The sequence below is a fragment of the Streptomyces sp. NPDC005393 genome (assembly GCF_040606675.1).
GTDB lineage: Bacteria > Actinomycetota > Actinomycetes > Streptomycetales > Streptomycetaceae > Streptomyces.
Map to the genome: position 1 here is coordinate 54,730 of NZ_JBEXFG010000029.1, position 40,716 is coordinate 95,445.

At 71.9% G+C, this 40,716-nt stretch carries 35 protein-coding genes (1 of these 35 only partly in view); 18 read left to right on the plus strand and 17 right to left on the minus strand.

Annotated elements, in window-relative coordinates; translation table 11 throughout:
- On the plus strand, positions 1 to 1,120 hold the 3' portion of the coding sequence (locus ABZS71_RS22885; protein WP_356212966.1) for an ABC transporter ATP-binding protein. The gene continues 836 nt to the left of window position 1, outside the view; 1,120 of the gene's 1,956 nt are visible here — the last part of the coding sequence; its start codon lies off the left edge, out of view; it ends in the stop codon at positions 1,118 to 1,120.
- 150 nt (positions 1,121 to 1,270) lie between these two features.
- On the opposite strand, the gene ABZS71_RS22890 is transcribed toward ABZS71_RS22885, so the two are convergent.
- Complete coding sequence (locus tag ABZS71_RS22890; protein ID WP_356212969.1) at positions 1,271 to 2,161, minus strand: alpha/beta fold hydrolase; 891 nt, start codon at positions 2,159 to 2,161, stop codon at positions 1,271 to 1,273.
- Between the two features lie 257 nt (positions 2,162 to 2,418).
- Between ABZS71_RS22890 and ABZS71_RS22895 the strand changes: the two genes are divergently transcribed.
- The 5 genes from ABZS71_RS22895 (at position 2,419) to ABZS71_RS22915 (ending at position 8,112) form a co-directional block, all read left to right on the plus strand.
- Entirely contained in the window at positions 2,419 to 3,228 is an 810-nt protein-coding gene (locus ABZS71_RS22895; RefSeq protein ID WP_356212972.1) for a response regulator transcription factor, read from the plus strand.
- A gap of 24 nt (positions 3,229 to 3,252) precedes the next feature.
- Entirely contained in the window at positions 3,253 to 4,272 is a 1,020-nt protein-coding gene (locus ABZS71_RS22900; RefSeq protein WP_355849314.1) for a LacI family DNA-binding transcriptional regulator, read from the plus strand.
- A 538-nt stretch (positions 4,273 to 4,810) separates the two neighbouring features.
- The gene (locus ABZS71_RS22905; protein WP_356212975.1) at positions 4,811 to 5,956 is read left to right on the plus strand and encodes a trypsin-like peptidase domain-containing protein; all 1,146 of its coding nucleotides are present in this window, start codon (positions 4,811 to 4,813) and stop codon (positions 5,954 to 5,956) included.
- A gap of 12 nt (positions 5,957 to 5,968) precedes the next feature.
- Positions 5,969 to 6,709 carry a response regulator transcription factor gene (locus ABZS71_RS22910; protein WP_355849320.1) on the plus strand — a complete coding sequence of 247 codons (741 nt, stop codon included), beginning with the start codon at positions 5,969 to 5,971 and terminating at the stop codon, positions 6,707 to 6,709.
- Entirely contained in the window at positions 6,706 to 8,112 is a 1,407-nt protein-coding gene (locus ABZS71_RS22915; RefSeq protein ID WP_356212978.1) for a HAMP domain-containing sensor histidine kinase, read from the plus strand. Before ABZS71_RS22910 ends, ABZS71_RS22915 begins: the two co-directional genes overlap by 4 nt.
- Before the next feature lie 84 nt (positions 8,113 to 8,196).
- On the opposite strand, the gene ABZS71_RS22920 is transcribed toward ABZS71_RS22915, so the two are convergent.
- Positions 8,197 to 9,492, minus strand: a complete 1,296-nt coding sequence (locus tag ABZS71_RS22920) for a DUF2993 domain-containing protein (RefSeq protein WP_356212980.1) — start codon at positions 9,490 to 9,492, stop codon at positions 8,197 to 8,199.
- A 77-nt stretch (positions 9,493 to 9,569) separates the two neighbouring features.
- Positions 9,570 to 9,830: an RNA-binding protein gene (locus tag ABZS71_RS22925; RefSeq protein WP_355849329.1), complete on the minus strand. Its 261-nt coding sequence runs from the start codon at positions 9,828 to 9,830 to the stop codon at positions 9,570 to 9,572.
- A gap of 772 nt (positions 9,831 to 10,602) precedes the next feature.
- Here ABZS71_RS22925 and ABZS71_RS22930 point away from each other — a divergent pair.
- From ABZS71_RS22930 to ABZS71_RS22940, 3 genes are all read left to right on the plus strand, one after another.
- Positions 10,603 to 10,770, plus strand: a complete 168-nt coding sequence (locus ABZS71_RS22930; protein WP_356212983.1) for a hypothetical protein — start codon at positions 10,603 to 10,605, stop codon at positions 10,768 to 10,770.
- Positions 10,767 to 10,976, plus strand: coding sequence for a hypothetical protein (locus tag ABZS71_RS22935; protein ID WP_356212985.1), 210 nt, complete (start codon positions 10,767 to 10,769; stop codon positions 10,974 to 10,976). The genes ABZS71_RS22930 and ABZS71_RS22935 overlap by 4 nt, the downstream gene beginning before the upstream one ends.
- 318 nt (positions 10,977 to 11,294) lie before the next feature.
- Entirely contained in the window at positions 11,295 to 12,002 is a 708-nt protein-coding gene (locus tag ABZS71_RS22940) for a M23 family metallopeptidase (protein ID WP_356212988.1), read from the plus strand.
- Between the two features lies 1 nt (position 12,003).
- Here ABZS71_RS22940 and ABZS71_RS22945 read toward each other — a convergent pair whose 3' ends face one another.
- The gene (locus ABZS71_RS22945) at positions 12,004 to 12,585 is read right to left on the minus strand and encodes a helix-turn-helix domain-containing protein (RefSeq protein WP_356212990.1); all 582 of its coding nucleotides are present in this window, start codon (positions 12,583 to 12,585) and stop codon (positions 12,004 to 12,006) included.
- 162 nt (positions 12,586 to 12,747) lie between these two features.
- Here ABZS71_RS22945 and ABZS71_RS22950 point away from each other — a divergent pair, with 162 nt between their 5' ends.
- The gene (locus ABZS71_RS22950; protein WP_356212992.1) at positions 12,748 to 14,355 is read left to right on the plus strand and encodes an MDR family MFS transporter; all 1,608 of its coding nucleotides are present in this window, start codon (positions 12,748 to 12,750) and stop codon (positions 14,353 to 14,355) included.
- A gap of 13 nt (positions 14,356 to 14,368) precedes the next feature.
- Here ABZS71_RS22950 and cseC read toward each other — a convergent pair whose 3' ends face one another.
- The 5 genes from cseC to ABZS71_RS22975 form a co-directional block, all read right to left on the minus strand.
- Complete coding sequence (gene cseC, locus ABZS71_RS22955) at positions 14,369 to 15,667, minus strand: two-component system sensor histidine kinase CseC (protein WP_355849346.1); 1,299 nt, start codon at positions 15,665 to 15,667, stop codon at positions 14,369 to 14,371.
- Between the two features lie 7 nt (positions 15,668 to 15,674).
- Positions 15,675 to 16,382 (minus strand): two-component system response regulator CseB, encoded by a 708-nt coding sequence (cseB, locus tag ABZS71_RS22960; RefSeq protein WP_355849350.1) that lies wholly within the window; start codon positions 16,380 to 16,382, stop codon positions 15,675 to 15,677.
- A gap of 9 nt (positions 16,383 to 16,391) precedes the next feature.
- Positions 16,392 to 17,099: a hypothetical protein gene (locus tag ABZS71_RS22965; protein ID WP_356212995.1), complete on the minus strand. Its 708-nt coding sequence runs from the start codon at positions 17,097 to 17,099 to the stop codon at positions 16,392 to 16,394.
- Entirely contained in the window at positions 17,087 to 17,698 is a 612-nt protein-coding gene (locus tag ABZS71_RS22970) for a SigE family RNA polymerase sigma factor (RefSeq protein ID WP_355849412.1), read from the minus strand. The genes ABZS71_RS22965 and ABZS71_RS22970 overlap by 13 nt, the downstream gene beginning before the upstream one ends.
- 248 nt (positions 17,699 to 17,946) lie before the next feature.
- Positions 17,947 to 18,867, minus strand: coding sequence for an A/G-specific adenine glycosylase (locus ABZS71_RS22975; protein WP_356212998.1), 921 nt, complete (start codon positions 18,865 to 18,867; stop codon positions 17,947 to 17,949).
- A 239-nt stretch (positions 18,868 to 19,106) separates the two neighbouring features.
- On the opposite strand from ABZS71_RS22975, the gene ABZS71_RS22980 reads away from it, so the two are divergent.
- Entirely contained in the window at positions 19,107 to 19,970 is an 864-nt protein-coding gene (locus ABZS71_RS22980; RefSeq protein ID WP_356213001.1) for a hypothetical protein, read from the plus strand.
- 290 nt (positions 19,971 to 20,260) lie between these two features.
- Here the strand turns inward: ABZS71_RS22980 and disA are convergent, their stop codons facing one another.
- Together disA and radA are read right to left on the minus strand one after the other, a co-directional pair.
- A complete protein-coding gene (disA, locus tag ABZS71_RS22985) occupies positions 20,261 to 21,319 on the minus strand; it encodes a DNA integrity scanning diadenylate cyclase DisA (protein WP_355849415.1) in 1,059 nt (352 codons plus the stop codon).
- 255 nt (positions 21,320 to 21,574) lie between these two features.
- Entirely contained in the window at positions 21,575 to 22,996 is a 1,422-nt protein-coding gene (gene radA / locus ABZS71_RS22990) for a DNA repair protein RadA (RefSeq protein WP_355849362.1), read from the minus strand.
- 178 nt (positions 22,997 to 23,174) lie between these two features.
- Between radA and ABZS71_RS22995 the strand changes: the two genes are divergently transcribed.
- On the plus strand, positions 23,175 to 24,971 hold the full coding sequence (locus tag ABZS71_RS22995) for a sigma-70 family RNA polymerase sigma factor (protein WP_355849365.1): 1,797 nt from the start codon (positions 23,175 to 23,177) through the stop codon (positions 24,969 to 24,971).
- Between the two features lie 37 nt (positions 24,972 to 25,008).
- Here the strand turns inward: ABZS71_RS22995 and ABZS71_RS23000 are convergent, their stop codons facing one another.
- The gene (locus ABZS71_RS23000) at positions 25,009 to 25,845 is read right to left on the minus strand and encodes a hypothetical protein (RefSeq protein ID WP_356213004.1); all 837 of its coding nucleotides are present in this window, start codon (positions 25,843 to 25,845) and stop codon (positions 25,009 to 25,011) included.
- An 83-nt stretch (positions 25,846 to 25,928) separates the two neighbouring features.
- Here ABZS71_RS23000 and ABZS71_RS23005 point away from each other — a divergent pair, with 83 nt between their 5' ends.
- From ABZS71_RS23005 to ilvD, 4 genes are all read left to right on the plus strand, one after another.
- Positions 25,929 to 26,858, plus strand: a complete 930-nt coding sequence (locus ABZS71_RS23005; RefSeq protein WP_355849371.1) for a Ppx/GppA phosphatase family protein — start codon at positions 25,929 to 25,931, stop codon at positions 26,856 to 26,858.
- 55 nt (positions 26,859 to 26,913) lie between these two features.
- Positions 26,914 to 27,759: a sugar phosphate isomerase/epimerase gene (locus ABZS71_RS23010; protein WP_355849374.1), complete on the plus strand. Its 846-nt coding sequence runs from the start codon at positions 26,914 to 26,916 to the stop codon at positions 27,757 to 27,759.
- Complete coding sequence (locus tag ABZS71_RS23015) at positions 27,756 to 28,385, plus strand: TetR family transcriptional regulator (RefSeq protein WP_355849377.1); 630 nt, start codon at positions 27,756 to 27,758, stop codon at positions 28,383 to 28,385. The genes ABZS71_RS23010 and ABZS71_RS23015 overlap by 4 nt, the downstream gene beginning before the upstream one ends.
- Before the next feature lie 126 nt (positions 28,386 to 28,511).
- Positions 28,512 to 30,362: a dihydroxy-acid dehydratase gene (ilvD, locus tag ABZS71_RS23020; protein WP_356213008.1), complete on the plus strand. Its 1,851-nt coding sequence runs from the start codon at positions 28,512 to 28,514 to the stop codon at positions 30,360 to 30,362.
- A gap of 238 nt (positions 30,363 to 30,600) precedes the next feature.
- Here ilvD and ABZS71_RS23025 read toward each other — a convergent pair whose 3' ends face one another.
- A complete protein-coding gene (locus ABZS71_RS23025) occupies positions 30,601 to 32,838 on the minus strand; it encodes a PQQ-binding-like beta-propeller repeat protein (RefSeq protein ID WP_356213011.1) in 2,238 nt (745 codons plus the stop codon).
- A gap of 145 nt (positions 32,839 to 32,983) precedes the next feature.
- Here ABZS71_RS23025 and ABZS71_RS23030 point away from each other — a divergent pair, with 145 nt between their 5' ends.
- Positions 32,984 to 33,310 (plus strand): SH3 domain-containing protein, encoded by a 327-nt coding sequence (locus ABZS71_RS23030; protein ID WP_356213014.1) that lies wholly within the window; start codon positions 32,984 to 32,986, stop codon positions 33,308 to 33,310.
- 19 nt (positions 33,311 to 33,329) lie between these two features.
- On the opposite strand, the gene ABZS71_RS23035 is transcribed toward ABZS71_RS23030, so the two are convergent.
- The 3 genes from ABZS71_RS23035 to ABZS71_RS23045 form a co-directional block, all read right to left on the minus strand.
- Entirely contained in the window at positions 33,330 to 35,585 is a 2,256-nt protein-coding gene (locus ABZS71_RS23035; RefSeq protein WP_356213017.1) for a protein kinase, read from the minus strand.
- Positions 35,586 to 35,749: 164 nt separating this feature from the next.
- Complete coding sequence (locus ABZS71_RS23040; protein ID WP_356213020.1) at positions 35,750 to 37,297, minus strand: SulP family inorganic anion transporter; 1,548 nt, start codon at positions 37,295 to 37,297, stop codon at positions 35,750 to 35,752.
- Between the two features lie 175 nt (positions 37,298 to 37,472).
- On the minus strand, positions 37,473 to 37,829 hold the full coding sequence (locus tag ABZS71_RS23045) for a hypothetical protein (protein WP_355849395.1): 357 nt from the start codon (positions 37,827 to 37,829) through the stop codon (positions 37,473 to 37,475).
- A 326-nt stretch (positions 37,830 to 38,155) separates the two neighbouring features.
- Here ABZS71_RS23045 and proC point away from each other — a divergent pair, with 326 nt between their 5' ends.
- Positions 38,156 to 38,965 carry a pyrroline-5-carboxylate reductase gene (gene proC, locus ABZS71_RS23050; RefSeq protein ID WP_355849397.1) on the plus strand — a complete coding sequence of 270 codons (810 nt, stop codon included), beginning with the start codon at positions 38,156 to 38,158 and terminating at the stop codon, positions 38,963 to 38,965.
- A 130-nt stretch (positions 38,966 to 39,095) separates the two neighbouring features.
- Here proC and trpS read toward each other — a convergent pair whose 3' ends face one another.
- A complete protein-coding gene (gene trpS / locus ABZS71_RS23055) occupies positions 39,096 to 40,115 on the minus strand; it encodes a tryptophan--tRNA ligase (RefSeq protein ID WP_356213023.1) in 1,020 nt (339 codons plus the stop codon).
- Positions 40,116 to 40,716: the final 601 nt, after the last annotated feature.

A 40,716-nucleotide genomic window follows, 5' to 3' on the forward strand; every position in this document is an offset into this window, starting at 1 on the left:
GGTGAAGGTCTTCGGGCGGGAGAAGGAGTCGGCGGAGCTCTTCCGGGAGCAGAACGACAAGCTGTACGAGGCGGGCTTCAAGGCCCAGTTCATCTCGGGGCTGATCCAGCCCGCGATGATGTTCATCGGGAACATCAACTATGTGCTGGTGGCCGTCGTCGGCGGGCTGCGGGTGGCGAGCGGGGCGCTGTCGATCGGCGACGTGCAGGCGTTCGTCCAGTACTCCCGGCAGTTCAGCCAGCCGCTCACCCAGGTGGCCTCCATGGCCAACATGGTGCAGTCCGGCGTCGCCTCGGCCGAACGGGTCTTCGAGCTGCTGGACGCGCCGGAGCAGACCCCGGACGCGGCCGAGCCGCGGCGGCCGGAAGCCGTGCTGGGGCAGGTCGCGTTCGAGGACGTCTCCTTCCGCTACCAGCCGGACAAGCCGCTCATCGACGGGCTGTCGCTTTCGGTGCGGCCGGGCCAGACCGTGGCCATCGTCGGCCCGACCGGGGCCGGAAAGACCACCCTGGTCAATCTGCTGATGCGGTTCTACGAGGTCAGCGGCGGGCGGATCCTCCTGGACGGGGTGGACGTCGCCACCATGTCGCGGGAGGAGCTGCGCTCCCACATCGGGATGGTGCTGCAGGACACCTGGCTGTTCGGCGGGACGATCGCCGAGAACATCGCGTACGGCTCGGAGGGGGCCACCCATGACAAGATCGTGCGGGCGGCGAAGGCCACGTATGCGGACCGCTTCGTACGGACCCTGCCGGACGGCTACGACACGGTGATCGACGAAGAGGGCTCCAACGTCAGCGTCGGCGAGAAGCAGCTGATCACGATCGCCCGCGCGTTTCTCTCGGAGCCGTCGATCCTGGTGCTGGACGAGGCCACGAGCTCGGTCGACACCCGCACCGAGGTCCTCATCCAGCAGGCGATGGCCTCGCTGCGGACGGGCCGCACCAGCTTCGTCATCGCGCACCGGCTGTCCACCATCCGCGACGCCGACGTCATCCTGGTGATGGAGTCGGGCCGGATCGTGGAACAGGGCTCCCACGACGCGCTGCTGGCGGCCGAGGGCGCGTATGCCCGGCTGTACGCGGCCCAGTTCGCCGAGCCGGTGGCGGAGGCGGAGTAGGCGGCGTGCCCGTCCCTGGGCTTCGGGGGCGCGCCGTCGGGGGCTTTCCCGCTCCCCCTGTCCCGGCTTTGTCCTCACTCGCCGGACGGGCTGGAAATCCAGCCCGTCCGGCGAACCGGGGTCCGGGGTGGAGCCGCGGGGCTGTCCCGCTCAGGCGTGGGCCGCGGCCCACTCGGCGATGCGGGTCAGCAGGGCGGGCGACGCGGCCGTCTCCGCGTGGCCGTAGCCCGGTTCGATCCACAGCTCTGTGGACGACGGATCCGCCGCCGACGCCAGCATCCGGGGGTGGTCCAGCGGGAAGTACCCGTCCCGGTCGCCGTGCACGATCAGCAGCGGCGTCGGCGCGATCAGCGGCACCGCCGCCACCGGAGACAGTGGCTCCGGGTCCCAGCCGGCCCCGTCGATCCGGGTGCGCAGCCCGTAGCGGGAGACCAGACGGCCCGCCGGCCGGGTGATCGCCCAGTGCACCCGCCGCATCGGCGCGGTGCCCCGGTAGTACCAACGGGCGGGCGCACTCACCGCGACGACTGCATCGGCGTGCGCCTCCATGCGCCATGTGCGCCCCTTGCGCTCCCCCTTCTGCAGGCAATGCACCGGCTGGTTCTCACCGTGCGGTCCGTACAGCGCCGCCTGCCGGAGCACCACCGAGCCGCCCATCGAGAAGCCGACCGTGGCGACCCGGCGATGGCCGAGCCGGCGCGCCCAGCGCACCGCCGCCGCCAGGTCCAGGACCTCGCGGTCGCCGACCGTGGACCGCCCGCCGGACCGGCCGTGGCCCCGGAAGGAGAAGGTGATCACGGCCGTACGCTCGCCGAACGCCGAGGCCACCCGGCGCAGCGGCGGGCGCTCCAGGGCGCCGGTGAACCCGTGCGCGACCACGATCGCGAGCTCGTCCGGCGGTTCGGCGCCGGCTACGGGGGAAGGCTCGTACCGAGCCTCGATCGGGACGCCGTCGTCGGTGAGCAACGTGGCTCTCCGGTCGCGTGTAGTGATCAAGGGGAGGTAACGAGGAGTAGATTCAGCCTCTCCACCGGGTGTCATGTGGGTTATTCTGCTGTGAAGAGGATCCGGGCAACGTCGCCCCCGGGTCCTTTTGTGCTTTCAGGGGCACAGTGCGCGCATGAGCACGCACTCGCTCCAGCGGCGCGGAAGGCCACCGTACGAAGAAGTAGCCGCAGACTCCCCCAGGCTCAGCCTGGGAGGTTGCCCCCTCTCGCAAGGGACCGAGGAGGAACCGAGGTAATGGGCGAGCGAAGCGTGCACAACATCAAGATCATGGCCGGGGCGGGTGATGGACGATGAGTTCCCTCCTGCTGCTGACCAACGCACTCCAGCCCTCGACGGAGGTGCTCCCCGCCCTCGGCCTGCTGCTCCACCATGTGCGGGTCGCCCCGGCGGAGGGCCCGGCCCTGGTGGACACCCCTGGCGCCGACGTCATCCTGATCGACGGCCGCCGCGACCTGCCGCAGGTGCGCAGCCTGTGCCAGCTGCTGCGGTCGACCGGCCCCGGCTGTCCGCTGGTCCTGGTGGTGACCGAGGGCGGGCTCGCCGCCGTCACCGCCGACTGGGGCATCGACGACGTCCTGCTGGACACCGCGGGCCCGGCCGAGGTCGAGGCCCGGCTGCGGCTGGCCATGGGCCGCCAGCAGATCACCACCGACGACAGCCCGATGGAGATCCGCAACGGTGATCTGTCGGTCGACGAGGCCACGTACAGCGCGAAGCTCAAGGGCCGTGTGCTCGATCTCACATTCAAGGAGTTCGAGCTGCTGAAGTACCTCGCCCAGCACCCCGGCCGGGTCTTCACCCGGGCGCAGCTGTTGCAGGAGGTCTGGGGCTACGACTACTTCGGCGGCACCCGCACGGTCGATGTGCATGTCCGGCGGCTGCGCGCCAAGCTCGGCCCGGAGCATGAATCCCTGATCGGAACCGTGCGTAACGTGGGATACCGCTTTGTGACGCCGGAGAAGGTCGAGCGCGCCGCGGAAGAGGCCAGGGCCAAGGCGACCGCGCGGGACGCGGACGGCGCGCCCGGTGGCTCCCGCGCACGCGAGGACGGTGCGCGGCCCGCGCCGAACGTGGGTGCGGCACGACCGGCCAATAGCTAGCTGGACCCGCGTAGACTGCTGCGCGTGGCCAAGGTGACGCGGGATGATGTGGCAAGACTGGCGGGTACCTCGACCGCCGTCGTCAGCTATGTCATCAATAACGGACCAAGGCCGGTTGCCCCGGCCACGCGCGAGCGGGTACTTGCCGCGATCAAGGAGCTCGGCTACCGGCCGGACCGGGTCGCGCAGGCGATGGCGAGCCGCCGGACGGACCTGATAGGGCTGATCGTCCCGGACGCCCGCCAGCCGTTCTTCGCGGAGATGGCGCACGCCGTCGAGCAGGCGGCCGCCGAGCGCGGCAAGATGGTGCTGGTCGGCAACTCCGACTATCTCGACGAGCGCGAAGTGCACTATCTGCGCGCCTTCTTGGGGATGCGGGTCTCCGGGCTGATCCTCATCAGCCAGGGCCCGAGTGAGAACGCCGCGGCCGAGATCGAGGCGTGGGACGCACGGGTCGTGCTGCTGCACGAGCGGCCCGAGGCGATCGACGACGTGGCGGTGGTGCTGGACGACGTCGGCGGCGCGCAACTGGCGGTGCGGCATCTGCTGGAGCACGGCCACAGTTACGTCGCCTGCCTCGGCGGCACCGAGATAACCCCGACCGTCGGCGACCCGGTGACCGATCATGTCGAGGGCTGGCGCCGGGCGATGCGGGAGGCCGGGCGGTCCACCGAGGGACGGCTCTTCCAGGCCCCGTACAACCGGTACGACGCCTATCAGGTCGCGCTCGGCCTGCTCGCCGGGCCCGACCGGCCCCCGGCCATCTTCTGCGCCACGGACGACCAGGCGTTCGGGGTGCTGCGGGCGGCGCGCGAGCTGCGGATCGAGGTGCCGGGGGAGTTGGCGGTCGCGGGCTTCGACGATGTGAAGGAAGCCGGGCTCACCGACCCGCCGCTGACCACGGTCGGCTCCGACCGCCCCGCGATGGCGCGGGCGGCGGTCGATCTGGTGCTGGACGACGGCGTACGGCTCGGCTCGCGCCGTGAGCGCGTCAAGCAGTTCCCGTCGGCGCTGGTCGTACGGCGCTCCTGCGGCTGCGCGTAGCGCTGTGCCGCGGGGTCGGGGCCCTGGGGCCCCGACCGGCCCCTCTGCCTCGCGACGGCCCTTGGCGCGCGGCCGTCGGCCGCCGGACCGTCGACGGTTCCCCCGCCCCCGGCTCTGCGACGGGGCCACGCCCTGTGGCGAATGCCAGGTCTCGCGGGCGGAGCCTCTGCCGTGCGGCGGAGCCCACGTCTTGTGGTGGCACCCGCGCCGTGCGGGGCGGCGGAGCCGATGTCTTGCGGGTGGCATCCGCGTTGTGCGGGGTGGAGCGCTTGCGCTGCGGGGCGGAGCCTCCTGCCCTGTCGGGCGGAGCCCAGGTCTTGCGGTGGCACCCGTGCTCTGCCGGGTGGAGCCTCCTGCCCTGTCGGGCGGAGCCCAGGTCTTGTGGTGGCATCCGCGCCCTGCCGGGCGGAGCCCCTGCCGTGCGGTGGAGTCGCGCATCGAGGGGAGCCGCAGGCCTTATCTCGGGCATACCGAACTCTGGCGGGCTTCTCAGCAGACCCTCAGCCGGCTCTCATACTTCCGCAGCACAGTCATATCCATGACGGACAGCACACGCCGTAGCGGCGAAGACGAGCCCTATCCCTCTGCGTACGGTGGCGCGGCGGGCTATCCCGCTCCGCCCACGCGCGGGCCCCAGCAGCCGGTCACCACCCCGTCCGGGGTCACCGTGTGGCCGGGCGGCGGCGGGCAGACCGCCGCCTTCGCGACCGTGCCGCGGCCCGCGGCCGGCGGTGGCCGCCGCCGGCCGCGGGCCTCCCGGTCGATCGGGCTGATCGCGGCCGTGGCGGCGGTCTTGGCGCTCGTCGGCGGCGGTGCGGCGGCGCTGGTCACCCATGCCACGGAGAAGTCGGGCACCGCGATCTCCACCCCCGTGGTCAACGCCAACTCCACCAGCTCCAGCGGGGTCTCCGCGGTCGCGGCGGCCGTCAGCCCGAGCATTGTGGAGATCAGCGCCACCGGCTCCAGCGGTGAGTCCACCGGCTCCGGTGTGATCATCACGAGCGGCGGCGAGATCATCACCAATAACCATGTGGTCTCCGGCGCCGACTCGATCAAGGTGACCTTCAGCGACGGCAGCAAGAAGACCGCGACGGTCGTCGGCACCGATAGCAAGAAGGACCTCGCCCTGGTGAAGGTGGAGGGCGCCGGCGGGCTGAAGGCCGCCACCCTCGGTGACTCCAGCCAGGTCAAAGTGGGCGATCAGGTCGTGGCCATCGGCTCGCCCGAGGGGCTGACCGGCACGGTCACCAGCGGTATCGTCTCCGCGCTGGACCGCGATGTCACCGTCTCCACTGACGAGAGCCAGGGACAGGGCCAAGGCCGGGGCCAGGGGCGGGGCGGCGGTCAGTGGCCGTTCGAGTTCGGCGGCGGCCAGTACAACGGCGACGTCGGCTCCTCGAAGACCACGTACAAGGCCATCCAGACCGATGCCTCGCTCAACCCTGGGAACTCCGGCGGCGCGCTCATCAATATGCGGGGCCAGATCATCGGTATCAACTCCGCCATGTACTCCTCGGCTTCGGGCCAGAGCTCCAGCAGCGCGGGCAGTATCGGCCTCGGCTTCTCGATCCCCATCGACACCGTCAAGTCCGACCTCGGCACGCTGCGCAACGGCGGCGGCGACCCCGGCGGTGCCGGCGTGCGAGGCTGGCAGCAGCGTCCCGCCCGCCCCCATCACCTGTGAGGGAACCGATCCATGAGCCCCGCCGACCACGGCGATCAGCCCGCCCGCATCCTGATCGTCGACGATGAGCCGGACGTGCGCGAGGCCCTCCGGCGCAGCCTCGTCTTCGAGGGGTACGCGACCGAGACCGCCGTCGACGGTCTGGACGCGCTGGAGAAGGTCGGCGTCTACGGCCCCGAGCTGATCGTGCTCGATGTGCTGATGCCGCGGATGGACGGACTGACCGCCGCCCGGCGGCTGCGTGCCACCGGAGTGACCGTGCCCGTGCTGATGCTCACCGCACGGGACACGATCGGCGACCGGGTCACCGGGCTCGACGCGGGCGCGGACGACTATCTCGTCAAACCCTTCGAACTGGAGGAGCTGCTGGCCCGCATCCGCGCCCTGCTGCGCCGCAGCTCGTACGCGGCGGGCGTCGGCGGGCCGGTCGCCGAGGGCGAGGTGATGACCTTCGGCGATCTGCGGATGGACCTGGCGACCCGTGAGGTGACCCGGGGAGCGCGCCGCGTCGAGCTGACCCGCACCGAGTTCACCCTGCTGGAGATGTTCCTCGCGCATCCGCGCCAGGTGCTCACCCGCGAGCAGATCCTCAAGGCGGTGTGGGGCTTCGACTTCGAGCCGTCGTCCAACTCGCTGGATGTGTATGTGATGTATCTGCGCCGTAAGACGGAGGCGGGCGGCGAGCCGCGCCTCGTGCACACCGTGCGCGGGGTGGGGTACGTCCTGCGGCCGGCGGAGGGCGATCCCTCGTGAGAAAGCGCCGACAGGCGCTGCGCACCCGGCTGGCACTGCTGACCGCGATCGCGGTCGCGGTGGCGGTCGCGGCGTCCGCGTTCGCGTGCTGGCTGGTCACTCGTGATCAGCTGACGAGCGCGCTCGACAACAAGCTCCACGATGTCTCCGGGGTCTACTACCGCGATCTGGTCGACGCGCAGACCACATGCTCGCCCGACTCCCAGCCCGCGGGCGCCGGCTCACGGCCCGGCGCGTCCAACGTCCAGCTCGTCCTGCCGGACGGCAGCCGCTGCGTCGCGCGCGGCTCCCGCGCCGTCAAGGTGACCCCCGCCGACATCGCCGTGGCCGACGGACGGCGGAGCGACGCCACGCACGACGGCTTGGCGGTGGACGGCACCGCGATGCGCGTGTACACCTTTGTGACCGCCCCCCGGGGCGGCATTCCCCCCATGACCGTCACCGTTTCCCGCCCCCTCGACGAGGTGACCCATCCGCTCGGCACCCTCGCCCTGCTGATGCTGGTCGTCGCGGGCATCGGCGTCGTCGGCGCCGGCGCCGCGGGCCTGTGGATCGCCAGGACCGGACTCAAGCCGGTCGACGGGCTGACCGAGGCGGTCGAGCACGTGGCCCGCACCGAGGATCTGGCCGTACGCATCCCCGCCGAGGGCGACGACGAGATCGCCCGGCTCTCCCGCTCCTTCAACTCCATGACCGCCGCCCTCGCCTCCTCCCGCGACCGTCAGCAGCAGCTGATCGCGGACGCCGGGCATGAGCTGCGCACCCCGCTCACCTCGCTCCGCACCAATATCGAACTGCTCGCGCGCAGCGAGGAGACCGGACGCGCCCTGCCGCCCGCCGACCGCAAGGCGCTCATGGCCAGCGTCAAGGGGCAGATGACCGAGCTGGCCGCGCTGATCGGCGACCTTCAGGAGCTGGCCCGCCCGGACGCGCTGCCCGGCAGCGGCCCGCCGCAGGTGGTCGCCCTGCACGAGGTGGCACGGGCGGCCCTGGAACGGGCGCGGTTGCGCGGTGCGCAGCTGACCATCGACGCCTCGATCGAACCCTGGTACGTCCGGGGGGAGGCCGCGGCGCTGGAGCGGGCGCTGGTCAACCTGCTGGACAACGCGGTCAAGTTCAGCCCCCCGGGTGGTGTGATCGAGGTCGTGCTCACCAGCGGAGAGCTGACCGTACGGGACCATGGCCCCGGCATTCCGGCCGATGAGCTCCCGCATGTCTTCGAGCGGTTCTGGCGCTCCCCGTCCGCCCGCAGCCTGCCCGGCTCCGGCCTCGGCCTGTCCATCGTGGACCGTACGGTCCAGCAGTCGGGCGGTCAGGTGGGGCTCCGGCCGGCGCCGGGCGGCGGCACGGTCGCCTGGATCAGGCTCCCGGGCGTGCCCACGGAGCCGCCTGGGCTCGGCTGACCGCACCCTCCCGGCACCTCTCAGCCGCCGTACACGCCTGACTCAGCGCGCGCACGGCCTTCGGGCACCCGGAAATTCTCGCGCTCAGCGGGTCTTGCCGAAGGACAGCTCGCTGCCGGTCAGATCGGCGCGGATGCCGTCCGGCTCGACGCCGATGTTCCGCAGCTTGATGCCCTTGGCCTTCTTCGGCAGCTGGAAGGAGAGCTCCAGCTTGTCCGACAGCTCCGGCAGCTTCATTCTCGTCAGGGCGGCGGCCACCGTCGGGTCGATGCCGAGCTTCTTGGCCAGCTGAGGATGGTCGTTGGCCGCGTTGACGAGGTCGGTCCCCATCAGCGCGGGGACGAACCGCGGCGACCCGGTGATCCGGTGCACCTCCCGGTCGTCATGCCGCGCCTGACCGGCGTCCGCGGGCGGAACCCCGAGCTTCCGCGCCACCGACGGGACCGACAGCAGCGCCTGCGCCTTCTCGCTGTCGTCGCTGATCTGCCGGGCGGCCTTGCGGTGCAGAAACAGTCCGGCGTGCGGGCCCGGACCCGGTCGGTAGGTGGCGATCCCTGGGATGTCCAGCCGCATATCGGTGACGCTGGTGGAGATCCCCCGGTCTCCCTTTCGCCGGATATGCGCCGTGGCGTGCAGACCCACCTGCTGCCCGGCCACCGGGAGCTTGCCGTCCGCGCGAACCGAGCTGGGGCCGAGCGCCCTGAAGCGCACCTGGGACGCGCCCAGTTCACGGTTGAGGTCCTCGAAGGCCAGCAGCACATTCCCCTTCATCTCCGTCACGATCGCGCCGTTGAGGGAGCTGGGCAGATCGCCGTGGATCCGGATGTCGCGCGCCTGCGCGCTCACCTCGGCGAGCGAGACGCGGTCGGCCGCGACATCGGGTACGGCGACGTCGACTTCGTCCAGATGCTTGTCCAGGACCTGGGTGACGAACGGGAAACCATGGATCGTCACATTCGGCGCGGTGGCGAGCTTGAGCTTCTTCTGCAGCGTCACCTCGGCCTTCCGCTCCGCGTACATCACGGCCCAGCGGTCGCCCAGCACCAGCAGCATGGCCAGCGCCAGCAGCCCGATGAGCAGCTTCGCCGTGAGCGGCACGGCCTTGAAGCGCCCGCGTGCGCGTCCGGAGCGGCGGTGGTTGGGCGCCGACCACGGCTCGCCGTCGTGCGCGGATCCGGAGTGGGCGTCCTTGCCGCTGCGGCCGCCGAGGTCGGCGTCGTCGTCATCCGGCTTCAGCCCGAGCCCGAGGGGGTCGTCCGGGTCGTACGGATCGGCCTGCACGGCGAGCTCGTCGTACGGATTGCTGTACGGAGCGGGGTCGTTGTGGGGGGTTTGGGGGTTTGGGGGACCTGGCGTAGATATGCGGGTGGGCGATCGCATCAGCCAATCCCACCACGCCGCACCGCTCCACCCGCAAGTCCTATCGCCGATACGTGGCGAACCGCACGCTCCCGCCCTCACCTGCCCCCACGGGAGACCGCTCGCGCCTCGGTGACGGTGACGGCCCGTCCGTTCATCTCCGAGCCGTCGAGCTGGGCCATGGCCTTCTCCGCGTCCATGTCATCCATCTCGACGAACCCGAATCCCCGCGACCGCCCGCTCTCCCGGTCGGTGATCACGGTGGCGTCCAGCACCTCGCCGATCTGCCCGAACAGGGTCGCCAGGTCTTCCTTCGTCGTCTGGTAGCTCAAGTTGCCCACGTGCAGTCGTTTGGACATGACCGGCTCTCCTTGTTCTGTGTGGCGCGAACCGGGTCAATCGTCTCAGCGGGGCGCGAAGGGGGCCATTGCGTGTGGGCTAAACCGGTTAGGGGGCGTCGGTGCGTGCCGGTGGGTGCGTGCGGTGGGTGGGTGCGGTGGGTGCTGGTGGGTGCGTGTGGTGGGTGGGTGCTGGTGGGTGCGTGCGTGGGTGGGTGCTGGTGGGTGCTGGTGGGTGCGTGCGGTGGGTGGGTGCCGGTGGGTGGGTGCTGGTGGGTGCGTGCGGTGGGTGGGTGCCGGTGGGTGCGTGCGTGGGTGGGTGCGTGCGGTGGGTGGGTGCGTGTGTGGGTGGGTGCGCGGAGCGCCGTCTCGCGCCTTCGGCGCAAAGATGGAGCAGCGGGCGGGGAGGGAGCGGGGCCGGGCCGCGTCGCCGGCTGTCGGGCCGGTGGGTGCCTGAGTGGCTCTCGCTCCAGGGGTACCCCCAAAAAACGCTTGATCTGGAGCAAGCGTTTTGTCAAAGGTTTCTGGGCCAGGTACCCCGGTCCGGCGCCCACACGGACCCGCTGGACGACATCGATCCGGACCCCACTCCGCCGAGCCGCATACGGCCTTCCGCCCCACCGGCCCGCCGGACGGCGACGTCGCCCGAGCCCCGCCCCCTCCCCGCCCGATGCTTCAAGCGCCGCAGGCGCGAGACGAGAGCCGCGCCCGCCCGAGCCGCGTACCGTCCAGCGGCCCACGCCGTCCGTCAGGCCCCGACGGTCCCGTCGACACCCTCGCGTAGGAAGTCGGCATGACCGTTGTGCCCGCCGGGCGGCGAACGACGACACCCAACGGCCGGGGCCTGTTCCTGGTGACCGCCCTGTCGGACGTCTGCGGAATGACGATCGACGAGCAGTCCGAGGGCACGGGCAAAGCCATATGGTTCGAGCTCAACGTCCCACCGGGGAGAACCGCGTGAGCGCTGCCCCCGCCGAGCGGGTCGCCGGGATCCTCCGTGACGAGTTCGCCGCGCTCGGCGTGCGGCTCCCCGACATACGGGCGGATCTCCGGGACACGGAGCCCCCCAAACCGGTGATCGGCACGGTCCCCCTGGGCACCGGCTTCGCGCTGCTGCGGGTGCTCACGGACTGCCAGCGGCTGTTCGGACAGCGTGCAGCCGGGTAAGGACCTTGGTCCCGAAACGGACGTCCGAAAGTCCCCGCGAAACGCGGATCGATCTTGCGGCCGGGTGATATGCCACACACGCCGTCCGCGACCTACTACGGGAAATAGGGGATTCTGTGGCAGTGGTCTCCCAGGGCGGCTCGATCCCCCAGATATGTGCAGGCCAGAGGGGTGAGCTGGACGTCCGCGCATTCCACCGGAAAGGCCGTTGGATGCGGCTTTCGTTACGAAACCACTTAGTAGAACCGTATCTTGGCCTTATCGTGCGGACGGGATAACAAGAGGCGTCTCTATTGATGCCTCTGGAGGTACTTCCCTATGGCTCCGCGCGCCACCACCCGCCGGTATTCGCATGTGTCCGTTCGGCGGGTTCGCACCGCTGTGATCGCCGTGGGCATGGGGGCCTCGCTCGTGCTCGGCGCCGGTGCGGCGCTCGCCGCGACCCCCTCGCAGGGCAGCGCTGACACCCTGACGGTGGCGTCGGCCGGCTCGCTCGGCAGCTCGGTGAAGGCCCAGGCCGCCGCCGTACAGAAGGCGGTCGACGCCAAGAAGGCCGCCGCCGTACAGAAGGCGGTCGACGCCAAGAAGGCCGCCGACGCCAAGGCGAACGCCTGGGAGACCCCGGTCGCCAAGTACGCGATCGGCGCCGCGTTCGGCCTGGCGGGCAATCTGTGGTCGCACAACCACAGTGGTCAGGACTTCGTCGTGCCGTCCGGCACCCCGGTGCGCGCGGCGCACAGCGGTGTCGTCGTCAAGGCGGGCCCGGGCGGCGCCGGTGACGGTCCCGCGTACGGCAACGCGATCGTGATCCAGCACGACAACCAGACGTACTCGCAGTACGCGCATCTGTCGCAGATCAACGTCCGGATCGGGCAGTCCGTGACCACGGGTCAGGAGATCGGTCTGTCCGGCAGCACCGGCAACTCGACCGGGCCACATCTGCACTTCGAGATCCGTACGACCCCGAACTACGGTTCCGCCGTCGAGCCGCTGAAGTTCCTGCGCGACCACGGCGTGAAGATCTGATTCAGGACTCAGCCGGCTCCGCCGCATGGGCTTGCGCCAGCAAGTCGAGGGCGACCTCCAGGACAGCCTCGCGCTTCTCCTCGGGGTCGCCCTCGATCGTCTGCAGCGCGAACACCCCCGCGTGCATGCTGAAGAGAGCGGTGATGCAGCGGACCTGGTCGATCAGGGGCGCCCCCGGATCCCGGATCAGATCGGACATCGCGAACATCCGCTCCTTGAAGCTCTGGCCGATGCTCAGCTCGCGCACCGTCGCCTGGTTCTCCTGCATGAAGCGGAAGAGCGGGGCGGCGTTGTCCAGGGCCGCGCTGTAGCGGCGCACCAGCTCCAGCTTGGTCTCCAGGGTGCGGGGCTGCTTCTCGCCCCAGGCGAGAAGCTCGTCGAGCGGCTGGCCCAGATCCTGGAACAGGCTGATGACGATGTCTTCCTTGGTCTTGAAGTGGTAGTAGAGCGCCGCCTTGGTGACCTCAAGATGCTCGGCGATCTCGCGGAGCGATGTCTTCTCGTAGCCGCGCTGGGCGAAGAGTGTCAGGGCCACGTCCTGGATGCGCTGACGGGTGTCGCCCCGCCGCGGTGTGCTGCCCATTGGTGCTCTCCCGTGCTGGTGTGGCCGCCTTGGCGCGCCTTGACGAAACTTACTTGACGCCCGGCTAGTTGACGCTTACCGTCTCCACTGTACTCAACTAGCCGGGCGGCAAGTAAGTAGCGCGTCGTGGCCTCTCATCGTCACCAGGGGGAAGTGGAGATCATGTCCCAGAACCAGCCAGCAGGCGAAGCACCCTCCGCTTCGCCGCCACCCCAGGGCAAGGCCGGGCCCAAACCCCGCAGTACCGGTGTGGTGATCTTCGCGCTGATGATCGCGATGCTGCTCGCCATGCTCGACAACATGATCGTCGGCACCGCGATGCCGACGATCGTCGGTGACCTCGGCGGGCTCAATCACCTCTCCTGGGTGGTCACGGCCTACACCCTCACAACCGCCGCCTCGACCCCCATCTGGGGGAAGCTCGGCGACATGTACGGCCGTAAGGGCATCTTCCTCACCTCCATTGTGGTCTTCCTGACCGGTTCCGTGCTGTCCGGTCTGGCCCAGTCCATGGGTCAGCTGATCGGCTTCCGGGCCCTCCAGGGCCTGGGCGCGGGCGGTCTGGTGGTCGGAGTGATGGCGATCATCGGTGATCTGGTGCCGCCGCGGGACCGCGGTAAGTACCAGGGCATGATGGCCGCCGTGATGGGCGTGGCCATGATCGGCGGACCGCTGGTCGGCGGCACCCTCACCGACCACCTCGGCTGGCGCTGGATCTTCTACATCAACCTGCCGCTCGGCGTGGTCGCCCTGGCCGCCGTCACCGCGGTGCTGCACCTCCCGAAGAAGCGGACCGAGGCGCGGATCGACTACGCCGGGGCCGCGCTGCTGACCGCCGGCATCACCGCGCTGGTGCTCGTCACCACCTGGGGCGGCACCGAGTACGCCTGGGGGTCGGGCCAGATCGTCGGGCTCGCCGTCGGCGCGGTGGTCGCGCTCATCGCGTTCCTCTACGTCGAGCGGCGGGCTGCCGAACCGATACTGCCGCTGCATATCTTCCGCAGCCGCAACTTCTCGGTCATCACCCTGGTCGGCTTCCTCGTCGGCTTTGTGATGTTCGGTTCGCTGACCTTCCTGCCGCTGTACCAGCAGACCGTGCAGGGCGCCTCCGCCACCAACTCCGGCATGCTGCTGCTTCCCATGATGCTGTCGCTGATGGTCGTCTCGCTGGTCGTGGGCCGGGTCACCACCGCGACCGGCAAGTACCGGATCTTCCCGATCGTCGGCGGGGTGCTGATCACCATCGGGATGTATCTGCTGTCCACGATGGACACCGACACCAGCCGCCTCACCACCGGCTGCTACATGGCGCTGCTCGGCGCGGGCATGGGCTGCCTGATGCAGCTGACCATGCTGATCGCCCAGAACAGCGTGGAGATGAAGGACATGGGCGTCGGCAGCTCCTCCGCCACGCTCTTCCGCACCCTCGGCGGCTCCTTCGGCGTCGCGATCCTCGGGGCGCTCTTCACCAACCATGTGCAGGACACCATGGTCGAGCGGGCCGGGCCCAAGGGCAAGGAGATGACCTCCGGCGGCGCCCAGCTCGAACCGTCGCAGCTCGACAGGTTGCCGGCCGCCGTCAAGGACGCGTACGCCCACGCGGTCTCCAACGGCACGCACCAGGTCTTCCTGTGGGGCGCCGCGATCGCGGTGATCGCGTTCATCGCGTCCTTGTTCATCAAGGAGATCCCGCTGCGCGGATCCGCCCCCGCCCCCGCCGCCGAGGACGGCGCCCCGGCCGACCGGGCCCCGGTGGCCGAGACGGTCTGAGCCGGCTGAGCGCTCAGTCCGGCACTTCGATGATCGGGAAGCTGCCGGTGTTGGTGGGCGCCGACTCCGGCAGCCAGAGCACGGCGACCGCGCCGTCCTTGCCCTCGGCCATCGGTTCCGCGTTGCGGAAGGTCAGCCGGGCGCCCAGGACCCGGGCCTGGCCCGCGGCTATGGTCAGGCCCAGGCCGTGGCCCTTGCCCGCGCGGTCCTTGCTGCCGGTGCGGAAGCGGCTCGGCCCGTCCTTCAGCAGCGCCTCCGGGAAGCCGGGCCCGTGGTCGCGGACGCGCAGCATCCGCCCTTCGACGGTGACTTCGAAGGGCGGTTTGCCGTGCCGGGCGGCGTTGGCGAGGAGGTTGCCCAGGATCCGCTCCAGCCGGCGGGGGTCGGTGGAGACATGGGCGTCACGCAGCACGGCGATCACGGCGTCGGGGGCCACCGCCCGCACCCGGCGGGTGATGAACTCGGCGAGGTTGATCTCCTGCAGCTCGGCGCGCTCCGCGAAGCCGTCCAGCCGGGCGACCTCCAGCACGTCCTCGACGAGGGTGCGCATCGCCTGGGCCCGGTCCCGTACCAGCTCGGTCGGGCGGCCCGGCGGCAGCAGTTCGGCGGCGGTGAGCAGTCCGGTGACGGGGGTGCGCAGCTCATGGGCGATATCGGCGGTGACCCGGCGCTCGGCCTCCAGCCGTTCCTGCAGCGCCTCGGCCATGCCGTCGATCGCGCGGGCGAGATCGTCGGTCTCGTCCCGCACCCGGCCGCCGATCGCGTCCCGCACCCGGACCACGGAGTCGCCCTCGGCGAGCTTGCGGGCGGCGGTGGCCGCCTTGCGCAGCCGCCGGGAGAGCTGGTCGCCGATGAGCACGCCGAGGGCGATGCCGCCCAGCACGACCGAGACCGAGCCGAGGATCAGCACCCGGTCGAGGTCGTCGAGGACGGCGAAGCGGTCCTTGAAGCGGGTGTGGACGGACAGCACCTTGCCGTTCCGCAGCGGCACCGAGGCCCAGACCTCGGGGGTGCCGGTCCCCGAGTCCTCCAGATAGGTGGCGCGCAGCCCGCGCCAGGCTTCCTTCTTGAGCTGCTCGGGCAGCCGGGGGTCGTCCAGCTTGGCGCCGAACCCCAGGACCCGGGACTCCTCGTACCACTTCTGCGCGACCTGCACCCGCTCGTTCATCACGGTGCGGCTGTTGTCGAGCATCGAGACCCGGGCCGCGTTGTGCACGACGAGGCTCAGCGCGACCGCGACGAGCGCGCTGACGGCGGCGATGGCCAGACTGACCTTCCAGCGCAGTCCGGTGCGCAGAGCGAGCCTCACCACGACCGGCTCAGCCCTTGAGCTTGTAGCCGAAGCCGCGGACCGTCTCGATCCGGTCCTGGCCTATCTTGCCGCGCAGCCGCTGCACATGGACGTCCACGACCCGGGTGTCCCCGCCCCAGCCGTACTCCCAGACCCGCTCCAGCAGCCGGTCGCGGGAGAGCACGGTGCCGGGCGCGGCCGAGAACTCCAGCAGCAGCCGCATCTCGGTCGGCGTCAGCGCGACCTGCTCACCGCCCTTGCGGACCTCCATGCCCTCCGGGTCGACCTCCAGATCGCCGAAGCGCAGCACCCCGCCGTCGGGCTCCTCGGGGCCGGGCCCGCCGGCCCGGCCGCCGGGGCCGCTGGCGTGGCCGAAGCGGCGCAGCACGGCCCGGATGCGGGCGACCAGCACGGCGCCGTCGAAGGGCTTGGTCACATAGTCGTCGGCGCCGGCCTCCAGACCGAGCACCACATCGATGGAGTCGGCGCGCGCCGACAGCATGATCACGGGCACGGTGGACTCATCGCGGATCCGGCGGCACAGGCTGACCCCGTCCAGGCCCGGGAGCATCACATCGAGCAGCGCGATATCGGGGCGGTCGGCGCGGAACCTCTCCAGGCCGGTCAGCCCGTCGGGCGCGGCGGTCACCAGAAAGCCGTCGCGCTCCAGGGCGAGCTGGGTGGCCTCGCGGATGACGTCGTCGTCCTCGACGAAGAGCACATGGGTTTCGGCCACAGCCTCGGTTCAGCCTTCCGTTCCGTCGGCGCTCGGGGCCGGCTCGTCCTTGGGCAGGGTCTTGCTGTAGTCGGTGTGTTTACGGTCCACCACCGTAAACATCCGGCGCTGCCCGGCCCAACGGTAGGTGATCACGTCTTCCCACGAGGGGCAGCAGACCGCGTCCCCCGAAGCGTAGGAGAGCTTCGTCACCCGCAGACCGCCCTTGGCGATGTCGGCGTAGACGGGCGGCTGCTCATCGCTGAAGACATTCTCGTACCGCTGGCCCACCTTGCGGTACACATACGATCCGATGCCGAAGCCGTCGGTGCAGGTCATGACGTTGATGACCAGATCTGAGGCGGCGGAGCCGGTCAGCCGGCCGTGCGCCACGTCCACGGGATAGCCCTTGATCTGCTGCTTGCTCTTGGACTCCTTCGGGCAGGGCTTGAGATTCTCCTTCAGGTCGTCGCTGACCTTCGGATCCGCCTTGACCAGCCGGATGGCGTCGGCCTTCTGCTGGGCCGGTGGCCAGCTGGAGGAGGAGCCGCCCGCGTACGAGCCCGAGTCCGCGGCCGCCGAGGCCCACTGGGTACGCGCCGGGCCCTCCTTGCGTACACCCTGGCTGCTGGTGCTGCACCCGGCCAGCAGCCAGCCGCCCGCGGCCGCGAGGCCCACGAACGCGCCGCCGGTGAGCATGGCGGTCCTGCCGGGAGAGGCCTTGGTCAGGCCGCGCACCGTTCCTGCCCCCGCTCCTGGCGGCCGCGCCGGACCTGACCCGTGTGCCGGACCGTTGTGGCCGGCTTGCCTTCGCCCTTCTCGCGGCCGAGCGCGCGGGCGTCCAGATCGCGGCTCTCCAGCTCCTGCCGCAGCCGGGCGAGCGCCCGGTGCAGCGTGCTCTTGACCGTGCCGGTCGACATTCCGAGCGCCTCCGCGGTCTCTTCCGTCGTCATCTGCTCCCAGTGTCGCAGCACCACGACACTGCGCTGCTTGGGAGCCAGCACTCCGAGGATGTCCATGAGGAGCGCGCGGTCGGCGTGCTGCTCGGTGCCGTCCTCGACGCTGGCCTCCGGCAGCTGCTCGGTCGGCACCTCGTCCAGTTTGCGGGCACGCCACCACTCGGTACGGGTGTTGATCATGACGCGGCGGAGATAGGCGTCGGCCAGCGACTTGTCGGCTATGCCGTCCCAGCGGCCGTAGGTGCGCACCAGCGCGGTCTGGAGCAGGTCCTGTGCCTCGATCGGGTCGGGGATCAGGCGGCGGGCGCTGCGCAGCAGCGCGTCCTGCCGATTCCGCACGTACTCCTCGAAGTCCAGAACCTTGCCGCTGCCGTACATCGCAGCCTCCATCCCGCTCTTCCCCACCTGATGCGCTGGGCGGTCGTCCAGCACGGGAAGGACGCTACGGAGGCGCTGTTGCGGCGCCATGTGCGTCAGCACCTCGGCAGATGCACAGCTACCCATAGGTTGTGTAACAGGAAAGCCCGGTTCGACGGAGTGTCAGAACCGGGTCGTGGCCCTGTCACAGGTCTGTCACAGACGGGGCTTCGAGGGCCGGTGAAGGCGGTGTCGCGCGCGGTCGCGCGTCACGTCAGCGGCAGCCGGTAGAGCCCTCCCGCGATCGGCTCCACCAGCCCGTCGGAGACCAGTCCGTCGAGCGCGCGGGCCCGCTGCACCGGCTCGTCCCACACCTGGTCCAGCACCGCCTGCGGCACCGGCGCGACCGCCTCTCGCAACACGGCGAGCAGCTTGCCGCGCACCTGACGGTCCGTACCGGCGTAGGTCTGGCCACGGCGCGGCGGTCCGTCGTGCGCCGGGGCCCCGGCCTCGCGCCAGGCGCACTGCGCGGCGATGGGGCAGCGCACGCATTCGGGGGTGCGGGCCGTGCAGATCAGCGCGCCCAGCTCCATCGTGGCGGCCGCCCAGCGCGCCGCGGTCGGCTCGTCCTCGGGGAGCAGGGTGCGGGCCAGCTTGCGCTCGGCGGCGGTCGTGGCGTTCGGCGGGTACTGGGCGCCGCTGATCGCGCGGGCGAAGACCCGGCGGACATTGGTGTCCAGGACCGCGTGGCGCTGTCCGTACGCGAACGAGGCCACGGCCGCCGCCGTGTACTCGCCCACACCCGGCAGCGCGAGCAGCTGTGCGTGATCGGTCGGTACGTCACCGCCGTGCCGCTCCCTTATGGCGACCGCCGCGCCGTGCAGCCGCAGCGCGCGGCGCGGATAGCCGAGCCGGCCCCAGGCGCGGACCGCCTCACCGGGCGGCTCGGCGGCCAGGTCGGCCGGGCGCGGCCAGCGGGCGAGCCACTGCTCGTACACCGGGCGCACGCGGCTCACCGGCGTCTGCTGCAGCATGAACTCGCTCACCATCACACCCCAGGCGCCGGCCTCCGGGCGGCGCCAGGGGAGGTCGCGGGCGTGTGCGTCGAACCAGTCGATGACGGGCCGGTGCAGGGCGGCTCCGTCGGGGGTCGGGGTTACGGCGGCCGGGACGGCGGGATTGGCAGTCATCACTGACGATCCTGGCACGGCGGGGCGCCCGGCGCTGGCCGAGGGCGCGGGCGTTCGGGTCGAGCTGGTCCGCACCCGTACGAAAACGCGCAATCCGGGCGGAGGTGCGGGAACGGATGGCCGCTTGCCGTGCCGGGGTGCGGCCCCTGGTGCCGTATCCGGTCCGATGATGAGAAAAGTAGGGGCCCTGGCGGCGGTTATTGGCTGGTAGCGCTCCGGATCTCTCGTAGAGTTTCCGCGTGGGATCACTGCGCAATCCGATCGGGCCGCTTCCCTCCTCCATTTACTGGCGGCGGAGGGCCGTTGCGCTGGCCCTCCTCGCCGCCATCGCGCTTCTGGTCATCTGGGCCTTCGGCTGGGGTGGTTCGGGCGGCGGCGGAAGCGACGAGGGCAAGGGCTCCGGCGGCGGCGGGCCCGCGAGCACCATCACCCCCGGCCCCACTTCCTCCACGCCCGTCGACAGCCAACGGCCGGGCGGGCGCGACGAGTCGGACAACGGCGGCACCGGCTCCGGCGACACGGGCGGCTCCGGCAGCGGCGGTTCGGACGGCGGCGGTACGGGCGAGAGCGGCGGCGGTTCGGGCGGCGGGGCGAGCGGCTCCGGCGGCGGTTCGGGCGGCTCGGGTGGTGGTGGCGACGGCATCGGCACCGGGACCGGGCAGAGCCTGCCCGTCGGGTCCAGCCTGCCGGACTGCAAGCGCGGCGATGTCGAGTTGACGGTGCGCAGCGTCAAGGGCTCGAAGGTCAAGAACACCTACGCGCCGGGTGAGAAGCCCACGTTCGACATCGTCGTGAAGAACTCCTCGAAGAGCTCCTGCAAGGTCGACTTCGGCCGCGCGGCGGCCTCGTTGACCATCACCGACGCGGACAACGCCCACATCTGGGCCTCCGACGACTGCCCGGAGGGCAGCGCCACCGCGCTGGTCGAGGTGGCGGGCTCGGGCGAGACCAAGCGGACCGTGGAGTGGGACCGCAAGCGCAGCGCCGAGCACTGCGCGACCCCGACGGGCAGCGCGTCGGCCAAGCCCGGTACGTACCTGGTGGAGGCGGAGCTGAACGGGCTCGGCACGGCCCAGGTGTCGTTCGTCCTCGCGAAGGACTAGGCCCTGTCCGGGCGATCTTCGCGGGCCCGCGACGCCGCTGTGCCCGCGGCGGAGCCGCTGATGTCCGAGCAGCCGCTGCCGCGGCGGGCCGCACCTCGCCGCGTGGTCGGGGTCGTCCGAGTACGACCCGGTACGAGGACGACCCTCCGCCTTGCGATGCTCCCCCAGCTACCGCTGGGAGGTGCCCCCCGCGCCAGACGCCGCGGGCTGATCCACGAAGATCGCCCGGACAGGAGCTGACCTGGAGGCGGGGTTCCGGGGCGCCGCCCCGGAACCCACCCGCGGCCTCGCTAGACGTACCGCTCCAGGATCGACGACTCGGCCAGCCGCGAGAGGCCCTCGCGGACCGAACGGGCTCGGGCTTCGCCCACACCGTCCACCATCTGGAGATCGTCCACGCTCGCTGCCAGGAGCTTCTGCAGGCCCCCGAAGTGCTCGACCAGCCGCTCGATGATGGCGCCCGGGAGCCGGGGGACCTTCGCCAGCAGCCGGAAACCGCGCGGCGAGACCGCCGAGTCGAGGGTCTCGGGCGAACCGGTATAGCCCAGCGCCCGCGCCACGATGGGCAGTTCGAGCAGCTCGCCGTGGGAGAGCCGGTCCAGCTCGGCGAGCGCGTCCGCCACCGTACGGGTGCGCTTGGCGGTCGGCTCGGGGACGTAGTCCCGCGCGACCAGCTCCCGCTCCGGCTCGACGCCCGCGATCAGCTCGTCCAGCTGGAGGGAGAGCAGCCGCCCGTCGGTGCCCAGCTCGACCACGTACTCGGCAATCTCGGTGGCGATGCGCCGCACCATCTCCAGCCGCTGCGCCACCGCGCCCACATCCCGGACCGTGACCAGGTCCTCGATCTCCAGCGCCGAGAGCGTGCCCGCGACCTCGTCGAGGCGGAGCTTGTAGCGCTCCAGGGTGGCCAGCGCCTGGTTGGCGCGGGAGAGGATCGCCGCCGAGTCCTCCAGCACCCGCCGCTGCCCGTCCACATACAGCGCGATCAGCCGCATGGACTGGCTGACGGACACCACCGGGAACCCGGTCTGGATGGAGACGCGCTGCGCGGTGCGGTGCCGGGTGCCGGTCTCCTCGGTGGGGATCGCCGCGTCCGGGACGAGCTGCACCCCCGCCCGCACGATCTTGCTGATGTCCTTGTCGAGGACCAGCGCGCCGTCCAGCTTGCACAGCTCGCGCAGCCGGGTCGCGGTGAACTCGACGCCGATGACGAAGCCGCCGGTACACAGCGACTCGACGGTCTTGTCCGTGCCCAGCACGATGAGCCCGCCCGTATTGCCGCGGAGCACGCGCTCAAGGCCGTCACGCAGCGCCGTGCCGGGCGCGACCGCGCTCAGGGAGGCACGCATCAGACCGTCGGCCTTGCCGGGTGCCGATGCCCGGTCGCCTGCTGCCACTGCACTCCTCCGTCGCAAGGTCTGTCGGTGCCGCCAGTCGCCCTGCCGCGCCGCTGCGAGGCCACGGACGGGCGAGACCAGGGCAAAGTCTACCGGCGGTCATCGGCCTCCCGTGGGGCCTCCCGGCGTACGCCCGTCGGCGTGAACCGGAGTGCGGCTCCCCCTGCCCCGCACCGCGCCCCGCTCACCGCCCGGCGGACCGCGCCCTCACCCCCCGGCCTCCGCGCCCGCCCGGTCCCGTTCGCCCCGCTCACGGCGGGGCAGCACCCGCAGCGCGTCACCGATGTCCGCGACCTCCAGCACCCGCATCCCGTCGGGGATCCGGCCCGCGTCGGCCGGCACCAGGGCGTGGGTGAAGCCGAGCCGGGCGGCCTCGGACAGCCGCCGCTGCACCCCCGTGACCCGCCGGACCTCACCCGCGAGCCCCACCTCGCCGATGGCCACCAGATTCTTCGGCAGCGGGATGTCGCCGGCGGCGCTGGCCAGCGCGAGCGCGACGGCCAGGTCCGCCGCGGGCTCGGAGAGCTTCACCCCGCCGACCGTCGCAGTGTAGATGTCCCGCTTGCCGAGCGCGCTGATCCGCCCGCGCTGCTCCAGCACGGCGAGCATCATCGAGACGCGGGAGGTCTCCAGACCCGAGGTGGTGCGGCGCGGCGAGGGGATCTGGGAGTCGACGGTGAGCGCCTGCACCTCGGCCACCAGCGGCCGGCGGCCCTCCAGGGTGACGGTCAGACAGGTGCCCGGCACCGGCTCGTCACGGCGGGTGAGGAAGAGCCCGGAGGGGTCGGCGAGGCCGGTGATGCCCTCGTCGTGCAGCTCGAAGCAGCCCACCTCGTCCGTCGCCCCGTAGCGGTTCTTCATGCCGCGGACCAGCCGCAGCCGGGCGTGCCGGTCGCCCTCGAAGTGCAGGACGACATCGACGAGGTGCTCCAGCAGACGGGGGCCCGCGATGGCGCCGTCCTTGGTGACATGGCCCACCAGCAGCGTGGACATGCCGCGCTCTTTGGAGGCGCGGATGAGCGCCCCGGCCACCTCGCGGACCTGGGCCATCCCGCCGGGCGCGCCGTCGATCTCGGGCGAGGCGACGGTCTGGACGGAGTCGAGGACCAGCAGCGACGGCTTGACCGAGTCGAGATGGCCGAGGACCACGGAGAGGTCGGTCTCGGCGGCCAGGTAGAGATGCTCGCTCAGCGCGCCGATGCGGTCGGCGCGCAGCCGCACCTGGCTCGCCGACTCCTCACCCGTGATGTACAGCGTCCGGTGGTCGTCGCCGGCGGCCTTGGCGGCGACGTCGAGCAGCAGCGTGGACTTGCCGACCCCCGGCTCCCCGGCGAGCAGGACGACGGCGCCGGGGACGAGCCCGCCGCCGAGCACCCGGTCCAGCTCGTCCACGCCGGTGCCCCGGGCGGTGGCCTGACGCCCGTCGACCTGGCCGATGGGCAGGGCGGCCGAGGTGACCCGGCCGGGCGCGGTGGTCCGCACGGCGGGCGCGCCGAACTCCTCGACCGTGCCCCACGCCTGGCACTCGGCGCAGCGGCCGAGCCACTTGGCGGTGGTCCAGCCGCATTCGGTGCAGCGGTAGGAGGGCCGGTCCTTGGCGGATGAGCGGGAGGAGCTACGGGCAGCCATGGCGTAACGCTAGCGTCGGCCACCGACAGCGGTGACCCGCGGCCCCGGAACGCATAGCAGGTTGGGCGCGACGGAGGGGGACACCTGTCCCCTTATGAGGGAGATGGTCACCCGTAAGGGTTAAAACTGCGCAAGTGGCGCGAAGAAGTCTGCATCATCCGCCTACGGTCGCCGGGTGATGAGCAGCAGGTCCGAGCACTCGACACACGCCACCGGCGCACACCGGGCGCAGCGCCGTGCGCCCCGCGTCACCACCACGCGCCCCCAGCGGCCTCCCGAGCGCTATGAGCCGTATCTGGACGGCCTGTTCACCTACTGTCTGTCGGTCTTGTGCGAGCACGACGCCGCGGCCGCCACCCTCGGCGATGTGCTGGCCGTGGCCGAGCGCCGGCGCGGCCGGGGGCGGGGGCGGGCGCCCGCCCCCGCCGAGGGCGATCTGTGCCGCCCCTGGCTCTACGCGGTCGCCCGCTGGGCCTGTCTGCGCAAGCTCGCCGAGCTGAGGGAGCGGCAGGAGCACCGGGGGCTGCGGGACCGAAGGGTCGTCAAGGCGCGGCAGGACCGGCACGACCGCCAGGGCCGGACGGGGACGGGCACCCCGCCGGGCGCCCCGCCGGAGAGCGCCGAGGCCGAGCTGCCCGAGCCCATCGCCGCCCAGCGCCGCCGGGAACTGGCCGCGCTCGCCTGGCCCGAGGCCGCCGGCACCACCGCCGAGCAGCGCGAGGCGCTCGAGCTCGCCGTACGCCATCGGCTCACCCCGCCCGAGGTGGCCGCCGCGCTCGGCAAGGACCACGACGAGACCCGCGCCCTGCTCTCCAGCGCCGCCTGCGAGGTGGAGCGGACCCGCGCCGCGCTCGCCGTCGTCGAGCTGGGCCACTGCCCGGTCGTCGCGCGGCTCGCGGGCGACACCCAGGTGCTGCTCTCCGCCGCCCTCCGCCGTGAGCTGGTGCGCCATGTGGACGATTGCCGGGAGTGCCGCCGGATGGCCGAGCGGGCCACGGCGGACGGCCCCTGGCCCGGTACGGCGGCCGCGCCCGCCGCGTTGCCGGTCCTGGAGGCGCCGCGCGCCGCCGTGCACGCCGCGATGCTGTGCGCGCTCAGCGGCCGGCCCGCCCGCGTCGGCTCGGGCCCGCGCTTCGACCGGCGCGGCTTCCCGCTGGATCCCCAGGACCGGGCCGCGCGCCGCAGCCGGATGCGCAGCCGCGCGCTGACCACGACGGTGGTCGCGACGGTGGTGGCGGCGCCCGTGCTCGCGCTGTGGGCCGCCTACCGGGGCGCGCCGCTGGCCGGTGACGAGCACGACACGGACTCGGTGGCCGCCGCGGGCGTGGACGGCGCTGACCAGGCCCCGGCCGGCCAGGACCGCCCGGCCCGGCGCTCGTACGAGCAGACGGGCGGCGCGCAGGACCGTTCCGGCGCGCGGATCGGCTCGGGCCGGGGCGCCAAGGCCGGCGAGCGGGCGCCGGATGTGTCGGTCGAGGTCATCGCCGCGGACGGCACGGTGGAGCGGGCGGACCGGAAGGGCGGCGAGGCGCCGCGCCCGGACGGCTCGCCCGGCGGCAGCCGCCCGGGAGGGGGCTCCGGGCCCACCCGGCCCACGCCCGGCCCGGGGCGGCTGACGGTCGAGGCACAGCCCGACGGCGATGTGACGGTCATCACCCTTACGGCGTCCGGTGGCGCCCCGGTGCGCTGGTCGGCCTCCACCGGGGCGGCGTGGCTCCAGCTGAACCACACGGCCGGGGTGCTGCGGCCCGGACAGTCCACGACCATCACGGTCTCGGTGGACCGCGACCGGGAGCCGGCCGGGCACTGGAGCGCCCGGGTCACGGTGGCGCCGTCGGGCGCGGTGGTGGTGATCGAGGGCCGGGGCGCGGCCCCGGAGCCGACGCCGACCCCCACGGGCCCCTCCGGCAGCCCCACCCCCACGCCGAGCGACCCGGCCCCCGCCCCCTCGGGCTCGCCCGCCGCCAAGGACTGAGAAGCCGCCAAGGGCTGAGGGCCGGATGGGCGCCGTGCTACGCCGGGTCGGCCGGGTGCGGCGCCACCAGGGGCAGCGCGGCCGCCAGCCGCTGCTCGCAGAGCTCGGCCAGCCGGTCGTATCCGGCCTTGCCCATCAGCTCCGTGAGCTCCGGCCGGTAGGACAGGTACACCGGCTCGCCGCCCCCGTGCGCCGAGGTCGCCGAGGTGCACCACCAGTGCAGATCGTGGCCGCCGGGGCCCCAGCCGCGCCGGTCGTATTCGGCGATCGTGATCTGCAGCACCTGGGTGTCGTCCGGCCGGTCGATCCAGTCGTACGACCGGCGGATCGGCAGCTGCCAGCAGACGTCAGGCTTGGTCTCCAGCGGCTCGCGCCCCTCCCGCAGGGCCAGGATGTGCAGGGCGCAGCCCGCCCCGCCGGAGAAGCCGGGACGGTTCTGGAAGATGCACGAGCCCTCGTACCGCCGGGTCTGGCGCTCCCCGTCGTCCTCGTCCTCCTGCACCCAGCCTGAGGCGTGGCCCTCGTCGTGGAACTGCCAGATCTCCGGGGTCAGCCGGGCCATATGGCGCCCGACCCGCCGCTCGTCGTCCTCGTCCGAGAAGTGCGCGCCCAGGGTGCAGCAGCCGTCGCTCGCGCGCCCCGCCTGGATCCCCTGGCAGCCCTGGCCGAAGATGCAGGTCCAGCGGGACGTCAGCCAGGTCAGGTCGCATCGGAAGACCTGTTCGTCGTCGGCCGGGTCGGGGAATTCGACCCACGCGCGGGCGAAGTCCGGACCGGCCTCGTCCCCGGCCGGGGACGAGATCGGCTCCTCGGCCCCCCGCTCCGTGGAGCCCTTCCGGCTTTTGTCCTGCTTCGCCTTTTTCGTCTTAGCCACGGTGCAAGCGTATGCCCCTCCGCGAAAAGCCGGGGGCTGGGACCCGTGCATGACATCACACGCTGCGCAGTAGCGTTCTGGCCATGAGACTCGGTGTCCTCGATGTGGGTTCGAATACGGTCCATCTGCTGGTGGTGGACGCACACCCCGGCGCACGCCCGCTGCCCGCGCATTCGCACAAGGCGGAGCTGCGGCTGGCCGAACTCCTCGACGGTGACGGAGCCATCGGCTCCGAGGGCATCGATCGCCTGATCACGGTGGTCAAGGAGGCGTTGGAGGCCGCCGAGGACAAGGGCGTGGAGGAGGTCCTGCCGTTCGCGACCTCCGCCGTCCGCGAAGCGGCCAACGCCGATGACGTCCTCGGCCGGGTCGCCGACGAGACCGGCGTACGGCTCCAGGTGCTCAGCGGCGAGGACGAGGCGCGGCTCACCTTTCTGGCCGCCCGCCGCTGGTACGGCTGGTCGGCGGGGAGGCTGCTGGTCCTGGACATCGGCGGCGGTTCGCTGGAGATCGCGTACGGAATCGACGAGGAGCCCGACGCGGCCGTCTCGCTGCCGCTCGGCGCCGGCCGGCTGACCGCCTCCTGGCTGCCCGGCGACCCGCCCGACCCGGCCGACGTGCGGGCGCTGCGGCGCCATGCGCGGACCGAGATCGCCCGGACCGTGGGCGACTTCAGCCGCCATGGCACACCCGACCATGTGGTCGCCACCTCCAAGACCTTCCGCCAGCTGGCCAGGATCGCGGGCGCCGCCCGCTCCGCCGAGGGGCTGTACGTCCAGCGCCGGCTCACCCGGCGGGCCCTGGAGGAGTGGGTGCCGAAGCTGGCCGCCATGCCCTCGCAGGAGCGCGCCGGGCTGCCCGGGGTGTCCGAGGGGCGGGCGGGGCAGCTGCTGGCCGGGGCGCTGGTCGCCGAGGGGGCGATGGATCTGTTCGGCGTCGATGGCCTGGAGATCTGCCCGTGGGCGCTGCGCGAGGGGGTCATTCTGCGCCGCCTGGACCACCTGCCGACATGACGTAACCAGTGGTGCTGGTTTAGCGACTTTGAGCAGCCGCCGTACGCTGTCCTTCGTGACAGAGCCAGTGGTGCGCATCCCGGATGCGAAGGTCGCGCTGTCCACGGCCTCGGTCTATCCGGAGTCGACGGCGACGGCCTTCGAGATCGCCGCACGGCTGGGCTACGACGGTGTCGAGGTCATGGTGTGGACCGATCCGGTCAGCCAGGACATAGAGTCGCTGCGTCGGCTCTCGGACTACTACGGGGTGCCGATTCTCGCCGTACACGCGCCCTGCCTGCTGATCACCCAGCGGGTGTGGTCGACCGACCCATGGGTCAAGCTGCAGCGGGCGAAGGCGGCGGCCGAGAAGCTCGGCGCGTCCACCGTCGTGGTCCATCCGCCCTTCCGATGGCAGCGCAACTATGCCCGGGACTTCGTCAGCGGAATCTGGCGGATGGCGGACGAGACCGATGTGCGGTTCGCGGTCGAGAACATGTACCCATGGCGCTATCGCGACCGCGAGATGCTCGCGTACGCCCCGGACTGGGACGTCACCAATAACGACTACCGCCACTTCACGATCGACCTGTCGCACACCGCGACCGCCCGTACGGACGCGCTGGGCATGGTGGACCGGATGGGCGACCGGCTCGCCCATATCCACCTCGCCGACGGCCAGGGCTCCAACAAGGACGAGCACCTGGTCCCCGGGCGCGGCACCCAGCCCTGCGCCGAGCTGCTGGAGCGGCTGGCGGCGACCGGGTTCGACGGCAATGTGGTGGTCGAGGTCAACACCCGGCGGGCGATGTCCACGACCGAGCGCGAGGCCGACCTCGCGGAAGCCCTGGCCTTCACCCGGCTGCATCTGGCCTCGCCGACCCCGGCCGCCCGGAAGCGCGGGACGGTGCCCGGCTCATGACCTCCGCAGCGCCCCCGCCCGCCACCGGCCCGCGCAAGCGCGGCCGCCCGGCCCGTACCAGCGCCGCAGGGGAGCCCGCCGCCCGCGACCGGATTCTGACCGCGGCGCGCAACGAGTTCGCCGAGCGCGGCTACGACAAGACCTCGATCCGCGGTATCGCCAAGGCGGCGGAGGTGGACCCCGCGCTGGTCCACCACTATTTCGGCACCAAGGAGCAGGTCTTCGAGGCGGCCATCGAGCTGATCATGGCACCCGCCATGGGCGCCCCGGACGCGGTGCACGGCAGCCGCGAGGGGGCGGGCGAGCGGCTGGCCCGCTACATGTTCTCCATCTGGGAGAACCCCGTCACCCGGCTGCCGCTGCTGGCCGTGATGCGCTCCGCGCTGACCAATGAGGCCGCCGCCGCGGTGCTGCGCGGCATGATCGAGCGGCGGGTGCTGGTGCGGATGGCGGGGGAGCTGGACGTCCCGAATCCTGAGTTCAGGGCGCAGCTGGCGGCCGGGCACATGATCGGGATCGCGCTGCTGCGCTACGTGATCAAGATGGAGCCGATGGCCTCGGCGACGGTGGACGACATCGTCGCCATGGTGGGGCCCACCCTCCAGCGCTATCTGACCGAGAGCTGATCGGACTCTTCCGGGGAGTGAGCCACCCGTCCCGCGATCCGGACGCACCGTCCGGATCGCGGATTTCCGGCGTAGTCTCAGAAGACTCCGATCCGCACGATCCATCCGACGAGGGAGCCGAGCACCGTGCCCGAGCTGAGGTCTCGCACCGTCACCCATGGCCGCAATATGGCGGGCGCGCGCGCCCTGATGCAGGCATCAGGCGTAGCGCGCGAGGACTTCGGCAAGCCGATCATCGCCGTGGCCAACAGCTTCACGGAGTTCGTGCCCGGCCATACGCATCTCCAGCCGGTGGGCCGGATCGTCAGCGAGGCGATCCACGCGGCGGGCGGCATCGCGCGCGAGTTCAACACCATCGCGGTGGACGACGGCATCGCCATGGGCCACGGCGGGATGCTCTACAGCCTCCCCTCCCGCGATCTGATCGCCGACTCCGTCGAGTACATGGTCGAGGCACACTGCGCGGACGCGCTGATCTGCATCTCCAACTGCGACAAGATCACGCCCGGCATGCTGATGGCCGCGATGCGCCTCAACATCCCGACGGTCTTCGTCTCCGGCGGCCCCATGGAGTCCGGCCGCGCGACCCTGGTCGACGGCACGGTCCGCAAGCTGGACCTGATCAGCGCGATCTCCGAGGCCGTCAACGACAGCGTCTCGGACGAGGACATCGCCCGTATCGAGGACAACGCCTGTCCCACCTGCGGCTCCTGCTCCGGCATGTTCACCGCGAACTCCATGAACTGCCTGACCGAGGCGATCGGCCTCTCCCTGCCGGGCAACGGCTCGGTGCTGGCCACCCACACCGCCCGCAAGGCGCTCTACGAGACGGCCGGCCGTACGGTCGTGGAGATCACCAAGCGCCACTACGAGCAGGACGACCACACCGTACTGCCGCGCTCCGTCGGCTCCCGCGCCGCCTTCGAGAACGCCATGGCCCTCGACATCGCCATGGGCGGCTCGACCAACACCATCCTCCATCTGCTCGCCGCCGCCCAAGAGGCCGGTCTCGACTTCGACATGAAGGACATCGACGGGCTCTCCCGCCGGATGCCCTGTCTGGCGAAGGTCGCGCCGAACGTCGCGCCCGGCGGCGTCTACTACATGGAGGACGTCCACCGGGCCGGCGGCATCCCCGCCATCCTCGGCGAGCTCTACCGCGCGGGGCTGCTGAACGAAGACGTGCACACCGTCCACTCGCCGTCGCTCGCCGACTGGCTCAAGCAGTGGGACATCCGCGGCGGCTCCCCGTCCGCCGAGGCCGTCGAGCTCTTCCACGCCGCGCCCGGCTGTGTCCGCTCCGCGACCGCCTTCTCCCAGTCCGAGCGCTGGGACAGCCTGGACACGGACGCCGAGGGCGGCTGCATCCGCGATGTCGAGCACGCCTACTCCACGGAAGGCGGCCTCTCCGTCCTCTACGGCAACCTCGCCGAGGACGGCTGCGTGGTGAAGACCGCGGGCGTCGACGAGTCCATCTGGACCTTCGAGGGCCCGGCCGTGGTCTGCGAATCGCAGGAGGAGGCCGTCGAGCGGATCCTCGGCAAGCAGGTCAAGGAGGGCGACGTCGTCGTCATCCGCTACGAGGGCCCCAAGGGCGGCCCCGGCATGCAGGAGATGCTCTACCCCACCTCCTTCCTCAAGGGCCGGGGCCTGGGCGCGTCATGCGCGCTGATCACCGACGGCCGCTTCTCCGGCGGTACGTCGGGCCTGTCCATCGGCCACGCCTCGCCCGAGGCGGCGTCCGGCGGCACCATCGCCCTCGTCGAGGACGGCGACCGGATCCGTATCGACATCCCGGGCCGGACCATCGAACTCCTCGTGAGCGAGGAGGAGCTGGCGGCCCGCCGCGAGGCGCTCGGCGGCGTCTACGCCCCGAAGAACCGCGAGCGCAAGGTGTCCACCGCGCTGCGCGCCTATGCGGCGATGGCCACCAGCGCGGACAAGGGCGCGGTGCGGGACATCAGCCGCCTCGGCTGACGCCGCCTTCCGTCCCCGACGCCGTCGGTTCGCCGCGCCACGGCAGCCGCTCGGCGGGGGCGCTGCCCTGGCGGCCCGGTCGGCTGGGGGCTCCGCCCGCGTACCCCGGTCGTCAATCGTCCGACGGGCGTGAGTGGCCAGGGGGCCTGCCTCCCCCTCACGCGGCGGAACGGCATATCGGCGGGAAAGCCGGCAAGGGGCCCGGCGGGGCCGGGCCCGCCGGGCTAACGGGCAGGCTCTACCAGGCAGCCGGGTTCCGGGCGTCCACGGCGAAGACCGTGCCGTCCGGGGCCGCCGCGAACACCTTGCCGTCCGCCGCCACCGGCGTGGGCACCAGCTCCAGAAAGCTCTGGCCGGCCCGGCCCGCGCGCGGCCGGGTCTGGCCGATCAGCTCGCCCCGCGCCGCGTCCACGGCCAGCAGCCGGCCGTCCGCCGCCGAGAAGTAGAGCCGGTCGTCCGCGGCCACCAGCGGTGAGGCGTTGGCCACCGAGGTCTCCAGACGCCAGCGCTGCGCGCCGTGCGCCGAACCCTCGCGGCCGGTGTCCACGGCCACCAACCCGCCGTCCGCGCACAGCAGATAGACCAGATCGCCGTGGGTGACGGCGCTGGTCGCGGAGACCGGTGTGGTCAGCTCGGCCCGCACTACGGCGCGCCGGGCGGGGGCGTAGCGGACGACCGCCGTCGTACGGGTCTGCGCGTCGGTCTCGGTCAGCTGGAGGACACCGCCGGGGCCGGGGCCGGCCGGGGTGAGGTTTCCGGCCAGGGACCGGTGCCAGCGCGTCGTACCGCGGACCGTGTCGACCGCCGTGACCAGGGTGTGCGAGCCGTCGGCCGAGGTGGTGAGGGCGTACGCGGTGCGGCCGGCGCCGTACGAGAAGAAGGTCGGCCGGGCGTGGCCGGGCAGCGCATGGCGCCACCGCTGTCGGTTCGTCGCGCTGTTCACCGCCGTGACGGTGCCGTCCGCCGCGACCAGCAGGACGCTGTCGCCCGCGGGGTAGACCCGGCCGTCGTACCCGGACAGATCCCGGCTCCAGCGGACGCGGTGCGTCCTCGGGCCGAGCGCGTCCAGCCGCGCCCCGTCCGGCGACACCACCTGCACCAGGCCGCCGGAGAGCGCGGGCGCGGTGACGGCACCCTCGCCGGGGCGGCCCGCCGAAGACGGCCGCGACCACACCACCCGGCCGCGCGCCGGATCGACCCGGGCGGCCTGGACGCCGCGCTCGGCGCAGTACAGGGCCCCGGCTCCGTACGAGCAGAACGCGGGCCGCGCCCCCTCGCCCGATCCCCTGCCGCCGCTCAGCCCGGTCTCCCACGGCCGCCACGTCGAGGTGGTGGCCGCGCTGATCTGCGGCTGCCGCCTGTCGGGCGAGTCCGGACCGTCGAGCCGGCGCAGCGCCACGACCGTTCCCGCGCCCAGGAGTACGGTGGCCGCGAGCCCGACCAGGGCCCATCGCCGCGGCCCTCGGCGGCGCGCCACCGGCCCGGGGCCGTCCGCCGCCGCCTTGACATGCGTCCGCGTACCGTCGTCGGCACCGCCCCTGTCGGGCACGACGTCCTTCGCCGGGTCGCCACCGGGCAACGAGTGGGGATCCGGCATCCGTTGCTGCGGTACGAGCGCGACGGGCCCGCGCACCACGGGCGGCTGGGGGCCGCGGACCGCGCGCAGGCCCTTCATCAGGGCGTCGGGGGTGGGGCGGTCCTCCGGGTTCTTGGCGAGGCAGCTCGTGATGAGCGGCAGCAGCTCATCCGGCACCCCCGCCAGATCCGCCTCGTCGTGTACCACCTGGTACGCCACGATGTACGGGCTCTCGGACTCGAACGGCCCCCGCCCGGTGGCCGCGTGCACCAGCACCGAGCCCAGGGTGAACACATCGGCGGCCGGTCCCACCGCGCGCGGCCGCTGGAACTGCTCGGGCGCCATGAACGGCGGGGTGCCGATCAACTTGCCGGTCTCCGTGCGCAGTTCGCTGTCCAAGGGCCGGGAGATGCCGAAGTCGATGACCTTCGGACCGTCCGCCGCGAGGAGCACATTGCTCGGCTTGAGATCGCGGTGCACCACGCCCACCCGATGGATGTCGCGCAGCGCCTCCGCGAGCCCCGCGGCCAGCCGCACCACCTCATCCGGCGCCAACGGGCCATTCCGCTTGACGTGTTCGGAGAGGGTCGGGCCGGGGATGTAGAGGGTGGCCATCCAGGGGCGGTCGGCGTTGGGATCGGCGTCCACGACGGGTGCGGTGAAGGCGCCGCTGACCCGCCGCGCGGCCGCCACCTCCTGCCGGAACCGCGCCCGGAACTCGGGGTCTTCGGCGTATGCGGTGTGCACGACCTTGACCGCGAGCCGCCGTCCCGAGGGTGAGCTGGCCAGATGGACCACGCCCATGCCCCCGGAGCCGAGACGTGCCTCGAGCCGGTACTGCCCGGCATATTCCGGATCCTCCGCTTCCGGGCCTGTCCCGGCGCTGCGCAGCGGCGGCATTCCCCACCCCCGTGAATTCGGCCGCAGTAGCGACTCGGCGAGCCTAGTCGATGACACGTGCGAGCCTTGTTAGCCTCCGCATGTCGTGCCACTTCACACGGCATGTGCACAACTTCGGAAAGAAGTTCAACGGGGGAGGGGCCACATGGCCATCGAAGAGACCGTCGAGACCACGGAGACCGCCGCGCCGGCCGGGGTGGCGGAGGCCGTCGAGACCGCCGGTACGGTCACCTATCCGACCGCGCCCGGCTACCAGGTGAACGTCCGCAGCGGGCCGAGCACCAACCACCGGCTCATCAAGGTGCTGCCGTACAACACCCGCGTCCCCATCCGCTGCCAGCGACACGGCCAGAAGGTGTCGGGTCCCTATGGCACGACGGACGTCTGGGACTGCATCGCGCCGGGCCAGTACGTCTCCGACGCGTATGTGCAGACGGGCAGCGACGGCTTCGTCACCGTCCCCTGCGGCTGACCGCCCAAGCGGCGAGGGCTCAACGGCGCCCGGGCGTCGAGGACTTCACCGGCGGGCCGCTCCTGGTGGGCGGCCCGCTGATGACGGGCTTCGCGTCCGGGTGCAGCGGGTCGGCCGAGAACAGCGTCCCATCGCTGGCCAGCGCCACCAACGCGCCGCGCACCCGCAGCACCTGCGTCGACTCCACACCGCCGCCCGAGCCGCTGGACCCGCTGCGCGCGGCGGTCTGCCACAACTCCTCGCCGGTCCGCAGATTCAGCGCGAGCAGCCGCCCGCTGGCGCTGCACAGATAGACGGTGTTCTCGGGCGCCGACACCTGCGGCGCCCCGAGCCGCTCAACGGTGGTCGGCCGGCTCCACAGCTGCCGTCCGCTCCTCGCGTCGACCGCGGTGACCCTGCCGCTCTCCTGCACGAAGTAGAGCCGGCCGTCGATGAGGGTGGCCGTGCCCTGCGCGTTCCGGGGGAGCTTCACTTTCCGCTGGGCGCCGGTGCGGGTGTCCACCCGGATCACATACGGGTAGGGCTCGGCCCCGTAGGCGTCGGTGGCCGGCAGCATCAGCAGATCCCGGCTGTCCACCCCCAGTGGGTTCTCGGTGTTCTTCAGCCGGGCCAGCCTGGTCGGGGTGCCGTGCCGCGGGTCGAGCCGCAGCAGGGTGGTCCGGGCCGGCCCGCTCTCGTCGGCGTCCGTGCACTCGGCGTACGGCACCTCGCCGTACGCCTCGGCCGTGCACAGCTGCCCCTTGGGCACGGGCACCGTCCACAGCTTCTCGCCCGTGGTCGTCTTCCACGCGGTCAGGGAGCGGTCGCCCCGGTCGCTCTCCAGCACCGCATGGCCGAACAGCACCGCGTCGGCGCCGTCGCTCACCTCGCGCGACCATGTCTTCCGGCCCGAGTCCGCGTCCAGCGCGACCAGCCGGGTGACCGCGTCGGTCGGGCTGTCGTGAACGAGGACGCGCCCGTCCCGCATCCCGGTCGGACCGCTGGTGAGCATCTCGTTCTCGTCACCGGCCGACAGGTCGGGGGTGTGCCAGTCGACATGGCCGGTGACACCGTCGACCCGGACCGTCGGGAAGCCGTTGCCGCCGCAGTAGAGCTTCGTACCGCCCTGGGCGCACCGTCCGGCGACATCGTCGCCCGTGATCGGCCCGTCCGACGGCGTGGAGAAGGGGCCCGCGGCCGTGACGAGCGAGATCTGCCACGGCCGCCACCCGTCCGGGAGCGCGATCGCCCGCACGGAGACGGTCGGCTCGCCGCCCGTAGCGGCCGAACCGGTCGTACGGACACCACTGCTGTGCGAGGCGACCAGCGCGAGCGTGCCCCCGCCGAGTGCGAGCCCCCCGACGACGGCCACCGTGGCGAGGACGGGGCGGCGCCGGTGGATCCCGCTGAGCGTCGTGGACCAGGTGCGCTCGCCGCGCCAGGCCCGCTTCCTCTTCGTCCCCCCGCCGCCGGCCGCCCGGACCTCGCCGCTCCCCGGCAGCCCGGCGAACAGCCGCCCCAGCTCGGTGAGGCCGGGCCGGGCCTCCGGATCCTTGGCCAGACAGCGCTCGACGATGCCATGCAGCGGCTGTGCGACCTCCTCCAGCGCGGGCGGCTCATGGACCACCTGGTACGCCGTCATATAGGGGGACTCGGCGTCGAAGGGGCTGCGCCCGATCGCCGCGTACACCAGCAGCGCGCCGAGCGAGAAGACGTCCGAGGCACCGGTCACCTCGCGCGGCCGGCTCAGCTGCTCGGGCGACATGAACGGCGGGGTGCCCATCACCCGGCCCGTCACCGTGAGCGCCTGGTTGTCCCCGGCCCGGGAGATCCCGAAGTCGATCACGCGCGGACCGTCGTCCGCCATCAGCACATTGGCGGGCTTGAGATCGCGGTGCACCACACCCGCCCGGTGGATGTCGCCCAGCGCCTCGGTCAGCCCCAGCGCCAACTGCCGCAGCTCCGCCGCGTCGAGCGGCCCGCCGTCCGTCAACCGCTCGGAGAGGGTGGGCCCGGGGACGTAGAGCGTGGCCATCCAGGGGCGCTCGGCGTCCGCGTCCGCGTCCACGACGGGCGCGGTGAACGCCCCGCTGACCCGGCGCGCCGCCGCGACCTCCTGCCGGAAGCGGGTCCGGAACTCCTCGTCCTCCGCGAACTGCGCGTGCACGACCTTGACCGCGACCTGTCTGCCCGAGGCCGAGCGCGCCAGATAGACGACGCCCATGCCGCCGGAGCCCAGCCGGTCCCGCAGCTCGTAGTCGCCGATCGTCTTCGGATCCCCGGCGCTCAGCGGCACCGCCACCCCTCCCCTCGGCCCCCCGTCAAGTCGCCTCAGCCTAATCGGCGCGTCTGGTGGAGGGGCAGGGTGATCTCGGGCAAGGCGTACGCACCCCTCGTCACCAACGGGCAGGCCCCCGGCGCGAGAAGGCGCCGGGGGCCGGTGACCGGGGGAGGGGCGGTCTAGGCCGGGATCGGCTCCTCGGGGGCCGCCTCATGGCTGACCACCGCGTTGTGCCGTTCGGCCCAGGTGGCCAGCGCCATACCGCAGGCGTGGTCCACATGGCGCAGCCCGCTCAGGTCCAGCTCCACGGCGCGCTCCCGGGGCAGCGCCTCCAACTCGTCGAGCAGCTTGGGCAGGCGCAGGAAGGTGGCGTTGCCGAGCACCCGGACGCGCACGGGCTTGTCGTCCGCGCCGGCCCCCTCGGCCGCCCCGTTGTCGAGTTCGCTGACCTCCACATGGACATGCGAGGTCGCCCAGGCGGTCTTGGCCACCGCCATCAGCAGCCCGATGATGACGCCCTCGAACATATTGGTGATCACGATCGCGCCGGCGGTCGCGATCAGCACCACGGCCTCGCCCCGGTGCTCCCGCCACAGCGGGCCCAGATCCCTGACCGGGATCAGCTTCCAGCCCGCGTGCACCAGCACACCGGCCAGCGCCGCCACCGGGATGACGCCGAGGGCGGAGGGGAAGAGCACCGCGAAGACCAGCAGCCACACACCGTGCAGAATCCGCGAGACCTTCGTCTTCGCGCCCGCCCGCACATTGGCCGCGCTCCGTACGATCACCGCGGTCATCGGCAGCGCGCCGAGCACACCGCACAGCGCGTTGCCCGCGCCCTGCGCCATGAGCTCCTTGTCGTAGTCGGTGCGCGGACCGTCGTGCAGCCGGTCGACGGCCGCCGCGCTGAACAGGGACTCGGCCGAGGCGATCAGCGTGAAGGCGAGAACGGTCCCGATGACGCCCACCTCGGCGAGCGCCGTGAATTCACTGCCGCCGGGCGGCTGTACGGCGTCCAGCAGCCCCTGCACCTCGACCCGGGCCACCGGCAGATGGAGCCCCGCGGTCGCGAGGGTCGCCAGCGCGACCGCCGCGAGCGGCGCGGGCAGCACCTTGGCCCCCCGGCGGAAGCGCGGCCACAGCACCAGCACCGCGATCGTTCCGGCGCCTACGGCGACGGCCTTCAGCGCGTCGGCCGAACCGGCCACGTCCCCGATGAGCCCCGGAACCCCCTCGAGCTTGTCGACACCGCTGCTCGGCGCCTTGGCGTCGGCGAGCGCGTACAGCTGTCCGGCGATCAGCACCAGGCCGATGCCCGCGAGCATGCCCTGCACCACGGCGACTGAGATCGCGCGGAACCAGCGGCCCAGGCGCAGCGCGCCCATCGCCAGCTGCAGCAGTCCGGACGCCAGGACGAGCACGCCGAGCGCCGCGAGGCCGTATTCCTCGACCGCCTCGTAGACCAGCACCGTCAGACCCGCGGCGGGGCCGCTGACCTGCAGACTGCTGCCCGGCAGAAAGCCGGTGACCAGCCCGCCGACGATGCCGGTGATCAGGCCGAGCTCGGCCGGCACACCGGAGGCGACCGCCACGCCCACGCACAGCGGCACGGCGACGAGGAAGACGACGAGAGAAGCGGTGAAGTCGGCGCGGAGTGTCCCGGCGCCGCGGGAGGAGCCTGAGGTGCCTTCGGCACCTCGGAGACGGTCGAGGAGAGAATTTCGCATGAGGGTTGCCTCCAGTGCGCCTCGTCACCGGCTCATGGGCAGGCGAGGGCGCGGCATAGCGCTACGTCAGTGGGATCGATGGAATCGGTCGCTGGCGGTTGTGATCGCTTGCTGATGAGGAGCGTGAGATGCGTGGGATGCGTGATGAGACCGCCGGGCCACGACGGCGTAGCTCTCAGCAGCGGAAGATCTGGAGGATGACGGGTACTTCGCCCGATCTCGACACGGGAACGGCCTGCCGTCCCGTGAGCGATGTGGTGATCGCGGTACGCGGCACCGGCACACCGGCATCGCAACCGCACACACATCCGTATGTGCCGTTGGGGGTGGGAGCGGTGAGCGGGGCCCGCCCGCCGCGGAGCCCCTGGCAGTCCTCTGCCCCGGCGTCGTGGTGCAGGGAGGCGGCGGCCTCGACGATCGGCCGCGGATCGGCAGATGCGGTTGCGCTGATCGCCTCGGGGTGGGTGACCTGCGCGGACGCGCTATCCGCCGCGATGAAGAGGGCGAGCAATACGGATACCGTGGCTAACACAGCACGAGCGGTATGCCGGATCGTCCTCACCATCGCCCCCCTCCTACACGTATCGACACCTGATCTCATTGTGTCCGGATCACCGTGACCATGTGCAAGTCGATATGTAACCAACCTGTGAACACGGAGTCACCGAAACAGGAGGCGACGGCTCCGATCGCCCCGGCGGACGCTGGCGCGGACGGCCCTGACGGTCACGCCGGGTAGCCGGGTGGAATTTAAATCATCCAACGGTGAATAAAACGCGGCAGGCTGCCCCATGGCCGCGCATGCGAGGATGGCGGGGGTAACCGCTCCACGCAGCCAGGCACGAGGAGAGCCGCACCATGACGGAGAAGGTCGCCGTGCTCGGCACGGGAAAGATCGGCGAAGCCCTTCTCAGCGGAATGATCCGAGGCGGCTGGTCGCCGTCCGATCTGCTGGTCACCGCCCGCCGCCCCGAGCGCGCCGAGGAGCTCCGGACCCGCTACGGCGTCGAGGCCGTCTCCAACGCCGAGGCCGCCAAGTCCGCCGACACCCTCATCCTCACCGTCAAGCCCCAGGACATGGGGGCACTGCTCGACGAGCTCGCCCCCCACGTCCCCACCGACCGGCTGGTCATCTCCGGCGCCGCCGGCATCCCCACCTCCTTCTTGGAGACCCGGCTGGCCGCGGGCACCCCGGTCGTGCGGGTCATGACCAACACCCCCGCGCTGGTCGACGAGGCCATGTCCGTCATCTCGGCGGGCAGCCACGCCACGGAGGAGCACCTCGCCCACGCCGAGGCGATCTTCGGCGGCGTCGGCAAGACACTCCGCGTCCCCGAATCGCAGCAGGACGCCGCGACCGCCCTCTCCGGCTCCGGCCCGGCGTACTTCTACTTCCTCGTCGAGGCCATGACCGACGCGGGCATCCTGCTCGGCCTGCCCCGCGACAAGGCCCATGACCTGATCGTCCAGGCCGCCATCGGCGCGGCGGTGATGCTGCGCGACAGCGACCAGCACCCGGTCAAGCTGCGCGAAGCGGTCACCTCCCCCGCGGGCACCACCATCAGCGCCATCCGCGAACTGGAGAGCCACGGGGTGCGCGCCGCACTGATCGCCGCGCTGGAGGCGGCCCGCGACCGCAGCCGCGAGCTCGCCTCCGGCAACAGCTGACCCCTGCGACGGGCCCGCTCCCCACCCCGCCCCTCCCCGATCCGCGAGGCCTCGCCCCCTCACGCGGCGGGGCCGCACAGCGGATGCGGCGGAAACGAGCGGGGTGGGGGAACGAACCCCGGCGCCGAACTCAGGCGGGCGGCAACAGCCCGACCGCCGCATACGCCGCGTCCACCCGGGGCCGGGCCAGCCCCCGCGCCCGTTCGGCCCCGGCCCGCAGCACCCCGTCCACATACGACGGATCGGCGCACAGCTCCGCGTGCCGGGCCCGGATCGGCCGCAACACCTCCACCACCGCCTCGGCCGCCGCCAGCTTCAGGGCTCCGTACGACGCGTACTCCTCGGCCAGCACCTCCGGCTTGCCGCCGGTGCACGAGGCGAGCACATCCAGCAGATTCGCCACGCCGGGCTGCTCCATCCGGTCGTACCGGACCTCGCTCCCACTGTCCGTGACCGCCCGAATGAACTTCCTGCGCACCGCGTCCGCCTCATCGAGCAGATAGACGATCCCGGCCGTCTCGGCGTGCGACTTCCCCATCTTCGAGACCGGGTCCCGCAGATCCATCACGCGCGCGGCGACCTCCGGATGCGTCGCCCGCGGCACGGTGAAGACCGGTCCGTACCGCTGGTTGAACCGCTGCGCCAGATCCCGGGTCAGCTCGACATGCTGCGTCTGATCGTCGCCGACCGGCACCTCGTCCGTCCCGTACGCCAGGATGTCGGCCGCCATCAGCGCCGGATAGGTGAGCAGCGACAGCCGTACGCTCCCGCCCCGCGCTCCCTCCCGCGCGGCCTTCTCCTTGTACTGGATCATCCGCCGCAGCTCGCCGTCGGTGGCCGTGCACTCCATCAGATAGGACAGCCGGGCGTGCTCGTCCACCTGGCTCTGCACGAACACCGTGCACAGCGCGGGGTCGAGCCCGGAGGCCAGCAGCAGCGTGGCGGCCTGCCGGGTGAGCCGCCGCACCCTGGCCGGATCGTGCTCCACCGTGAGCGCGTGCAGATCGACGACGCAGAACAGCGCGTCGGCACGGTGCTGGTCCTCCCGGACCCAACGGCGTACGGCCCCGAGGTAATTGCCGAGCGTCAGATGCCCGGTCGGCTTGATCCCGCTGAAGATCCGGGGCCGCGACGTCTTCGTGTATCCCATGTCCGTGCCATCTCCCGCTGTCTTGGGACCGCCGGGTCCGGCCGGCCGGGCTTCGCGGGGGGAGGGGATACGCGAACGGCCGCCGGAGCGGCGGCCGTGGAGGTGCATGCGCTGATCGGCCGCCGTCAGGCGGCCCACCACTGTGCGGTGTGCGCATGCTTCGTCATGACGACGATGCTACGCCCTGCGGGGCGGCTCGGCACGGGTTTGATGGTCGCGGGAGCGTCGTGTAGTGTTCTTCGAGTTGTCCCGGAGCCCGCAGGGAAACGGGACAGCCACTCACGCCGCACCGGCGGCAAACCACTACTGCACGGCCCCTCATCGGGATCGATTTCGGCATGCCGAAATTCGGAACGGAAGCTCGATTATGAGCATCGGGGGGAATCCGCTAAAGTAGTGAACACGCCGGAAGGCGCGAAACACCCCGCTCCAACAGGGGGCCGGAAACGGAATTCGGACCGGAAACGGAACGGAAAACGGATCTGGTAAGGTTGGAAACACGAAAGACCGAAGGGAAGCGCCCGGAGAAACCGGTGATACGGTTTCAAAGGAAGCGTCCGTTCCTTGAGAACTCAACAGCGTGCCAAAAGTCAACGCCAGA

Bases quoted from the DNA above. Each gene is read 5' to 3' on its own strand.
- ABZS71_RS22890 (WP_356212969.1), bottom strand. From the start codon at position 2,161: ATGACACCCGGTGGAGAGGCTGAATCTACTCCTCGTTACCTCCCCTTG.
- ABZS71_RS22895 (WP_356212972.1), top strand. From the start codon at position 2,419: ATGAGTTCCCTCCTGCTGCTGACCAACGCACTCCAGCCCTCGACGGAG.
- ABZS71_RS22905 (WP_356212975.1), top strand. From the start codon at position 4,811: ATGACGGACAGCACACGCCGTAGCGGCGAAGACGAGCCCTATCCCTCT.
- ABZS71_RS22910 (WP_355849320.1), top strand. From the start codon at position 5,969: ATGAGCCCCGCCGACCACGGCGATCAGCCCGCCCGCATCCTGATCGTC.
- ABZS71_RS22920 (WP_356212980.1), bottom strand. From the start codon at position 9,492: ATGCGATCGCCCACCCGCATATCTACGCCAGGTCCCCCAAACCCCCAA.
- ABZS71_RS22925 (WP_355849329.1), bottom strand. From the start codon at position 9,830: ATGTCCAAACGACTGCACGTGGGCAACTTGAGCTACCAGACGACGAAG.
- ABZS71_RS22930 (WP_356212983.1), top strand. From the start codon at position 10,603: ATGACCGTTGTGCCCGCCGGGCGGCGAACGACGACACCCAACGGCCGG.
- ABZS71_RS22940 (WP_356212988.1), top strand. From the start codon at position 11,295: ATGGCTCCGCGCGCCACCACCCGCCGGTATTCGCATGTGTCCGTTCGG.
- ABZS71_RS22945 (WP_356212990.1), bottom strand. From the start codon at position 12,585: ATGGGCAGCACACCGCGGCGGGGCGACACCCGTCAGCGCATCCAGGAC.
- ABZS71_RS22950 (WP_356212992.1), top strand. From the start codon at position 12,748: ATGTCCCAGAACCAGCCAGCAGGCGAAGCACCCTCCGCTTCGCCGCCA.
- ABZS71_RS22970 (WP_355849412.1), bottom strand. From the start codon at position 17,698: ATGTACGGCAGCGGCAAGGTTCTGGACTTCGAGGAGTACGTGCGGAAT.
- ABZS71_RS22975 (WP_356212998.1), bottom strand. From the start codon at position 18,867: ATGACTGCCAATCCCGCCGTCCCGGCCGCCGTAACCCCGACCCCCGAC.
- disA (WP_355849415.1), bottom strand. From the start codon at position 21,319: ATGCGTGCCTCCCTGAGCGCGGTCGCGCCCGGCACGGCGCTGCGTGAC.
- radA (WP_355849362.1), bottom strand. From the start codon at position 22,996: ATGGCTGCCCGTAGCTCCTCCCGCTCATCCGCCAAGGACCGGCCCTCC.
- ABZS71_RS22995 (WP_355849365.1), top strand. From the start codon at position 23,175: ATGAGCAGCAGGTCCGAGCACTCGACACACGCCACCGGCGCACACCGG.
- ABZS71_RS23005 (WP_355849371.1), top strand. From the start codon at position 25,929: ATGAGACTCGGTGTCCTCGATGTGGGTTCGAATACGGTCCATCTGCTG.
- ABZS71_RS23015 (WP_355849377.1), top strand. From the start codon at position 27,756: ATGACCTCCGCAGCGCCCCCGCCCGCCACCGGCCCGCGCAAGCGCGGC.
- ABZS71_RS23025 (WP_356213011.1), bottom strand. From the start codon at position 32,838: ATGCCGCCGCTGCGCAGCGCCGGGACAGGCCCGGAAGCGGAGGATCCG.
- ABZS71_RS23030 (WP_356213014.1), top strand. From the start codon at position 32,984: ATGGCCATCGAAGAGACCGTCGAGACCACGGAGACCGCCGCGCCGGCC.
- ABZS71_RS23040 (WP_356213020.1), bottom strand. From the start codon at position 37,297: ATGCGAAATTCTCTCCTCGACCGTCTCCGAGGTGCCGAAGGCACCTCA.
- proC (WP_355849397.1), top strand. From the start codon at position 38,156: ATGACGGAGAAGGTCGCCGTGCTCGGCACGGGAAAGATCGGCGAAGCC.
- trpS (WP_356213023.1), bottom strand. From the start codon at position 40,115: ATGGGATACACGAAGACGTCGCGGCCCCGGATCTTCAGCGGGATCAAG.